At 40.5% G+C, this 57671-nt stretch carries 54 protein-coding genes (1 of these 54 running past the window's edge); 33 read left to right on the plus strand and 21 right to left on the minus strand.

From position 1 onward, the window contains the following. Window positions 1-51: 51 nt before the first annotated feature. The 8 genes from CWC28_RS15215 to yejK form a co-directional block, all read right to left on the minus strand. Window positions 52-918 carry a PhzF family phenazine biosynthesis protein gene (locus CWC28_RS15215; protein WP_138625357.1) on the minus strand — a complete coding sequence of 289 codons (867 nt, stop codon included), beginning with the start codon at window positions 916-918 and terminating at the stop codon, window positions 52-54. Beyond that, window positions 918-1430, minus strand: a complete 513-nt coding sequence (locus CWC28_RS15220; protein WP_138625358.1) for a GNAT family N-acetyltransferase — start codon at window positions 1428-1430, stop codon at window positions 918-920. The genes CWC28_RS15215 and CWC28_RS15220 overlap by 1 nt, the downstream gene beginning before the upstream one ends. Before the next feature lie 308 nt (window positions 1431-1738). Further along, a complete protein-coding gene (locus CWC28_RS15225; protein ID WP_138625359.1) occupies window positions 1739-2191 on the minus strand; it encodes a hypothetical protein in 453 nt (150 codons plus the stop codon). A gap of 27 nt (window positions 2192-2218) precedes the next feature. Next, window positions 2219-3022: a hypothetical protein gene (locus CWC28_RS15230; protein WP_138625360.1), complete on the minus strand. Its 804-nt coding sequence runs from the start codon at window positions 3020-3022 to the stop codon at window positions 2219-2221. 60 nt (window positions 3023-3082) lie between these two features. After that, window positions 3083-3610, minus strand: a complete 528-nt coding sequence (locus CWC28_RS15235; protein ID WP_138625361.1) for a tellurite resistance TerB family protein — start codon at window positions 3608-3610, stop codon at window positions 3083-3085. Window positions 3611-3641: 31 nt separating this feature from the next. Further along, complete coding sequence (locus CWC28_RS15240; protein ID WP_138625362.1) at window positions 3642-4097, minus strand: DUF3291 domain-containing protein; 456 nt, start codon at window positions 4095-4097, stop codon at window positions 3642-3644. A 179-nt stretch (window positions 4098-4276) separates the two neighbouring features. Next, entirely contained in the window at window positions 4277-4501 is a 225-nt protein-coding gene (locus tag CWC28_RS15245) for a hypothetical protein (protein WP_062565251.1), read from the minus strand. Window positions 4502-4814: 313 nt separating this feature from the next. After that, the gene (gene yejK / locus CWC28_RS15250) at window positions 4815-5831 is read right to left on the minus strand and encodes a nucleoid-associated protein YejK (RefSeq protein WP_063704888.1); all 1017 of its coding nucleotides are present in this window, start codon (window positions 5829-5831) and stop codon (window positions 4815-4817) included. 63 nt (window positions 5832-5894) lie between these two features. Between yejK and CWC28_RS15255 the strand changes: the two genes are divergently transcribed. From CWC28_RS15255 to CWC28_RS15280, 6 genes are all read left to right on the plus strand, one after another. Then, window positions 5895-6107: a YejL family protein gene (locus CWC28_RS15255; RefSeq protein ID WP_036967930.1), complete on the plus strand. Its 213-nt coding sequence runs from the start codon at window positions 5895-5897 to the stop codon at window positions 6105-6107. A gap of 5 nt (window positions 6108-6112) precedes the next feature. After that, window positions 6113-7606 (plus strand): DUF3413 domain-containing protein, encoded by a 1494-nt coding sequence (locus CWC28_RS15260; RefSeq protein WP_138625363.1) that lies wholly within the window; start codon window positions 6113-6115, stop codon window positions 7604-7606. A gap of 75 nt (window positions 7607-7681) precedes the next feature. Then, window positions 7682-8161, plus strand: coding sequence for a DUF4124 domain-containing protein (locus CWC28_RS15265; RefSeq protein ID WP_063704884.1), 480 nt, complete (start codon window positions 7682-7684; stop codon window positions 8159-8161). Window positions 8162-8257: 96 nt separating this feature from the next. Then, window positions 8258-9982, plus strand: coding sequence for a bifunctional isocitrate dehydrogenase kinase/phosphatase (aceK, locus tag CWC28_RS15270; RefSeq protein WP_105174228.1), 1725 nt, complete (start codon window positions 8258-8260; stop codon window positions 9980-9982). A gap of 16 nt (window positions 9983-9998) precedes the next feature. After that, complete coding sequence (locus tag CWC28_RS15275) at window positions 9999-10937, plus strand: LysR family transcriptional regulator (protein ID WP_063704880.1); 939 nt, start codon at window positions 9999-10001, stop codon at window positions 10935-10937. A gap of 185 nt (window positions 10938-11122) precedes the next feature. After that, complete coding sequence (locus CWC28_RS15280; RefSeq protein ID WP_138625364.1) at window positions 11123-11566, plus strand: ferritin-like domain-containing protein; 444 nt, start codon at window positions 11123-11125, stop codon at window positions 11564-11566. A gap of 314 nt (window positions 11567-11880) precedes the next feature. Here the strand turns inward: CWC28_RS15280 and CWC28_RS15285 are convergent, their stop codons facing one another. From CWC28_RS15285 to CWC28_RS15300, 4 genes are all read right to left on the minus strand, one after another. Next, window positions 11881-12276 carry a hypothetical protein gene (locus CWC28_RS15285; RefSeq protein ID WP_138625365.1) on the minus strand — a complete coding sequence of 132 codons (396 nt, stop codon included), beginning with the start codon at window positions 12274-12276 and terminating at the stop codon, window positions 11881-11883. Between the two features lie 51 nt (window positions 12277-12327). Further along, window positions 12328-12669, minus strand: coding sequence for a hypothetical protein (locus CWC28_RS15290; RefSeq protein WP_138625366.1), 342 nt, complete (start codon window positions 12667-12669; stop codon window positions 12328-12330). Window positions 12670-13527: 858 nt separating this feature from the next. After that, the gene (locus tag CWC28_RS15295) at window positions 13528-13923 is read right to left on the minus strand and encodes a hypothetical protein (RefSeq protein ID WP_138625367.1); all 396 of its coding nucleotides are present in this window, start codon (window positions 13921-13923) and stop codon (window positions 13528-13530) included. A gap of 247 nt (window positions 13924-14170) precedes the next feature. Continuing rightward, entirely contained in the window at window positions 14171-14728 is a 558-nt protein-coding gene (locus tag CWC28_RS15300) for a hypothetical protein (RefSeq protein ID WP_138625368.1), read from the minus strand. A gap of 180 nt (window positions 14729-14908) precedes the next feature. On the opposite strand from CWC28_RS15300, the gene CWC28_RS15305 reads away from it, so the two are divergent. The 4 genes from CWC28_RS15305 to CWC28_RS15320 all read left to right on the plus strand — a co-directional run bounded on the left by CWC28_RS15305 (window position 14909) and on the right by CWC28_RS15320 (window position 17402). Further along, the gene (locus CWC28_RS15305) at window positions 14909-15439 is read left to right on the plus strand and encodes a hypothetical protein (RefSeq protein WP_138625369.1); all 531 of its coding nucleotides are present in this window, start codon (window positions 14909-14911) and stop codon (window positions 15437-15439) included. A 109-nt stretch (window positions 15440-15548) separates the two neighbouring features. Continuing rightward, entirely contained in the window at window positions 15549-15899 is a 351-nt protein-coding gene (locus CWC28_RS15310; RefSeq protein ID WP_105180920.1) for a hypothetical protein, read from the plus strand. A gap of 290 nt (window positions 15900-16189) precedes the next feature. Continuing rightward, the gene (locus CWC28_RS15315) at window positions 16190-16678 is read left to right on the plus strand and encodes a hypothetical protein (RefSeq protein WP_138625370.1); all 489 of its coding nucleotides are present in this window, start codon (window positions 16190-16192) and stop codon (window positions 16676-16678) included. Window positions 16679-16787: 109 nt separating this feature from the next. Further along, window positions 16788-17402, plus strand: a complete 615-nt coding sequence (locus CWC28_RS15320; RefSeq protein WP_138625371.1) for a type II secretion system protein GspG — start codon at window positions 16788-16790, stop codon at window positions 17400-17402. 247 nt (window positions 17403-17649) lie between these two features. Here the strand turns inward: CWC28_RS15320 and CWC28_RS15325 are convergent, their stop codons facing one another. Further along, a complete protein-coding gene (locus CWC28_RS15325) occupies window positions 17650-18627 on the minus strand; it encodes a catalase family peroxidase (protein WP_138625372.1) in 978 nt (325 codons plus the stop codon). A gap of 290 nt (window positions 18628-18917) precedes the next feature. Here CWC28_RS15325 and CWC28_RS15330 point away from each other — a divergent pair, with 290 nt between their 5' ends. The 7 genes from CWC28_RS15330 (at window position 18918) to CWC28_RS15360 (ending at window position 27170) form a co-directional block, all read left to right on the plus strand. After that, window positions 18918-19316 (plus strand): ExbD/TolR family protein, encoded by a 399-nt coding sequence (locus CWC28_RS15330; RefSeq protein ID WP_138625373.1) that lies wholly within the window; start codon window positions 18918-18920, stop codon window positions 19314-19316. A gap of 139 nt (window positions 19317-19455) precedes the next feature. Next, the gene (locus tag CWC28_RS15335) at window positions 19456-22269 is read left to right on the plus strand and encodes a TonB-dependent receptor (RefSeq protein ID WP_138625374.1); all 2814 of its coding nucleotides are present in this window, start codon (window positions 19456-19458) and stop codon (window positions 22267-22269) included. Window positions 22270-22317: 48 nt separating this feature from the next. Next, the gene (locus CWC28_RS15340; protein ID WP_138625375.1) at window positions 22318-23622 is read left to right on the plus strand and encodes a DUF5690 family protein; all 1305 of its coding nucleotides are present in this window, start codon (window positions 22318-22320) and stop codon (window positions 23620-23622) included. A 20-nt stretch (window positions 23623-23642) separates the two neighbouring features. Beyond that, window positions 23643-24452, plus strand: coding sequence for a phosphonoacetaldehyde hydrolase (gene phnX, locus CWC28_RS15345; RefSeq protein WP_138625376.1), 810 nt, complete (start codon window positions 23643-23645; stop codon window positions 24450-24452). Then, window positions 24452-25846 carry an FAD-dependent oxidoreductase gene (locus tag CWC28_RS15350; protein WP_063704860.1) on the plus strand — a complete coding sequence of 465 codons (1395 nt, stop codon included), beginning with the start codon at window positions 24452-24454 and terminating at the stop codon, window positions 25844-25846. Before phnX ends, CWC28_RS15350 begins: the two co-directional genes overlap by 1 nt. A gap of 12 nt (window positions 25847-25858) precedes the next feature. After that, on the plus strand, window positions 25859-26419 hold the full coding sequence (locus CWC28_RS15355; RefSeq protein WP_138625377.1) for an HD domain-containing protein: 561 nt from the start codon (window positions 25859-25861) through the stop codon (window positions 26417-26419). Between the two features lie 64 nt (window positions 26420-26483). Then, complete coding sequence (locus CWC28_RS15360) at window positions 26484-27170, plus strand: GntR family transcriptional regulator (RefSeq protein ID WP_138625378.1); 687 nt, start codon at window positions 26484-26486, stop codon at window positions 27168-27170. A 56-nt stretch (window positions 27171-27226) separates the two neighbouring features. On the opposite strand, the gene phnW is transcribed toward CWC28_RS15360, so the two are convergent. The 5 genes from phnW to CWC28_RS15385 all read right to left on the minus strand — a co-directional run bounded on the left by phnW (window position 27227) and on the right by CWC28_RS15385 (window position 34082). Beyond that, the gene (phnW, locus tag CWC28_RS15365) at window positions 27227-28321 is read right to left on the minus strand and encodes a 2-aminoethylphosphonate--pyruvate transaminase (RefSeq protein ID WP_138625379.1); all 1095 of its coding nucleotides are present in this window, start codon (window positions 28319-28321) and stop codon (window positions 27227-27229) included. A 140-nt stretch (window positions 28322-28461) separates the two neighbouring features. After that, window positions 28462-31485, minus strand: coding sequence for a TonB-dependent receptor plug domain-containing protein (locus CWC28_RS15370; protein ID WP_138625380.1), 3024 nt, complete (start codon window positions 31483-31485; stop codon window positions 28462-28464). A gap of 8 nt (window positions 31486-31493) precedes the next feature. Next, the gene (locus CWC28_RS15375) at window positions 31494-32564 is read right to left on the minus strand and encodes a FecR family protein (RefSeq protein WP_138625381.1); all 1071 of its coding nucleotides are present in this window, start codon (window positions 32562-32564) and stop codon (window positions 31494-31496) included. Further along, complete coding sequence (locus tag CWC28_RS15380) at window positions 32561-33121, minus strand: RNA polymerase sigma factor (protein ID WP_063704849.1); 561 nt, start codon at window positions 33119-33121, stop codon at window positions 32561-32563. The genes CWC28_RS15375 and CWC28_RS15380 overlap by 4 nt, the downstream gene beginning before the upstream one ends. Window positions 33122-33191: 70 nt before the next feature. Beyond that, window positions 33192-34082, minus strand: coding sequence for a LysR family transcriptional regulator (locus CWC28_RS15385; protein WP_138625382.1), 891 nt, complete (start codon window positions 34080-34082; stop codon window positions 33192-33194). A gap of 104 nt (window positions 34083-34186) precedes the next feature. Between CWC28_RS15385 and CWC28_RS15390 the strand changes: the two genes are divergently transcribed. From CWC28_RS15390 to CWC28_RS15435, 10 genes are all read left to right on the plus strand, one after another. Then, window positions 34187-34840 carry a peroxiredoxin-like family protein gene (locus tag CWC28_RS15390; RefSeq protein WP_138625383.1) on the plus strand — a complete coding sequence of 218 codons (654 nt, stop codon included), beginning with the start codon at window positions 34187-34189 and terminating at the stop codon, window positions 34838-34840. A gap of 55 nt (window positions 34841-34895) precedes the next feature. Continuing rightward, window positions 34896-35588 carry a haloacid dehalogenase type II gene (locus CWC28_RS15395; protein ID WP_138625384.1) on the plus strand — a complete coding sequence of 231 codons (693 nt, stop codon included), beginning with the start codon at window positions 34896-34898 and terminating at the stop codon, window positions 35586-35588. 201 nt (window positions 35589-35789) lie between these two features. Further along, entirely contained in the window at window positions 35790-36995 is a 1206-nt protein-coding gene (locus tag CWC28_RS15400; RefSeq protein ID WP_063704843.1) for an efflux RND transporter periplasmic adaptor subunit, read from the plus strand. Between the two features lie 14 nt (window positions 36996-37009). Continuing rightward, complete coding sequence (locus CWC28_RS15405; RefSeq protein WP_063704841.1) at window positions 37010-40183, plus strand: efflux RND transporter permease subunit; 3174 nt, start codon at window positions 37010-37012, stop codon at window positions 40181-40183. 105 nt (window positions 40184-40288) lie between these two features. Beyond that, window positions 40289-40882, plus strand: a complete 594-nt coding sequence (locus tag CWC28_RS15410) for a hypothetical protein (protein WP_063704838.1) — start codon at window positions 40289-40291, stop codon at window positions 40880-40882. 84 nt (window positions 40883-40966) lie between these two features. Further along, window positions 40967-42025, plus strand: coding sequence for an agmatine deiminase family protein (locus CWC28_RS15415; RefSeq protein WP_105174241.1), 1059 nt, complete (start codon window positions 40967-40969; stop codon window positions 42023-42025). Beyond that, complete coding sequence (locus CWC28_RS15420) at window positions 42018-42911, plus strand: carbon-nitrogen hydrolase (RefSeq protein ID WP_054553061.1); 894 nt, start codon at window positions 42018-42020, stop codon at window positions 42909-42911. Before CWC28_RS15415 ends, CWC28_RS15420 begins: the two co-directional genes overlap by 8 nt. Window positions 42912-42940: 29 nt before the next feature. Further along, a complete protein-coding gene (mfd, locus tag CWC28_RS15425) occupies window positions 42941-46414 on the plus strand; it encodes a transcription-repair coupling factor (protein WP_105174242.1) in 3474 nt (1157 codons plus the stop codon). Next, a complete protein-coding gene (locus CWC28_RS15430; protein WP_138625385.1) occupies window positions 46414-47247 on the plus strand; it encodes a CsiV family protein in 834 nt (277 codons plus the stop codon). The genes mfd and CWC28_RS15430 overlap by 1 nt, the downstream gene beginning before the upstream one ends. Before the next feature lie 11 nt (window positions 47248-47258). Continuing rightward, a complete protein-coding gene (locus tag CWC28_RS15435; protein WP_063706142.1) occupies window positions 47259-47522 on the plus strand; it encodes a DUF3862 domain-containing protein in 264 nt (87 codons plus the stop codon). A 70-nt stretch (window positions 47523-47592) separates the two neighbouring features. Here CWC28_RS15435 and CWC28_RS15440 read toward each other — a convergent pair whose 3' ends face one another. The 3 genes from CWC28_RS15440 to CWC28_RS15450 form a co-directional block, all read right to left on the minus strand. Continuing rightward, complete coding sequence (locus CWC28_RS15440; RefSeq protein WP_138625386.1) at window positions 47593-48969, minus strand: hypothetical protein; 1377 nt, start codon at window positions 48967-48969, stop codon at window positions 47593-47595. A 108-nt stretch (window positions 48970-49077) separates the two neighbouring features. Continuing rightward, on the minus strand, window positions 49078-51669 hold the full coding sequence (locus tag CWC28_RS15445; protein ID WP_105174244.1) for a TonB-dependent receptor plug domain-containing protein: 2592 nt from the start codon (window positions 51667-51669) through the stop codon (window positions 49078-49080). Between the two features lie 586 nt (window positions 51670-52255). Then, window positions 52256-52675 (minus strand): hypothetical protein, encoded by a 420-nt coding sequence (locus tag CWC28_RS15450; RefSeq protein WP_105174245.1) that lies wholly within the window; start codon window positions 52673-52675, stop codon window positions 52256-52258. 345 nt (window positions 52676-53020) lie between these two features. On the opposite strand from CWC28_RS15450, the gene ccoN reads away from it, so the two are divergent. The 6 genes from ccoN to CWC28_RS15480 form a co-directional block, all read left to right on the plus strand. Continuing rightward, window positions 53021-54454: a cytochrome-c oxidase, cbb3-type subunit I gene (gene ccoN / locus CWC28_RS15455; protein ID WP_063704817.1), complete on the plus strand. Its 1434-nt coding sequence runs from the start codon at window positions 53021-53023 to the stop codon at window positions 54452-54454. 12 nt (window positions 54455-54466) lie between these two features. Further along, window positions 54467-55141 (plus strand): cytochrome-c oxidase, cbb3-type subunit II, encoded by a 675-nt coding sequence (gene ccoO / locus CWC28_RS15460; protein WP_105174246.1) that lies wholly within the window; start codon window positions 54467-54469, stop codon window positions 55139-55141. Window positions 55142-55146: 5 nt separating this feature from the next. Next, window positions 55147-55332 (plus strand): cbb3-type cytochrome oxidase subunit 3, encoded by a 186-nt coding sequence (locus CWC28_RS15465; protein ID WP_054561331.1) that lies wholly within the window; start codon window positions 55147-55149, stop codon window positions 55330-55332. Then, entirely contained in the window at window positions 55329-56294 is a 966-nt protein-coding gene (ccoP, locus tag CWC28_RS15470; RefSeq protein WP_105174247.1) for a cytochrome-c oxidase, cbb3-type subunit III, read from the plus strand. The genes CWC28_RS15465 and ccoP overlap by 4 nt, the downstream gene beginning before the upstream one ends. Window positions 56295-56442: 148 nt before the next feature. Continuing rightward, window positions 56443-56934, plus strand: coding sequence for a FixH family protein (locus CWC28_RS15475; RefSeq protein WP_063704811.1), 492 nt, complete (start codon window positions 56443-56445; stop codon window positions 56932-56934). 9 nt (window positions 56935-56943) lie between these two features. Then, window positions 56944-57671, plus strand: the start of a protein-coding gene (locus CWC28_RS15480; RefSeq protein WP_105174248.1) for a heavy metal translocating P-type ATPase. The gene runs 1648 nt beyond the window's last position; 728 of the gene's 2376 nt are visible here — the first part of the coding sequence; it begins with the start codon at window positions 56944-56946; its stop codon lies beyond the right edge, outside the window.

Raw genomic sequence — 57671 nt, forward strand, 5'->3', positions numbered from 1 at the left:
AATAAAGTATCAGCCCACGTTTATAACGCGGCTTTTTTGTGTGTAATGCTTTTAAATAACAACCTGTTGAGTACCTAGGTGATTGGCATAGCCGCCCACAAGAACCTTATAAACACCCTGCTCATCCGAATAAACACTGGCAGAAATATGTGAACTGCATCCCATTGCTCGGCCTTGTTCAAACTTGAAATGTTTTTCTTGCTGTACAAATACGTGTTTTGATAAATAGCATGCAAGCGCACCACTGGCACTACCGGTTGCTGATTCTTCAGGTATTCCAACCAAAGGCGCAAAGTTACGACAACTCGTAGTAAGCTCACTTTGCTCTTCACATAATTCGAAGGCATGCACACCTATCACGTTATGCTGTAGGCAGAACTCGCTAAGCGCCACTTCATCGATAGTGATTTTATCTAAGTAGCCATTCGGCACAGCAACAATAATATCCGGCAATCCTGTAGTTATTACATCGATTGGCAAGCCTGTTTTTGCCAGTGTTGTTTCATCAAGCCCTAATAAGCCTGCAAGGTCGTCATAAGCAAAGTTGCCTAGGTATTTTGGCAAGGCTTGCTCCATGGTAACTTGCCCATCTGCGGCAATTGTTACGCCTAACAAGCCCGCTTTTGTTCGCTGTGTGTAATAACCTGGTTTTAATAACCCCTGTTCAAAGAGCGTAGCAAACACCGCTAGGGTTGCGTGGCCACAAAAATCAACTTCTTCAGTTGTCGTAAAAAATGACACAGCAAAATCAACTTCATGATCTTGCGCAACAAATGCGGTTTCTGAAAAGCCAATTTCTTTTGCAATCGTCAGTTTTTCTGCGTTTGTGAGTTTATCTGCATTCAACACAACACCTGCTGGGTTGCCCCCTGTATTATTTGCACTAAACGAGTTAACTAAAAATGCGGTTATTGTCATTATTGTATGCCTTGGTTTAAGTTAAATTCATAAAACAACATGCCATTTTCCTTAGATGCTTGCTTTTCAAAAGCCAACTTTTTTAAAAGTTTAATTGATGGTGTATTTGATTCATCAACACCAGCAATGAGCTTATGCCATTGTGACTGAGTACCAGCGAGGTTTATAAATCCCTGCAATAACTCAAATGCAAGACCCTGCCCCCAATATTGCTCAGCTAACAAATAACCAATAAGAGCATCATGGTTTTCAGTATAGATAAATAAAAGCCCAACAACTTCTTGATGTTGAGATTGCAGCATTAATAAGCGGCACTCGTTAAGCATGTTAGCCAACCACTTTTCTGCAGTAGCTATAGAATCAATACCTTGAAAATAACAAGGTAATTTAGCAACTACAGCGGGGGTTAATATCGCCGGCAAGGCAATCGTCAATTGATGATGCTCAACCATTGACGAGCTTGCGTCTATTTCAATCACATTTAATCTTTTTGTAGTGAAAGATAAATTCATTTTTCATCACCTAGTAAAAGCAATAACAAGGTGAATTATTACTTAGACCATTTATTTGAAACAACTAAGATTGCAACACTAACGCTTATTACAGCAAATAAAAGACCGATAAGCAGCTGCTGGTATGCAATGAAGATTGAAAACCCAATAGCAGCACCGATACAAAAAAATAGCCCAGTATTAGCTTTGTTGCGTTTTATCATGGTCGTGTCCCTTATTTAGCTATTGCTTTATTCCTAGTACTCATTTTTTACATTACTTCTGCCCTGAATATCCATGTTGCTGCAAGGCAAAATTATTAAATGAAGTTACTTTTCTATGACCTCTAGTACATCGTATTCATATTTTGAAATTTTTATTGCATAGGCTTTACTGCGCCACTTACTTCTCGACTCAGCGGATATATTTGCATGATCTAGCGTTGTTTTAATCATAAGTAAGAATGAATCATCATGTTCTACAAAACTAACGTATTGCCAGCCTTTGGATTTTGGTAATTCAAATAAGGCTGGAACTTCGTAAAGATCGCCTGTATTTACTGATATGAATAACCTAGCATTTGGGCAAGTTTGATATTCACCATCACATTCAGTCTGCGACTCCCAGCTTTGAATGACCCTAATTTGCGGGAAAGATTTATTCTTATAAAGCACTTCCATAGAAGAAAGTATAAAGCTAAGTTCAGTATTAGACAGCTTCTGAACCGATTTAGCCTGAAAGCTTGACGCAAGCATTAACAACACTAGAATCCTGTACTTCATATAATCAACCTTGTTATTCGGTATTCATTACTGTTTCGGTAAGTCAGGGTCGAGTTTCCCGCCTTCGTTGATATATGTGCTGTCTTTTATCAATTCCGACAAGTACCCGGCATAGCCTTTTAACTCAGGATCAGTCACCAATTTCAATGCTGTTTCCAAATCGGCCCAGTAATTTACAGTTTTATTTTGCTCTGCAAACTGCTTTGAGTAGTTCGTCGCCAAATAAAGGTATTCAAGTCGTTTATATCCATCTAAATCTCCATTTAGGGCATGTTGAATCTCTTGAAATGCTCTAGCTCGATAGCTATTTGCCTTATTAAGGTTACCTAAAGACTGCTGCCAACGAGCAAGGATTCTTAGCAACTTATTTTTAAAAAATTCATCTTTTTCGCGAAGTGCGTAAGTTTGCTCGAGCAAAGCTAACTTTTGCTCGAGAGTTGGCTTCGAAATGTGTTGAGACGCAAGAAATTCCGTTATTCTCTCAATTTCTGCAGGTTTAAGTTCGTCAAAATCACCAATTAAAGCTATAAAACCCGATGTCTCGCAAAACCAAATGCCATTTCTATCCGTATGCGGCCAAAACACTTGATCGTATTTTGATGGCCAGCTGTAAATATAACCACCATAGCTTGCAGGCTCAGCAACCGCACATTTTGCCCCCTTAACGATTGGGTCATCTACTTCTAACTCTCCCCACGTTGTTGAGTTAGCAAAAGATGATAAAACCAATAAAGCCACTGATAACTTTTTTTTCATAAAAACTCTCTTATAAACATCTCTAAAAATTAGATTTGTTGTTACATCTTCACGATATTCACTAGAACGTTTCAAAATCAGTTAAGGGGTTATAATTGTCATTTTAATTTTCAGCTGGTTGGTTTTGTGGATGAATTACCACTTGCCAGCAGCCTCCCGAGGGCATGCATTTTTTATCTCTGTGACAAGTTTTCTTTGCTGAGCCGTCGGCTCACCTTCAACATTCGCTACCTCATCGACGAGATAACAAATTGAAGCTACTTGCTCTTTTGTTACTTTATCTAAGCATCGATCAATTACTTTGTGAGGTTTATCGTAAACGTCGCTAGTATGCCCTAACAAATGCGTACTTGAGCGTAATAAATCAGTTGCTTCTTTCATAGTTAAATGAAATTCGCTGTTAAAAAGCGATAAGATTTTTTCTTTTTGTTCTTTACTCATTTCACCGTCTACTTTGGCTACTGCGACCATATATAACGCAGCTACATCCATGGGTGAATCTAACTTAAATGCAGGATTTAAATCATGGTGTTTCCTGTATTTACGACGTCGGTACCAGCTAAAAGGATTCAACCAACCAATATCTATCCCCCCTTCTTGAAGTCGATTCAGTAACACCAAAATGGTCACTACAATACCTAAAACACCTAATACAACATGCATAATTTTTCCTTATTTTTATTGCAGTCTATTGTTATTTATCTTTTTTAAATTCTTCAGCCGTAAAATTACTTTTAAATGTAAAAGCATAGGGTGTATCGCCGTTATCTCGCAGATATTGCAACCTTTCTAATGCCTCTTGAGGTGTTGGAATATGGTTATCTTCAACCCACCATAAAACATAGCTATCTTCTGCTAAGCGCTGAAACCATTCACCTTTTCTGCGCATGAAATCTCTATGATGTGTACGAAACATAAAATTTTTAAGATCTTCAACGCTTTCCCACACCGACATATTGATTATTATATTCGGATCATCAAACAATTTAATATTGGTGGCATCGCCTGATTCGTCTTTTAATCGCCATACAAAACCTACACTGTTTTCAGCAATACCATTTATTAAATCAAGATTATCAACAAAATCTTTTATTTCTGGGGCATCCAATGGATATTTAGCAAGAGCAATATTTAGTTGGGCAAGTTTCATTTATGACTCTCCTTAGCCATCGGGGGAATTTGTACCTTTAATGTTTTAAAACTAAGCGATACTGAAGGAAAAGAAAAGCATTTTTACGCCTTCCACTATTCGAATTTTTATATTAACCATGCTTAAAACCATCAGTAAATGTTTTACTAAATCAATGATGGCAACTGGAACTACTTTATCTAATCTCCGCCACCGCAATCACCGCCGCCGTCAGAACATGAACTGTCTGATAAACTAAAGCTACTCCCTGTGGAGGAGCTTCCACTTGATGGCGATTTTCTAGAAATGCCTATCCCTAATAACAAAATACCCACGACCAGGGCTGGCCATGCAAAAGCTAAATGATGATCATTAAAAATATTAACAATACCAATCACAATTAAAAATATGGCTAAAACAATCATACTGAATATCCTTTTTCTATTTTGAAGCTGAGAAAACATCGTTGCTAATTTCTCTATAAAAGCAAAGAAAATATTAGAAGTAAATTTTTACTTTAGCTTAGGTAAATCGAGTTGAAATTCTAAAACTGTAAATTCACCTCTAGTGTAAGGCCCTAAACCGAAATGTATTTATCGTTTGATGCAATGTTTCTTCCTTGTAGTAGTAATAATGTTTTAAAGTACCTAAAACTAAAAAGCCCAGCAACTGCTGGGCTATAAAAAGAGTATTTATCAGCTTATAGCTTAAAACTTAGAGCTTTAAGCTTAAGCAAGATTAACTTTCTTCTTGCTCCATAAAGCGCTGTAGCTGATCTTTAAGATTAGGTGGAATACCTTTGATCACAAGGGTATCGGTTGCTTCGTTATACATTACGCGCTCACCTAAGTGTTTACGTTCAAAGCTCACGCTAACACCGCCGCCCATACCTGAGAACTTCACCATGCTGGTAACTGTTTTCTTATCAACCGGGAACGACTCTTCTAAATCGTAGTTTTGTTCTTGGCAAAAACTTTCAAATGGGCTGTCGTCATTTTTCGATAAGGTTGCAGAAAGTTCTTTCACGTTGGCATCTTCGCCTGTAGTTACGCAATCATTACAATAATCAAATACTTGCTTACGTAGCTCGTCTTTCTCTGACTTGTCGTATTGTTGCTCAGATAAGTAGTCTTCTACGGCATTCAGCATAACTTGGCTTTGCTGTTTAGGGTCAATACCCTCTTCGCAGCCTAAAAAGTCTAAAAAGAAGTCTGCTACTTTACGACCCGCACGGCCTTTTATAAACGACACATAGCGATTATCTTCTGGTTGTGCATCCCACGCTGTTAAATCAACTCGTGCTGCTAATTGCATACGCGAAATATCTAAGTGACGTGATGACGCTAAATCAAGCTCAGAAGTAATAGAGTAATGCTCTTTAATATTGATCATTGCGATTAATAAATAGTCGCTGGCAACATATTGATAATGGCAAAAAACTAAATAACCCGTTTCGTTAAAGGCATACTTATTTAACTCTTCTTTTAACACATTCGTTGCTTGCTCTGTCATGTGCCAAAAGCCAAGTTCGTCGTTACGGTAACTTTGCATAGCCGAAGCAACGATGCTGTTTTTCTCGCCGTTAAAAGCACAGTAACCTTTACCCGGTTTACCATTATAAGCATGGTGTAACTGCTCGATAAAAACGGCTACTTTATCATTAACAACCATCTCATCATTGCGTAAATGAATTTCTGTATCGTCATCTTTTTTGTCTACATAATGAACGACTAATTTTTTAACATCTATTGTCATCTTTGTTTTTCACGCCTCTGGTGTTAAAATACGGGAATATAACTCTTTTTATTGAACCAACTGATGCCTATCATATCAAAATATTCTAATGAGCAAGTAGAACAAATCGTTGATCAGCTGATTGATGTACTAACAGAGCACAAAGCGCCTGTTGATTTAAGCCTTATGTGTTTAGGAAATTCTATCACGCATATTTTAAAAGAGCATGTACCATCAGAGAAAAGACAAGCTGTTGCCGACAACTTTGCAAAAGCATTAGCACAGTCGGTTAAATAAGATTTATGAATTTATCGCAACAAAGTCAGTTTTCTTCAAAAGTAAGTCAGCTTTTAAGTTGGGGCCATTGGTTCACCTTTGCAAACATAGGTTTAGTGTTATTTATTAGCTTAAGCTACTTGGTTGCAGACAGTGCACCGACTACCTTCATGGGCTATGTATACATGCTCGTGACCTGGTTAAGTCACACCAGCTTTATTACTTTTATTGCCTTTGTTTTAACGATATTTCCTTTAAGCTTAGTGTTTCCATACCCTCGGCATATCCGAGGGATGGCAGCTATTATCGCCACCCTTGGGGCGTCATTGTTAACGCTTGATGCCTATGTGTATTTCAACTTGGGTTATCACTTAAATACATCTGCCCTCCCCGAAATTGTTTCTTTATTGTGGCACCGCTTAACTAGCTCACCTGCATTAACAACGATTCTCGCTGGCGGTATTGTGCTGCTAATTTTAGCGTTCCAATTATTAGTCAGTAATTACACGTGGCACCACCTAGCGCGCTTAAAGCAATATAAGTTCCCACGTTATGCAACTAGCACTATTTTAGTGTGCTTTGCACTTAGCCACAGTATTCATATTTGGGCTGATGCGAATTTAAAATTTGATATCACAAAACAAGATAACGTATTGCCTTTGTCATACCCTACAACGGCAAAAAGCTTATTAGCTAAAAACGATTTGCTTGATATCGAAAGTTATAAAGAAGCGCATGATGTCAGACTTGACCCTCATAATATTGATTACTTAGCACCCACTCCACTTGCTGAATGTAAAGCAGAGTCGAGTGCCATGATTGATATTTTAGTGTTTGAAAACAATGCAGCTCTTGAGCAATTTGTTGCTACTGAACCTGCGCTACGTAAAACTGATTTGTTCTTACAACCAGTTGAAGCCGAAGACACCTTATTTAGCATAGTGTATGGCCTACCAGCATTTTACAAAGCACCTATTTTAGATAAGCAGCAACTGCCTGTTTGGCTTGCAGATAATCGTTCAATTCAAATTAATGGCTTTGAACAATTTGAATTTATAAATAACGACGACGCAAATCCTGCTGTACGTCTTGTACGTGCAGACGCAACAACAAAAGCGCGCGGATCTGCCAATGCCGTGTTTGCCTTTAGCCTTGCTAAACAAAGCAACGGTATTGTTACAGCCTCACGTTTATACAGCTCAGATAAAAAAGTTGTGCAAACCGAAGGCCTTATTCAGCCAAGCGATATTATCGCCACCAGCGTTGGCCATTATTTAGGCTGCAAAACCCTTGCTAAACAAAGCATGTTAGGCAGTAACTTATACAAGCGCCACGACGACACAGGTGTTAATTACTCGCAAAATGTGTTCATCGCATTTAAAAAAGACAGAATTACCCTGATTGATTCAGATGGTAACTTTAAAAACATTTCAGCAGCACAAGGCTTTGCCATTGAACAAGGGCTCGATATTCCGTTCTTAGTGCAAAGCATTAAAAAGCTGAAGCGATATACGCCCTAGCTCTTATTGATAAATCATTATTTCGAGCTAGCTTTAGATATTAGACACCTTATTTGATTAGGAGACACGGACGTCATGAAAGCCATAATCATTTATCTAATATCAATAGTTCTACTTTGTTTTACTAACACCTCAAACGCTGCCAGCACAGAATACTATAAATGTGTCACAGACAGAGGCACGGTATTTAGTGAGTTCCCCTGTGGTAGCCGTGCTACCAAACATAAAATTCAAGTAACCGACCCAGACTTACAAGCACCGCAAAACTTTGTGAAAGAGCTCAACGAGCTTGAGCGCCAGCAAATTATCAGAAACCTCGAAGCTGAAATACGCAGCTATAAGTATCGTTTAGATATTTTAAGCCGCGAACGCGATAGAGCCCAATATCAACAAGAACAGCGCTTAAATCGAATTTTATCTGACAAAGAAGCTAAGCAAATTAGTAAAGACATCAACAAGCAACTTAAAGCGATTAATAAGCAATACGGGCGCGACGTGAAAAGCGTTAATAAAAAACTCGCAAATCTTGAGAAAAAACTCGCTCGCTATAATTAAATGCACTTTACTATTGGGTTTGAAGAATAAATAACATATTCTTAACACCAATAGAGTTATTGCTCTATGTCGTTATGATTGGCAGAAGGAGTTTATATGCAGCCACAACACATTGCTGAATTAATTTTATCTGGGTTTCGCAATCACTATAAACTCTTTCAAGCGATTACCGCCAAAGCTCCCTCAGCGTTTGCACAGCGTGATTGGCAAAAGATTAATGAGATAAGTAAGCTAAGAATTAGCCATTACGATGATCGGGTTAACGAAACAATTGCCAAGCTCAAATCGCTCAACGAACAGCAAATTATTACCTTAGATCAAACCTGCTGGCTCGAAACCAAACAGCTCTATCAGCAATTTTTGCGTTTTCACCCTCAAGCAGAACTTGCCGAAACCTTTTACAACTCTGTTTTTTGTCGTTTATTCCACCGTCGCTATTTTCACAATGACTTTATCTTTGTCAAAGCCACACTTGCAGATGCGCCTGCACTGCCTATGGAGGCAGAGTACCGCAGTTATCACCCCGTTGTTGATGGTTTAAGACCGACCATACGCAAAATTATAAATCAGTTTGATTTTAAAGCGCCCTTTGTTGATTTAGAACGCGATATTCGTTTACTCGTTAAGGCGTTTTATAAACAAGCCCCCGATACACATCATCAAGCATGGCAAATGCGCTTTGATATACTTCAAGCGCCTTTTTACCGTAACAAAGCCGCTTACATTGTTGGTCGTGTGGTGTCAGAAAGTGGTGTACAGCCATTTATTATTGCGGTGTTACACCATGAAGACAAAGGGCTATACCTTGATGCCCTACTTACTAAATCATCGCAAATGCGAGTTATCTTTGGTTTTGCGCGTGCTTACTTCATGGTTGAAACCCATGCGCCATCTGCGTTAGTGCGCTTTTTAAATCAACTTATGCCAAATAAAACACTGGCTGAGCTTTACAACGCAATAGGCTTTCATAAACAAGGTAAGACCGAGTTTTACCGAGAGTTTTTAAGTCATTTAGATCATTCAAACGATCAGCTCGTAATTGCCCCAGGTACACCGGGTATGGTGATGATGGTATTTACCCTGCCTTCGTTTGGCTATGTATTTAAAGTGATTAAAGACACCTTTGGTGAAAGCAAACCCTTTGGCCGTGATACCGTATTAAAACGCTACCAATTAGTAAAAAGCCATGACCGTGTTGGCCGCATGGCCGACACCATAGAGTATTCGAACGTCGTATTTCCACTGGCTCGATTTGATAGTAAATTGCTTGCAGAGTTACATAAAACGATTGGCTCTTCGATGATTATTGAAGGCGAATGGCTAATCATCAAGCATTTGTATATTGAAAGACGCATGACACCGTTAAATCTGTATCTTGAAAATGCCAGTGAACAACAAGCGTTTGAGGCGATAGAAGAATACGGCCAAGCATTAAAAGAAATGATCGCTGTTAATATTTTCCCAGGCGACATGCTGTTAAAAAACTTTGGGGTAAGTAAACATAATCGCGTTATCTTTTATGACTATGATGAGGTTCAATACCTAACTGACATGAACTTTAGGGCCTTACCAAAAGCCAAGTCGTACGATGATTACTTAACCAATGAGCAAAGCTACTCTGTGGCACCACAAGATGTGTTTCCAGAGCAATTATGTACCTTTGTGACGGCAAACCCGGTGTATAAGCAATACTTATTGAGTACACACCCAGAGCTTGAAGATCCAGCTTATTGGCGACAAGCACAATACAATTATAAGCAAGGTGTAGTTAGCCACATTTATCCATACCCTGCTGCACAACGATTTATCCATTATTGGTAAACACCAAGGACACACAATGAATATAAGTAAAATAGATTTAAACTTACTTGTTTACCTAGATACTTTACTAAGAGAATGTAATGTCACTAAAGCTGCTAACCAGCTAAGCATTACCCAACCTGCCATGAGTAATGGCCTAAAAAGACTCCGTAATTTATTTAACGACCCTATTTTAGTGCGCACCAGTGAAGGTATGGTACCAACGGAGCGTGCAAAAGAGCTTCAGCCGGTGATCCGCGGCATTTTAATGACCCTTGAAGAAACACTTGCCCCAAATCGCGAGTTTGAAGCATCTCAAAGTAAGCGTGTTTTTCGTATCATGGCCAGTGACTATGCAGCAAGTACCCTTGCCCCACGCTTATTAAGTAAATTACACGAAGAAGCCCCCGATACCACACTCGATATTTTGACCCCAAGTGATGTAACCTTCCACGACGTTGAAAACGGTAAAGTGGATATGGCTATCAACCGCTTCGAAAACTTACCGCAGTCGTTTCACTACAAACAGATTTGGAAAGACAGCTTTTGTTGCCTAGTAAAAGCAGATAACCCAATCATCAAAGAATTTAGCCTAGATAGCTATTTAAAAGCGCGCCATATTTGGGTAAGTAAAACCGGTTTTGGTGTAGGTGTGGGTATGGACCCTAAAGATGTGCAAAAACTAGGTTGGGTCGATGAGGCACTCGCTCATTTTGGCAAACACCGTAATATTGCCACCTTTACTCGTAATTATCACGTAGCCATTCACTTAGCGAAAGAACAAAACTTAGTGGCAACGCTGCCTTCAAAAGCGGCGAATATTTATTTAGACGATCCGGGCCTGAAAATTCTTGAGCCGCCATTCCCTATTCCGCCATTTGAGCTAGATATGATTTGGAGCCCGCTATTACACCGTGATGCAAGCCATATTTGGTTACGTCAAAAGGTTGCTGAAGTAGCCGAAGAGCTTAAGTAAGATTTTACCAACCAGATTGTAATTATTGCTGATAGGCCAAGCGTTAATTTAGCTTATCAGCATCCCCTACCCGTTAAAAACCCATAACAACTTGAAATATAATAACTTTTAATTTTGGTAATGAACTGGAATATGCTTTGCAAGTAACTTATTGCATTGTTTTTAATATTCAAAAAGAGGTCATTATGAATACTCATCAAGGACAGAACGTTCATCATATTGCAGATATCATTCAAGTTATGAATAGCGGTATCGATTTTTATGAAAAAGCTCAGGAAAAAGTAACCGACCCAAGCATTATTGCCTTATTTCAACGCATGATAGATGCCCGCAAAGTCAGTATCGAGCGCTTACAGCCCTATGCTATTAATGAAACAGGCCACAGAGAAAATGGCTCTGATTTTGCTGTAGAAGCGCGTAAAGCCTATACATCGCTAATTACCAAACTCGGTGCCGACAAAAACGCCACCTATGTTAGTGAACTCGAAGAAGTTGAAGATAAAACACTAGCCGAAATCAAACATGCGCTTAAAAAACCACAACCCCATGATTGTGAAGCCGCGTTATCAAAAACCCTGCTGACAATTCAAAGTTGTCATGCTGAAATGAGTAAAATGAAAAAGCATTAAATTGTGAGAGTGCAAAGCCCAGTTAAGCTGGGCTTTTATCTGTTTAGATGAGCGACTTGTATCTCATCTGATAGTTTAACTATTAGGTTGGTGGTTTACCGTCAGGCAGCTAAGTACCATGTCCAAGGCTCTCGTGCCCCATATAACTTTAGTTGTTATATTTCCAGTCAAATGCTAGCGACACACGAGCAGAGATCCCGTTCCCATCGTCTTCATCGTAATTTGGAAACACTCCGATCTATAATTAATTGACGTTACCTCACTAAAACATTTAGCAATATGGCGTGTTAAGCATGCACAGTCTTGCCTGTTTATTAACTATTTTTTGTGAAATGTTTTTCTGCGACAACTTTAAGAACGTTGTACCCCATTGTGGCAAGATCATCTGTTATTTGGCGAGGATTTTGACCTAAAAATTCAAAATCGGCTTTCCCAATAATGCCACCACCTACTGTTGTGATGGATTTTATGTGCGCCCCTCCAACTTTTATCGCTTTACAATCTTTAATATCCTCAGCAGTTGGGGGCTGTCTACCTGACCAATCTATTAATGCAGCTAAGAATAACCTGCTCTCTATTTTATTTTCATGTATATCGATAAGTTTAGAAACTACGACACCACAAGCATATTTTCCATCGCTAAGAGCAATCGGCCAATAATGGCCTGGCTCTAGGTACGATGTCGACTTTGGTGTAAACGGATACTTCATAAAGTTAATGCCTTAATGAATAACAAAATTTAGATCTCTTTTATGAGTTTATTAGGTAAAAATACCGAACTTTGTAAGGGCTTGAACAACTCCCACTTGTATAAAGAAAACTCCAAAAGTAAACAAAAACGACCACATAATAGATATGCCTAATACTCTAGAGTAAACAATAGAAACAGCGATATAGGATGCCATTAAACCCAAAAAACCACCAATGAGTATCAAGCATAACATTGAAAGAAAAGTTCCTATAAATACTGAAATAGCACAGAGTTTTAATTCGTTATTAGTCGCACCAAAAATTGTAGCTCCAATTTTTACTGGCAGAATTGTTAATGAGAAAAGTACTAGGAAAAACAAAACCATTGATTCAGTTTGAAAATTTAAATCCATTTAAACCTCTTTTAAAATGCCGGAATAACCAGCAAAAAATAGCAGGCAAAATTAGCGATTGAAGAGCACAAGCCTGCTGTTTTGTGCACTTTGTTTAATTTCCTTGTTTGCTACAGGTACCACTTACTTGCCGTGCCACTTCCCCGTTAGGGGAAATGAACTTCAATACCCATAGGCTTAATATTGTCAATTGTGTAGTTACCTCACACAACAGCCATTCATAAATGTATTTGTTATAGAGACTTTACAGGTAAGTCACTTAGTTTGTATATCACTCGTGGTCCCATACAAAATGTTATTAAACCATCATCTCTTTTCGGAAACTTGTAATAGATGGCTATAGAAGCTTTCCCCAACATATTAGTAGCAAGCTGGAAAGTTGAAACTCTATAAGATCTCAATTCGGGTCTGTGCTCTAGATCAAATGGTTCATTAACAAATGTGGGAACGGTCAATAAAGGTTGATCAAAATTACTTTCAAACGAAATTTCAGCTCGAAAAGCTTGAGCGTCGCAGTAATCCAAAGGGAAGTAAACTTCTATATGCGATATCTCGCCGTAAATACTTTGAGTTTTAAAAGCTGATACCCCACTCGTATTTTCAGTCGAACAAGCAAGGCTAAACAAGGGAGTTAATGAAAGTAAAAATACTAGAAATCTCACTGTATCTCCTGAAAATAAAACGCAATTGTAAGAATTTGAACAACACAATTTATCTTTTTGGCGCTTTCCCAGCTTCTTAAATGCGCACTTCTCCGTGAAAACATGACACCAACATTTAGTAGTTGGCTAAAATAATGAACACAATGAGTAAAGCCAGCCTCTAAAAACACCTCACTACAACGGTTGTTATGTGCGATTACTCAAAACTTACTGAGCTAATTTTAGGCTCTGACTCTAGTTTCGATTTTAAATACAATACACATTCATCAGTCTCAGATATTTTTGCTTTTCCAAACAGCTTTTCAATGAAAGTAAGGCTTTTATCTATTTGTAAAATCCACTCGAGTTCTGACTTTGGATCATCCCCTTCTTCAAAGTAAGTTGATGCACCAAGCATGTATTGACGCCCCTTCCAGTCAATATAGCTATACCAACCCCAATCCTCTGCATCTGGTTCAGTAACATCAAAATCAGGTTCAATTTCAGATTTAAACCACTTTAAAAGTGATTCACCAAAAATCGGATTAATTGGATTTGTTCGCTCTTTTGAAACGTCAAACTTTGTACTTTTAAAACTTATAGCAATATGCACTATTCTCACCTAGTGAACGGTTTACTAACTGGCAAAAATTGCTTGGCTAAAATTAGTAAAGAATACGCGCCAAGCAACTTTTGATATCCCATCCATAATCACCTTGATATAAAAACTTGAGTTACTAGCTAGATATTTGTTCCACTCTTGTGCGGAACCTACGGAACCACCCAGCGGAAATACAGATGTAACAATCATAAAATATCTAGAATTCTCAAGCTCACTTGTTTGGAATACTTGTTAGATCTCAGGCTTGCAGATACCCGACATCCAATTCAGTACCCTCATAAAAATTTATCTTATACTTTATGGTGTCTACATCAAACCCCTTTATATTTAATGTACCATCGAGTATTTGACCGCACTTTAGAGAGGACTTAAAGCGATATGCTTTGAATTCTGGAATATATTGATTAGTTATCGTTTCAGCATAAACAAAATCATATGCATCACTGCCAAGCGTGACAGAAATAGAAACTGAGTCCAAGTCAACGTTAGCCCCTGTTTCTGATGTAATACGGATTGAAAAGTTAGCTTCCGATTTTGAGACTTCATCTACCTTAGTAGTAGGCACTAGGGGTGGTAATGGAATAAGAAAAGACATCATAAAAGAGCGCTCATCATATTGTGAGCACCCATCAGGATATAGCTTAAATTCATTTATATTATCTAGGTTGATCCAATAGATAAATTCGTTATTTGATGAGTTTTCCCCATCAATTTTAATCCCAGACTTGAGTACAGAGGCGGAAATGGCGCAACCTGTAATCAAGAATAGCAACAAAGAATAAAAAGTTAATTTCATTAATTACCTCTAACGCTTCCCTAACTAGATCAAAATAACATTTTTAAATTAGCAACGCAGGTGAAAAAGCTAGCACGACTAGATTTTTATAACAGTGGTAATTAGTTAACAAGTTTGTTAAAAATAAACCAATAAGAAAAACGCGCATTTAGCTCGCTATAAACATGTTAGGTGTACTTGGTGTTTACTTCTGAACCAAATTATTCTCAATATACTCATGAGGAACTTTTAGATGTTTTAGAGCATATTGATCGGGATAAATATCATCATAGGTATCAAATTGTACTTAAAGAAATAGACAATAGAAATAAAGGTATTTCTCCAAAAACTAGTTCTAAATGTAAGTCACCAACAAGTTCTGTTAAAAACGATGATAACGTTGTAATCAAAGCAATAACTAACTTAAGGTTAAATACCTCGCGGCTTTTGAAAACTATTTTTCTTTTAGGTTGTATTTTTACTTTCTTGGCATTTGTGTTTACACCACAATCCGAGGGGGTCGGTGACTTCGTAGCTTTTATAGTGTTTTTATTTTTAAGCCCATTTTTACTTGTTTATTGCATTCATGCAGTAAAAACTGGAGAAATAGAAATTAAAGCAATAACTGTTAAGCGCAGTGAATCACCCGGTTGTTTTTGGTTAGGTATCGTCTCGTATGCAACATTTTCAATTTTTGTTTTGTTTACTCTAATTTGGAATACATACACCTAACAAGGTAAATTAAAAGTGCGGACAAAAACAGTTGGCTTTGTTCGTGCATCACAAATTTTGCAACTACTTTTTGCCGTTTATCGCGGCGTTAGCTATATGGTGTAATCGAATGAGAGTTTTAGTCTATTTTTTATTGGTTGGTTTAATAGCTTGTAGTAATAATTATCAAGTTTCTACAATCAATTACAAGAATTTAACAAAATCTCAAACTTTTACATTAACGAGTACTTGTGGAGATAAAGTTATAGCGATTAAGATAGAAGGCTATGGAAACTCTACCGGTTCTTCCGTTATACATTTGATGCTAAACGGTGAAGCGTATAAATCTGAAACTCTAGATGGTGAGTTCAGATTTAAATGGTCTGGTGACTGGTACAGCGAAAAAGCTATTATTCGTTACATTGCAAACTCGGATAGCATAACTAATTTAACTTTGAGCTACAGAATGGAATGTGTATAGCTAACAAACACTTGCCCCAAGACGTGTTTAGGCGAATTTTAAAAGAGCAAACATCGGCCGTTCACAATTGCTTTTATCTCTTCAAAGTATATTGCTTGCATAGTCAAGAAAACGACCCAATCGCTCGTTTTTATCCTGAGGTAAAAGAGAGAACTCCTAAATTTTAATGACACTGGCAATTAGTTAGCAAGTTTGTTAAAAATAATCTAATAAGAAAAACGAGCTACGTTGTGGTAGAAAAACGCGCGATTAGCTCGCTATAAACATGTTAGCAAGCATAGAGGGATACATTGGAACCTTTCGGAAGTATTTTAGGAGCAGCAGGCTCTATCGCATCATTAATTTCCTTATATTTTTGTTGGAAAATTTCAGAAACATGGGGTCTAAGAATTTCCTTAATTTTTGTGTTGTTATTAGCAGGTTGCTCAAGCTACTTTTCATTCCAATATTATGAATCTACAAAGCCTGAATTGGTTAGACAGAAAAAACAGCAAGAGTTGAGAGAGGCTATTAAAAAGTTTATTAATGAAGATAGTCTCCATGCATCCTATTATGAGCCAGGAGAAAGTGAGGGGCTAATTAATAGCGGTTTAATTATCTTGGAACAGTATAAAGAACTATATCCCGAACAGTACCTGAGGATTAAGCAACAGGTAGAATCTGAGTTACAGCGAGCAAAAGAAATAAATGACCGAGAAAGTTCTTCCTATCGTGAATTGATGAATCAAACTGGAAAAAGCATGGGAGTTACATTAAAAAAACTCGCAGGTGCTAGCTAACAAGTTACTCAAAAGGACGCAAAACGCTTGGCTTGCGCTCCTCTGTCGCTAATTTTAGCCAAGCATTTATGCGCCCATCAGTAAGGCGTTAGGCAATAAGGTAACTTTTATGCAAAAAATTAAAGTTATGGCATTAATTTTTATGACTTTAATTTCAGGTCTTGCAAAGAGTTCGAGCAGGGAACTATCGCCTGAAGAAGAAGCTTATCTAGACATAGAAGTTTTGTCTCAAGCCGTTGAGCTTTATCATAGTGAATTTGGCAGTTTTCCAACTAATGAACAAGGCTTATATTTACTAAGTCAGGAAGTATTTGTTAGTAAAAATTGTCCTTGTAAAAAAGAAAAACTTATCAGTAAATTACCTCTAGATCCTTGGGGACGAGACTATTTATATCTTGTACCAGGTAAAAACAATCCAGAGGGCTTTGACATATGGACAAATGGGAAAGATGGCCTTCCTGGAGGTACTGGTGTAAATAGGGGATGTGGGAACTGGGATGATCTTAAATGCGGGTTAAAAAAACAAAATGGTCCTCTCAAGATTGTTTTTTTGCTGCTAATAATTGGCTTTGGAGTGGGTATTCCACCTTACATTTTTGGTGTTTATTTAGCTTACAAAAAAGTAAATTCAATTAAAAAGTCACTGTTTGGCTACCATTTGGGAGTATTTTGTTACCTTATTGTAGCGGTATTATTGGCTGTAATTGTACCAAGCACTCTTTAACTAAGTGAATTATTGCCTAACAAGCCAAGTCAGTCGGATTCGTATCATTGTCGCGCTTTTTTCTCACCCGCTCCGCGGGCAAAAAGCCCGCCACTGCTACTCACCGCTGCTTAGGGCGTTACTGATTAAATACTCAAACGTGTTTATGTCCAAAAACGAGTTTATCCGACAGTTTGCTTCTGGCACATATGCGCCGATCAGGTTTGAACAATTCCTTTTAATCAGACCTGACAGAGATACTTAAGATTTATTGCCCCGTTAAACGCTTCGCAAATGAAATTGCATAGGCTGTTGAGCGTAATTTAAGTACTTTGTCATCACTTGGTATAAAGCCTTTAGACAACAGGTTTGGGTCATAATTAGTAAGATCGCAGCCTGACTCACCTGTCGATTCTATGGTGAGCTTCCCTAAATTAATTGTTTTGCGATCCGCAGGCCAACGAACTGAAGGGTCAGTTAATGCATCACCGGGCTCGGCTAATTGTGCTTGAAAACGATAATGCACCTTCCCTTTTGCTAAATCTTCTTCAAGTCGCTTAGCCAAAAATGATTTAGGGAAGGTTTTCATTTGCTCTTCTGTTAGCACCTGCTCTGGCTCTTCTGGCACCATGGTCCATCTAAAGGCATGCTTAGCACCCTTTTCATCAACCATGTAAAAGGTATGCACACCAAAATAACGCGAAGACACATACGATGCTGGCGGGTTATGGCTTTGTAGCCAATTAAATTGCCCTAAGGTACTCGGGTTTTGCTCTCTGTATGCTTTTACTTTTGCAAAATCAATTTGCCCTGTTTTCTCGTCAGGTAATAAGGTACTTAGCAAACCAAAAAACGCTTCTGGGCTGTTGCCTGCAAACACTGGCGTACTTAGCCCTGCAATATTGTGTACATCACCATTTTCTAGCACAAACTGCACCCCCATTCCTCGTGGGGCACGTGATGTTTCATCAGCGTGAGGGTTACCACCGCCCATAGAAAAACGAATATTTGCTTTTGACGGTGCGTTAAATAAAGGGCTAATTGAATACTGCTTTGCTGCTTGATTAGGTGTAAATGTGCCGACAGCGCACACCCCTTTGGCGTGACCTTTTCTGATACCGGGCTGCTTTCCTGAAAGCTTTTCAAATAAATTAATAAAATCTTGCCCGTTTACTGGTTGCTCAGCAAAACTTGCTGTTGGTAAAACAAGGTACATAGCACAAACTAAAGGCTTAATTTTTAGCATTTATCCATCCTTTAAACTTAGTTCCAACAAAAATGACCAGACTAACCTGAAAATCATTTCATCAAAGCTAATAAATATTTTTACCAACAAAAACGCTACAAACATTTAATAAACTTAGAATATTTATTTAACTACCATTTTTTTAAAAGCTGCTAACTTTAAATTTAGGATCCTAAAAACTGCTGTGGCGCCCAGCATTTTAAAAATAATCCGTGGTATTAATCACGACTATGGCTAGTCCACTTAATCGTAAATTTTGTGGCTTGGTCAAAAACAACAAGGACCTAATTATGGTGAAACAACATAAAAAAACCACTGCAAACGCTGATGTAGATATGACCCCTATGCTCGATATTGTGTTTATCTTGCTGATATTTTTTATCGTCACAACCTCATTTGTTAAAGAGCGCGCTATTGAAGTCAATCGCCCTTTAGCAAAACCAAGTCTTGAAAACCCTAAAAAACAAGCGCAATTTACTATTACTGAAAACGACAGTATTTACTTTGCAAACCGGCTTATCACACCAGAGCAGATAATCGCTAACCTTGCGTTATTTGCCGCACAGTTTGAAATGACCAATGTGCAAGTAAAAGCAAGTGAGCAAAGCAGCCACAAAACCTTGGTCACCTTGCTTGATAAAATAAAACAATATCAAGATGTGCCAATTTCTATAAGCACGTCTCTATAACTTACCTAAAAGGGTCATTTGACCCTTTTTTAATATTAAAAATAAAAAACCGTCACATCTTTGTAAAAAAGCCTCTCTATTATTGTCTGCAACAAATCTGGTCTAGTCCAGATAAATTTAAAAATAAGAGGCTCAACAGATGATTAAACGACGTACACTCAGCACAGCTGTTTTTTTGTGCAGCTACCCATTTTTATCAGCGCATAGCGCTTTTGCCACTGATGCAAAAATTCAAGGCTCTATCACAGATCATAGTAATCGCTTGCCAGGTGCTTTGGTTAAAGTCGTTGGCACAAATCAATCAACAGTGACTGATTATGATGGTAAGTTTGAGCTTGCTAAATTAGATGCAGGTCGCTACCAACTTGAAGTTTCGTATATGGGTTATAGCAGCCAGATTGTGGATGTTGAGATAAGCAACAATGAAGTTAAATTACTGTCTCCTATTGTGATGGATAATTCAGCTAACACCATTGAAGAAGTCGTTGCTGTTGGTCAAATTCAACGTGGTGAAATGGCTGCGGCCAATAGCCAAAAAAATGCTAAAAATATTAAAAATGTTATTTCGGCTGATGGCATCGGTAAGTTGCCAGACCGTAACGCTGCTGAAGCAGTTCAACGCATCCCTGGTGTTTCTATAGAACGCGATCAAGGCGAAGGCCGATTTGTTGCTGTTCGCGGCTTACCTGCCCAGTGGAGCTCTGCAACAATCAATGGCAACCGATTACCAACTGCAGAAGAAGAAACCACCAGCCGCGCCACTGCGTTTGACTTTTTCCCGAGTGAGCTTATTGAATTTGTTGAGGTATCAAAAGCATTAACACCAGAAATGGAGGGAGATGCTATTGGTGGTAACGTTAACTTTATAACCAAAAAAGCACCTGATGATTTTGTATTTAATGTCAATTTAGCACTCGGTCAAAATGAACTAGCTGATGGAAATAACTACTCTGCCAACTTACTTTATGGCGATCGTATCTTAGATGACAAATTAGGTTTTTTAATTAACGCAACAGCTTGGCAACGCGACTGGGCAACAGATAACTTTGAACCACGTCGAGGAAATGATGGTTTAGGAATTTATCGTTTAGAGCTAAGAGATTACACCGGAACTCGTGAAACTTACGGTTTAAATGGTTCTGTTGAATACCAGCTTGAACAAGGCAATATTAGTGCGAGTGCCATGTACGGCACACTAATCGACGATGAAACGCACTATAAGCATCGTATGCGTTTTGATAAAGACAGAGCAGAACTACAACATATAAGAAATGAGCTCATAACAGAAATGACTGGCTTTGAGTTTGCTGGTGAGCATTTCTTTGGTTACGACAAAACATTAAATTGGTCTTTATCTAGCTATGAAAACGAATTTAGGTATGGCAACACGCCTAACAGCGAAGATAACAGTTATTTTGTAGTTCGATTTGACCAAAAAAATGTCGGTTACGAAGGCCTTGAAGACAGAGATACAGGCAAAAACTACGCTTATAACACGATTGATGGTGGCTCAGATCCATGGGACCAAATCAGTACTCACCTACCAAGTGGCTTTTCGTTTGATCCAAGCCAAATGGGCTTATCGTGGGTCGAACTATATAAAATTAAGGTGAATGAAAAAGATAAAATTGTTGCCGCTTTAGACTTTGAGTGGCAGCTCAATAGCGACCTTATTGTTAAAGTAGGTGCAAAATATCGCGATAAAGAACGCGTTGCTAGGTTCAGCGATGAATTTTATGCATGGGATACTGAAAACTATGGCGCAGCCCCTACTCTGAGTGATTTTACATTAGCGGACCAACCGGGCCGAAGTGACTATTTAAGCGAGCTTTCTTACGATTATCAAAGTCAGTTTTCGCAAGTTGCAAGTACTGATGACTTAGCAAATTTTTGGAATAACAATAAAGACAAGTTTGTCCTTGATAAGAGTGAATCTGCTTTAATCGAAAATGGTGGAGCGCTTGGCAGAAACTTTGATGTTAATGAACAACATGCATCTTTATATGGTATGGCAACATATACCATTAACGCTAATTGGGAAATGCTAACAGGTCTTCGTTTAACTCAAACAGACACCGAAGTTGACGGTTATATTTACCTTGCAGATGAAGATAAAGTCGAAAGCGTTAAAGCAAACAATGACTACTTGTCTGTGTTACCTGCATTGCATTTAACCTACCACCCTAACAGCCAAACCAATTATCGACTCGCATTAACTCGCTCTTTTGCTCGTCCTGACTTTGGCTCATTAACGCCAGGGGCGACTTACTTAGAAGCAGACAACGAATTAACTTCTGGTAACCCAAATTTAGAGCCGACTTATTCAAATAATGTCGACTTAATGGCTGAATATTTCTTTGACCGCTTAGGGTTAGTTTCTCTGGGGGTATTTTATAAAGATATTACCGATCCTATTTTTCAAAGTAGCTCTATAGGAGAGTTCGGCAATAACACTGGGGTTAATATTATTCGCCCTGAAAATGGTGATAGCGCATGGCTTGCAGGCCTCGAGGTGGCGTTTAATCGTGATTTAGGTTTTATTACACCTGAACTAGATAACTTTGGCATCATGGCTAATGCGACCTTCATGGATTCAGAAATGACGATTCCTGGTCGCGCAGACAAAGTCTCAATTCCTCGCCAAGCAGATAGTCTCTACAACTTTACGGTGTATTACGATAACACACATTTTGCAGCTCGATTAGCCGTTAACTTCAAAGGTGAATACATTGAAGAGCATGGCAGCAGCAAACAATTTGACAGCTATTATGGCGACAATACAAGCGTTGATTTTACGACGTCATATCAGCTTAACGAAAACGCATTAGTCTACCTCGAACTGAATAACTTAACCAACGAGCCTCTTAAATACTACCTAGGCGATGAAAGCCGTCCTCTACAAGTAGAGTACTACGGTGTACGCGGCATGGTTGGCTTTAATTATCAGTTCTAATCAGTTTTTGAGTTGTATGCGGGGCCATTGCCCCGCAAAGGATACCTAATGTTTTCACACCCTAATTGGCTTAAACGTGCCCAAGGAACCGGTTTTGTGTTATTTGCAGCCAGTGCTGCATTTCTCACTTACTTTTCTATGTACGCATTTCGTAAGCCATTCACTGCAAATAGTTACACTGAATTCGACGATCCGAGTTGGCAGGTAAGCTTTAAAATTGCACTGATTTTGGCGCAAGTTTTTGGCTATTTATGCGCTAAATTTATTGGCATAAAAGTTATTTCAGAGATGCAGCATCAGCAACGAGGTTTAACAATTATTGGCCTTATTGCCGCTGCAGAAATATCGCTGGTGTTATTTGCTATCACTCCGATTGGGTTAAATGTTATTTGGCTATTTTTTAATGGCCTCTCACTAGGCATGATTTGGGGACTTGTTTTTAGCTTTCTTGAAGGAAGAAAAACCAGTGAAATTCTAGGCGCAATTTTGAGTGTCACATTTATATTGGCATCAGGCCTTGTTCGCAGTGTAGGCAAATGGCTTATTGATACACTAAATGTACCTGAGCTATGGATGCCTGCAGCGACAGGTGCGCTATTTTTCCCGCTGCTATTGTTTAGTGTTAAATGCTTAACCCTCATTCCAGAACCAACAGCAGAGGACGAACAAGCAAGACAAAAACGCTTACCTATGGATGGCAAAGCACGTTGGCAATTTTTTAAACAATATTGGTTTGGTATTAGCTGCCTCATTTTAAGCTTTATGCTGTTTACTGGTTTCCGTGATTTCCGTGACAATTTTGCAGCTGAAATTTGGCAAGCTCTTGGCCATGGTGAAGAACCTGCCATTTTCGCCTACGCGGGGATAAGAATGTCATTTATTGTCCTTATCGCATTAGGTGCGATGGTTTTGGTAAAAAACAACAAAACCGCATTTTATGTCAATCACGGCTTTATTTTATTCGGTGCCGCTTTGTTATTGTCGAGTACCTTTGCTTTCGAAGCTAACATAATATCCGCAAAAGCGTGGATGGTTTTACTTGGCTCAGGTCTCTATATCAGTTACATCCCGTATAACTGTTTTCTATTTGACCGAATGATTTCAGCCGTTGGCTCTGTCGCTAATGCAGGTTTTTTAATCTATCTTGCTGATTCTGCTGGCTATCTTGGCTCTGTCAGTATCTTACTGTACAAAACGTTTGCGATGCCTGAGCTCAGTTGGCTTAACTTCTTTATTAACGCTTGTTACTTAGTTGGCATTGTAGCCGCCGCTTTAGTTGCATGTTCACTGTGTTATTTCACAGTACGTTTATCCCCTATTCGAACTCATCACTCAAAACAGGTTGTTACCTGAAACAATTAAAAGAGAATCTTATGAAAAACATAGAAGCTATCATTTTAGATTGGGCTGGAACTGTCGTGGATTATGGCTCAGTTGCCCCTACCACCATTTTTGTTGAAGCATTTAAACAAGCTTATGACTTTGAGATTTCACTTGCAGAAGCGCGTATTCCAATGGGTATGGGAAAATGGGATCACATTGCCACACTTGGAAAATTGGAGTCAGTTGCTTCACGCTGGCACTCACAGTTTGGCCGAGCAATGTCAGACTCAGATATTGATCACATCTATCAAACTTTCATGCCATTGCAAAAGGCAAAAGTAGCAGACAGAGCAATGCCTATTCCTGGTGCGCTTGAAGTGATCAATCGCTTAAAACAGCAAAACATCAAAGTAGGCAGTTGTTCGGGATACCCTCGCCAAGTTATGGAAGTGTTAGTCAGTGCCGCTGCAGACTATGGTTATCAACCGGATCATTGGGTAGCAAGTGATGACCTTAAAGCCGGCTCTCGCCCTGGCCCTTGGATGGCTCTTGAAAATGTAAATGCTTTAGGCATTAAAAAAGTCGCTAACTGTATAAAAATTGATGATTCTGCCCCCGGCATCGAAGAAGGTTTGAATGCCGGAATGTGGACAATTGGCCTCGCATTAAGCGGTAATGCTGTCGGCTTAACAGAACAAGAGTGGCAAGCTTGTAGTGCTGAACAAAAGCAGCAACTGACACGTCAAGCTTACCAAAGCTTGTACTCTGCAGGTGCGCATTTCGTGGTTGACTCGCTGGCTGATATTGAAACTGTTTTGATGGAGATTGATGCCAAGCTAAGCCGAGGGGAGCGCCCATAATGCAGTTTCAACCTTTTTGGTTTGATAACGCAATGCAAGAGGAAGCCTATGCGCTTCCTCTTTCATTACCTACAAAGCACCATTGCGATGTATGTATCATAGGTGGTGGCTTTACTGGTCTTTGGACTGCTATCAAACTCAAGCAGCAACAAGCTAATTTAAAAGTTACCATCATTGAAAAAGGCTTTTGCGGGCAAGGCGCATCAGGGAGAAATGGCGGTGCAATGTTAACTTGGTCAACTAAGCTGCCCAGTTTAAGTAAGTTAGTTGGTCTCGAAAAGGCACTGTTTTTAGTCAAAGAGTCTGAGTCAGCGGTTCATCAAATTGCAGAGTTTGTTCGTCAGCACGGTATCGACTGCGATTGTCGAATTGATGGCTGTTATTACACCGCCTCAAATGAAGCACAAAAGCACTTGTTAACCCCCGCAATAAAAATGCTTGAGGATAATAATCTTAATGCGTGGCAACACTGTGATACTCAAACACTCATCAATACAGGGTCAGCCGCCAATATTAGCGGTCATTATTCACCTCATGGTGGTAGTATTCAGCCGGCAAAATTAGTTCGTGGTTTAAAACAGGTCGCTGAAAGTTTAGGCGTTAAAATTATTGAACAGTGCCAGTACAAAGCACATAGCGGACAGTCCCCTCTAAATGTTGAAACAAACCAAGGTAATATTTGTGCTAATCATCTTGTATTTGCCGTTAATGCGTGGCTCCCTACCCTAAAACCGCAGTTTCAACGCAATATCGTGCTGGTTTCAAGCGATATGGCAATTACTAAACCGATGCCTGAAACCCTTGCGCATTTAAGTCTCAATCATGGCGCTGCAATAATAGACTCCCGTATTTTTGTAAACTATTACCGCACCACTACTGATGGTCGATTAATGCTAGGCAAAGGCGGAAATTATTTTAGCTTCGCAAACAGAATGAGTGATAAATTTGAGCAGCCGAGTCGCTATCAAACGCTATTAAATAACTCTTTATCACACTTTTTCCCTAACCATAATTTTGAAATTGATCGAACTTGGACAGGCCCTTCTGACCGAAGTGTCACTGGCTTCCCGTTTTTTGGACATTTGAATAATCAAGCAAACGTTATCTACGCCGGGGGTTATTCTGGTAATGGCGTCGTACAGTCTTTTTTAGGGGCTAATATTCTGTGCGCTTTAATCTTAAAAAATGCACCTGTTTGGCAACACTGTGGCCTTGTAAATCAAGCATTAGACAACTTTGTAGTTGAGCCCTTTCGAACTGTCGGCGCTTACCTAATTCGTAATGCAATTCGTCGTAAAGAACGAGCAGAAGACAACAACACCCATGTAAATCAAATAGATACGTATCTTGCCAGCTTCATAGGCAGCGCAGGAAAAGTTGATATGAAATCGTAGAGCTTTTTTAAGATGACCATTACACACCAACCAACAATTACACAGATCCGTTATTTATTTGAGCAGTTTGGTTACCAACACTATGACGAAATTTGTACTCAGTATTCTCATGCAGCCCAGTGCGCTGGGCTTGCATTGCAGCAAAAATTAAGCGCTGATACTGTCGTTGCTGCATTTTTACATGATATTGGGCATTTAATCGCACAGCAGAAAAATCTCACGATGACCAAGCAAGGATATGTGAATCACTGCGAGCTTGGCGCAATTTTTTTAAAAGAAAATAACTTTAATGCTGCTGTCGTTGCCATGGTTTCTCAACATGTTCAAGCTAAACGCTATTTAGTCGCAAAGAATGCTGGTTATGAGCAAACACTTTCGCCTGCCAGTACACTCACCTTGCAACAACAAGGTGGCCCTTTGTCGTTACAACAAGCTAATCAATTTGCAGCCCAGCCATATTTTGAAGAAATTTTACAATTAAGAGAACTTGACGACTGTGCAAAAGATCCAAATATGCATATTGAACCACTTTCTTTTTGGCTAAATTACTTAGATAACTATTTAATTTCATAATCAAACGTTATAAATCCCTTTATTATCAGTTAAGCTAAAGCTGTATTTAGCAAAAAGGCACGGTATGCTTTTATATCAACAAATCAGAAATTACATACATCAATTACTAAGCGAAGGGACTCTGAACACGGGTGACAAACTCCCTTCTGAGCGTTTGTTACAAGAACAATTTAACTCTACCCGTATTACAGTCCGTGAGGCGCTACTTCGTTTAGAAGCTGAAGGATTGATCTATAGCCAAACGCGCCGTGGTTGGTTTGTAACACCAACAAAACTTAAGTGGAACCCTGCCACTAAAGTAAACTTTTATGAACTTGCAAAACAACAAGGCTTTGTTGCTGATACCCAAGTGATAAGCCATCAAGAAATTAGCAATCATGATTTAAAAGCAGAATTTTCTGCATCAACTTTGCATCATTTGCAACGTGCCCGCAGCCTTGATGAGCGCTTAGTGATGTTTGAAGATATTTTTTGTGATGCTGTGCGTTTTGATGGCCTTGCTGAGCACAATCTAAATGGCTCGATAACACAAATAATGGCAAATCAATACGCAACAAATGTAGTCAATGAGCAGTGCGCTATTAGTGTTACTGTCCTTCCTGACGATGTAGCACAGGTATTGCAAAAAAATAGTGGTACACCCTGTTTAAAAGTTATTCGTAAACGCTTTGATGAGCTTGGCAATTTAGTGGATTACAATATTGAGTATTGGTTGCATAATGCCATTGAAATGACTGTCGAAGGTCACTAAGGTAATATATGAAAAAAGGCTTTGTTAAACAAAGCCTTTACACGGGTGAACATTCTTTATAACCAATATCTGCTGTTTGATACTGCCTCAATTAAGCGTGTAATATCGTTTTCGAACACATGACCAATATTGCCAATTCTAAAGCAATCAGCATCTGACACCTTACCTGGGTAAATCACAAACCCTTGGTTTTTAAGCAAAAAGTAAAACTCTTTAAAGTCATACCCATTCGCTGTTGGAGAATAAAATGAGGTGATAATCGGTGAATGTAAGTTATCATCTAAGAGTGTTTGAAAACCTAAATCTCTCATCGCAACCACTAAAAGTTGCTGATTGTTTTTATAACGCTTATGACGTGCTGCAACACCACCCTCTTGTTCTAATTCAGTAAGAGCTTGATGAAATGCGCGTACAACATGTGTAGGAGATGTGAAACGCCATTTACCTTGGTTGTTCTCCATACACTGCCACTGTGCATATAAATCAAGTGACAACGAACGTGCAACCCCTTGTGATTCTTCAATTAAGTCTCGCTTGCAAATAACAAAGCCAAAACCTGGAACACCTTGAATACACTTATTAGATGAGCTAATCATTACATCAATGTGCCAATCTGCTAAGTCAAACGGTACGCCACCAAAGCTACTCATTGCGTCTAAAATATAAACTTTGTTATGGCGTGATAATAGTTCACCCACTTGCTTTGCTGGGTTTAGCATGCCAGTCGTCGTTTCGCAGTGCACCATAGCAACATGACTAATTTTTTCATCACTCAAGAGTGTTTTTTCTATGTCGTCACAGCTTGGTAGCTGAGTTTCAGTGTAATTTAAAACACAATGGTCAATGCCTAAATACTCGGCAATTTCAGCCATTCGTTTTCCATATGCGCCATTGTTTATTATCAATAACTTATGCTCTTTTGCTACTAAGCTACCTAAAGCACTTTCTACACTCGCAGTGCCACTGCCCTGCATTAATGTACACGTATAATCAGTACTTTTTGTGGCCAAAGTTACAAGTTTGCTGCGAATAGCCTGTACAACACCTAAGTTATAATCGTCATCCCATGTACACCAATCCTTTAACATCGCTTGTTTTACCGTATCCGATGTTGTTAATGGGCCAGGAGTTAACAGTAAGTATTCATTCATTTTAATATCGCCTAAATCTGGTCTAGTCCAGATATTATTAGGGATTTAGCTTGATAAAAAAAGTGAAGTTTTTATGACTGCATTAAAAAAGGGCCAAATGGCCCTTTGCAAGTTAAATAATAAAGGAATCTAAAGGGAGTTTAGAACTTGTACTCTGCACCTACGTAGTAGTACGCACCGTTAAAACCAAATGGTGCTGAACGACGTGAGTAAGTGAATACACCTGGGCTTGAAACAATTGTGTTGCCGCTTGCATCAACAATCGTACCCGAGCGTGAATTACCAATGGTGTTCTTATCTGGGTAAACATCAAATAAGTTATTTGCACCAATGTTAAATGACAGATTTTCGTTAAAGAAGTAGTTAACTTTTACATCAGTTAAGATTTCAGCACCGTATGTTTGACGACCACCGTCTTCAACTGTGTACTCGCCGTAACGGTTTAGTGATAGGTTTACAGTCCAATCTTCTAAACGATAAAGCGCACTTAAGTTAATGCGGTCTTCAGGTTGCCATTCTTCAATAATTGATGTTTCTTGGGCAGAAAACACATCTTCTACCGGAATAGTCTCAAGGCCACTACCTGATGGCGTAAATAAATCAACTACATCTGTTTTAGTGAAGTTAGCAGCAAAGGTGAAATCAAGCGTGCCGCCAAGGCCTTCTGTGTTCCATGTGGCAACTAAATCAACACCTTCGGTTTCGGTGTCTGCACCATTTAAGAAGAACTGACCCGCACCTGCGCCTGAACTTTCAAGTGCAGCATCTAGCGTATCTGATAAACCTTTACCTAAACGGTTAGAAATAACGATACGGTCGTCGATATCAATCGAGTAGTAATCAATGGTTAAATTGATATTGTCGGTTACGTTATACACGATACCTAGACTGCGGTTTTGTGACTTCTCTTCTTTTAGCTTAGGAATACCAATTGATTGCGCTAAGGTACTGTCGTTTCTGAATGTACCTACTTGCTCAGCGACTAAGCTGCCATCATCACCTACAACGAACTGTGTACTTACGTTATTAAAGTAAAGTTGTTGCATCGAAGGCGCTCTAAAGCCTGTGCTTAGTGCACCACGTAAAGACACATCTTCAGTAATTGACCAGTTACCCGCTAACTTAAAGTTAACTGTATCGCCAAAACCTTTGTAGTTATCGTAACGTACTGCACCTGAGATAATTACATCATCAATAACATAGGTTTCTGCATCCATGTAGAATGAGATCACATCGCGCGACTCATCAACTGATGATGCCGGATCTGAACCACCAAAACCTTGCGTACCGCTTGCAGCATCAACACTGCCTACCCCGCCATTTAAGCCTGAATAGATGCTCACACCATCAACTGTGTCGTAATCACGATAGGCATATTCGCTACCTTCAAGAATACGGAACTCATCAGTACGAAGCTCAGCACCTAGTGCTAATGAGAAGTTATCGTAATCTTTGGTGTAATCAAGGTTGATTGTTTGAAGTGATAATTCAAGGCCATATGCATACGCTGAACGCGGAATCGAGGCACGAATTTCATCAGCCGTTAAACCTTGGTCATAACGAAGATAGTTAGCGTATGAGCCATTGATAGTGTCACTAGTTGTGTAATCAATGCTGTTTTCACCGTAGGTGTACGATAAATCAATGCTTGAATCATTGTCGAACGACTTTTTAAAGCCCACGTTGTAAGACACGTCATCAATAATAGTATTAATTTTCGGTAAGAAACCCATTGGAATGGTCGCATCACCATCTTGCAATACAGGGTTACCTGTAGCATTTGCGTTATGACGGAAAAACGCAGCAGATTCATTTTCACGATTCGAATAAGTGATAAAGCCATATAGCTCACCACCAGCAAGCTCATAGCCAGTGTTAATAGTTAAAGCAAATTGCTGTGAATCTGCATCACCAATTCTAAACGTATCACGAGGTGCCGTTAACTCACGCGGATCACCTGCTAATAGCGTACCGTCATCAAGTTCAGTACAGCCGTAAAATTGACATGAACCATGCAGGCCTGCACGGTTAGTCGGTGCACGGTCACGGTAGTTGATTGTGGTATTTAAATAACCATCATCACCAAGGGCAAAACCTGTGTTGAAATCAACATTGACTGTTTCACCATCACCTTCTGAATATTCACCGTAGTTAATCGCCGCTTTACCACCTTCTTCAGCGTCTTTTAATACGATATTAATTACACCCGCAATCGCATCTGAACCATATTGCGCAGCAGCACCATCACGTAATACTTCAATACGTTTGATTGCAGCAGCAGGAATGGCGTTCATGTCGGTACCTGCGGTACCACGACCTACTGACGTATTAATATGGATAAGGCTCGCTTGGTGACGACGCTTACCATTGATAAGAACTAAGGTTTGATCTGGCCCTAAACCACGTAATGTTGCAGGGCGAAGCGCGTCAGTACCATCACTGATAGACGAGCTTGAAAAGTTAAAAGACGGTGCGATAGCCTGAAGCATACGGCCTACTTCTGTTTGACCTGTATTCTCAAGTGCTTCGGCACTTAAAATATCAACCGGAACCGGTAAATCTTCAACCGAGCGACCTGCTACACGGCTACCGACAACGGCAATTTTTTCGATGTTTTTTTCTGCTGATTGATCTTCTGCGAACGCTTGCGTATTGGCGGCAAGCAGTAATGGCACGACTGCAGCGCTGACCCCTGATACTTTGATCATGTTATTATCTATCCTATCTACTTGTTTGAGTTTTATACTCAGCAAGCCTTGTTGATCAACAACCGCATCGAGCTCAGTGCCTTCTAACATCGCATTCAGTGCATCCAATTTGGTATAAAAACCAAATACAGATTGCGCTTGATATTGCTTTGCTAATTCGAAAGAAAAAATGACAGTTTGATCTGTTTGCTTTGCAAATTCGATTAACGCCAAATCAGCTCGTTGCGCTTTGATATCAAATTGCAGCATTTGTTTTTCAGCTGCTATTGCTATTTGGCCTGCTGTGAGGCCATAAATGACAATAGACGCTGGTAACAAAGGCAATTGCTTACTGCGCAATTTATACAAACAAGTGAGGAAGAAAAATCCGCTATGTAAATTTAACTTTTTTTTAATTAATTTTTTGTGACGAGAAGGTGGCGCACAATTAACATCATTACATTGGCGTATTCTCATAGGCAAAACTAACCTTTTGCAGCGATAGTTAAGCTAACACGATGTTCACCTAAACGTTGATGTTCTACACCTAAGTTGGCCTGTAAAGAATCAAGTAACCCCTTTATGTCGCCTGTTTTAAATACACCAGCCACTTTCAATGAAGCAAGTTTTGGGCCATTCAATTCAAAACGTGTAGCGGTATAACGACTCACTTCTTGCAAAGCTTCTCCAAGCGGTTCGCCGTTAAAGATTAACATTTCTTGTTGCCAAGCTAAGTCACGCTGTACGTCATCAACAGATAACTGTTTAATCGGCTCAGTTTTACTTTGTTTTATCAGTGCTTTCTCGCCTGAAACAACAACATTCGCGCGAAGTGCTTTGATATCAGCACTGTTATCCGAGGCATCTTTTAAACGATTAAAATCACTGGCATCAACCTGCGTACTCGGATCAGCAATCATCACCTTGCCCTCGGTCACCACTAACTCTAAGTCTGAGGCAGTATTTCGCTGCACATTAAACACGGTACCAAGAGCAGTAAATGATTTATCACCGGCAATAACAGTGAATGGACGACTTGCATCTTTAGCAACATTGAAGCGGCCTTCACCACGGCTCAAGATCAACTGACGGCGATCGCCGGTATAAGCAACTTCAAGTTTAGTATTGGTATTAAGCTGCACAATCGTGCTGTCGGGCAATACAAACGTGGCTTGCTCGCCCACTTTAGTGCGGTAAATTTTAGTAAACTTTGCGTAGTCGTTTTCTTCGTTCTGCCAATAGCTTGAATAAATGAGCATGATACAACCAAGCAGCATCGCCACTAAAAAGCTAGCCGCCGTTGCCATACCAAATACAGCGGGTTGTTTTTGCGGGGCTTTATAAGGAAATAAGCTACTTAACTCGTTAAGCACACTCATTTCATCCCATAATGTCGCAAGTTCAAATAAGGCCTCTTGATGAGCCGCACTTTGATGAGCCCATAAATGTAATTGGCTCACTTCATCTTTCGATAAACCACGATCAATTGCACTGATCCATTGGCTCGCTTGCTCTTGAATCATTTCTTTTGATGAAAATGGGTGAACATTACTCATTTGTTCACCTCTTTTGCAGTGAACTCTGTGGTAGGGCTATATGCCTGAGGTTGTACATCGTGTGATTTCATTGCTCGGTGAACATGTAATAAGCCTTTGGCTATGTGTTTTTCAACAGTACTTTCGCTGAGTTCCATTTTAGCAGCAATTTCCTTTTGGCTTAAGCCATAGACTTTTTTTAAGATAAAACATTTTTTTACTTGTGGGCTTAATTCGTTAGTTACTCGGCAAAAAAACAAAAAGCGCTCTTTAGAGGTTACTTCATCTTCAAGTGCCATAGAACGCATGTGATGTTCAACTTGTTGTTGTTCATCTAACGATTCTTTGTATTTATTGTCCCATTTAGCAATGTGATTGAGTGCTAAATGTTTGGCCGTTTTCAGCATATAACTGTGAGTGTATTCGATATTTTGTTTAAGATCTGCTTCATAACTTTTTATAAACGTCTCTTGCACAATATCTTCTACATCATCAGGGCTGACGATACGTGATACAAAGCGCCTAAGTTTGCTCGATATCTCGGTAAAAGCGGTGATAACCCCAGTTTGATCTGTCATCCTTAACTCACCTTTATTATATTTTTATTGCTTTAGGGTACGAGATTTCAGTTTAATTACAAGCCATTTGTTAAGTTTTTGTACCTTCGGTAAACAAAGATTTCATAAACTCATAAAAAACCTCTGTTTTGCGCGTCACTAGGCTGTTTTGTGGTTTTAAAAACCATACAGGCGCGTCAGCATCAACAAGGCTATTAGGGAGTATTTCGATTAACCGCCCTTCTGCTAAATCATCTTTAATTGCAATATATGATTTAATTGCTATGCCATGACCTGCAATCGCAGCCTGCGTCATGTTATCTGAGTTAGACACGGTAAAACGCGTTCTCGCATTATAATTAACTATTTGGCCGCCCTCGTTAAGTTTAAGCTGTCGCTGCCATGGCAAGCATACCCAGTAATGCGCTTGAAGATCAGAGACCGTTCTTGGTAGCCCATATTTTTCAATATAGCTTGGGGCTGCACACAAAATACGAGAGTTACTAACAAGCTTACGTGAAAGCAAGTTTGAATCTGCCAACTGACCTACTCGAATAGCTACATCTTGGGCATCATCCACAATATTTACAAATTGGTCTGTGATCATAAAATCGAGTTTCAAGTCGGGATATTGCTGTTCAAAATGACCAAGCTCTGGCATCACAAATTTTGAGAAGACCCAAGGCGGCATAGTGACTCGTAAAAGCCCTGTCACCGCCGAACCTCGTGCGCCAATTTGATGCTCAGCATCATACAGAGCCTCTAAAATGGCCCCAGCACGTTGGTAAAACAGCTCTCCTGCTGGTGATAAGCGTATTCGCCTACTATCACGAAACAGCAACACAGTACTTAATGCTTTTTCTAATTTACTTAAGCGATGACTAACCGTAGCGGGTGAAAGGCCTTGTGCTTTAGCAGCGGCAACCACACCTTGGTTTTCAACTATGGCAATAAAGGTTTCTAAATCACATAAACTGTACATGGCTTGATTCAATATTTTCGAATTTAGGTTTCAGTTTTGCATTGTATATATAAAAATTTAAAACTCTATACTTACTACAAATAATCAAAATGATTGGAGTATGTATGTCTTTAAAAACCCAAATCGATGCATTTGAAGTGCAAAAGAAAGCCAATGTCCCTGCTGATATCCTAAATTTGATGGATGTCACGACTGAAAAGCTGATTGCTGAACAATTAAGTGAAAATGCTTTAAGAGTGGGTGATAAGTTTCCAGCATTTGAATTACCCGATAGCAAGGGTAAACAAATTAGCTCAACAGAATTGTTATCGAAAGGCTCGCTGGTGCTGAGCTTTTACCGTGGTGGTTGGTGCCCATATTGTAATTTAGAGCTTCGCGCACTTAATAACATGCAGCAAGCATTTGCAGATCAACATGCCCAATTAGTTGCTGTTTCTCCTCAACTACCCGATGAATCACTGTCGACTCAACAGCAAAACGAGCTGGCATATACGGTGCTTTCTGATGTGGCTAACTCATTGGCTAAAAAGTGTGGTTTGGTTTTCACGTTAGATGAGCGCTTGATCCCTATTTATGATCAGCTAGGCTTAGATATTCCTAAAGCCAATGGTGACGATAGCTACGAATTACCATTACCGGCAACTTACGTAATTGATAGCCAAGGGGTGATTCAATTTGCATTTGCTCATGAAGATTACACACTAAGAGCGGAGCCTTTAGATGTTCTTAACGCAGTTAAAGCAATTAACCGTGTTTAGTAAAGCCCTTTTTAGTCTCGTTTTATTGCTAACCTTAACTTTCTCGGGAGGCACAATGGCAGCGTCGCAAATCCAAGCAAAACCAAAGGTAATTGTGTTTGATGTCAATGAGACCTTGCTTGATCTTGAACAAATGCAAAGTTCAGTCGCTAAAGCACTCGATGGTAATACCCAGTTATTGCCGCTTTGGTTTTCGACCATGCTGCATCACTCATTAGTGAGTACGGTATCGAATGATTATCATGACTTTGCTGACATAGGCGTTGCCGCGCTGATGATGGTCGAAAGTAATAATCAAATTTCGTTAACCAAAGAGCAAGCTAAGCAAGCGATTGTGCCGCCGCTTTTATCTTTACCTGCGCATAGCGATGTTAAACCCGCATTGGCGCAATTAAAGCAAGATTATAAACTCGTCAGCTTTACCAATTCGTCAAATAATGGTGTCAAAGCGCAGTTTCAACATGCTGGCTTAACAGATTACTTTACTCACCGTTATAGTGTTGAAGATATTAAAGTATATAAACCCGATCTGCGCGCTTACAAGTGGTTGCTTGAACAATTAAATGTAGCGCCTCACGAAGCTTTAATGGTTGCAGCACATGGCTGGGATGTGGCCGGCGCTAAAGAAGCAGGAATGCAAACAGCGTTTATCGCAAGACCCGGAAAAGCCCTTTACCCATTGGCTAAGCAACCAGACTACATCGTTAAAAATCTTGAAGAGTTAGTCCTATTGCTTACTCAAAAGTAAGAAGCGATTTAATCTGTCTATCAACGCAAAGCGAAAATGCTTTGCGTTTTTTTGTGTCCAATAAAAAAGTAAACTACAGGGTGTACCTTTCTCTTTTTTGGGTATAAACTAGACGACAAATGAATATACATAGTTACGTCTGTCATGTTGATAGACTACTTTTTATGTATACCTACTTAACAATTGGACTGTGGAGTAAACATGCGTCTGCCTTTCGCACCTGCCAAATTATCATTATCTGCGTTGTTATTAGTTTCTGCTCCTTTGCTATTGCAAGGTTGTTCTGAAGCGCCACAGCAACAACAGGGTCAAATGCACCCCGCTGCTGTCGCGACTATGACAATGGAAACACACGATGCACCTTTTACTATTGAGCTGCCAGCGACGCTGTCTGGTTCAAAAGAAGTTGAAGTTCGTGCCCGTGTCACCGGTATTCTTGAATCACGCAACTTTGAAGAAGGTCAGCGTGTAGAGCAAGGCCAATCATTATTTACAATTGACCTTGAACCTTATCAACTTGCAGTTGATCGTGCGCAAGCTGCACTTGATGGTGCAAAAGCAGCGCTTGTTCAAGCTGATCGTGACGTTAAACGATTAGCTAAACTACGTGCCGAAAAGTCCGTTTCACAACGTGACTACGATAACGCAAGCTCAGCCAATGATATTGCCAAAACTGATTTAGCCGCAGCAAAAGTTGCCTTAAAAGAAGCGCAACTAAACCTTGAATATGCGCAAGTAAAAGCCCCTGTCGCAGGAGTAATGGGACGTGAGTTTGTCTCTGAAGGAACGTATGTTTCTGGTCCAGATTTATTACTGACTCAAATGACTCAGTTTGACCCTATTCGTATTCGTTTTGGCTTATCAGAGCGTGAACAACTGCAAATGCGTCAAGATGTTAAAAATGGCTCACTGACGTTACCAGAGCAAGGCCACTGGCAAACACAAATTAAACTTCAAGACGGCTCTTTATATGGACAAACCGGTGAAGTTAACTTCTCTGATGTGCGTATTAATCCAAACACAGGTACCAGTGAGTTTCAGGCAATTATTCCTAACCCTGATTTTCAGCTTCGCCCGGGCCAATTCGTTCGCGTTGAGTTAAGTGGTGCAGTACGTAAAAACGCTTTCATCGTGCCGCAACGTGCAGTACTTGATAACGGCACTGGTAAGTTTGTTTATGTTGTAAGTAAAAACGAGCAAGGTATGGATGTCGCTTTACCTGCCCCTGTTACTGTAGGTGAGTGGATCAAAAAACCAGAAAATGAGCAATACCAAAACTTTTGGTTAATTCGCAGTGGTTTAAAAGAAGGCGACCAAGTTATTGTTGATGGCATGGCACGTATTTTCTTCCCGGGTATGCCAGTCAATGTTGGCAAACCTGCCGCTAACCCAAGCCACGCAGAATAAGCACAGGGAGTCTTATGTTTTCTCGTTACTTTATAGACAGACCTATTTTTGCGTTTGTTATATCTATTGTTATTGTGCTTGCAGGCCTTGCTGCGATGCGCAGCTTACCTGTGGCGCAATATCCTGAAATAGCACCACCGGTTGTACAGGTAACCGCAGCCTACCCGGGTGCATCAGCTGATGTACTTGAGCAGACGGTTGCCACACCAATAGAAAATGCTATTACCGGTGTTGAAGGCATGATGTATATGTCATCAACGTCAACCAGTGCAGGTTCAACGACCATCGAAGTTACTTTTGAAATTGGTACTGATGTTGACCAAGCAGCCGTTAACGTAAACAACCGTGTTAAGCAGGTTGAAGCCCGTTTACCTGAAGAAACACGCCGCCAAGGTGTGGTTGTTCAAAAAGGTTCTTCTAGCTTTTTACAAGTTCATGCCTTCTACTCACCAGATGGAACACGTTCAAGTTTATGGACATCAAACTATGTCACTATGAACGTACTTGACCGTGTTAAGCGTATACCTGGCACCACCAGTGTACAAATTTTTGGTGCCAAAGATTACGCAATGCGCATTTGGCTGCGCCCTGATGTAATGAGCCAGTTAGGCGTCACTGTTGAAGAAATTGCAGGGGCAATTCGTGTACAAAACTCGCAATACGCGGCAGGTAAAATTGGTGCCACACCTACTACGCAATCTCCACAAGAGCTCGTTTATAGTGTGACTGCACAAGGGCGTTTGTCTGAGCCTGAGCAGTTTGAAAATATCATTATTCGTTCAAACACAGACGGCAGTAGCTTACGCTTAAAAGACGTTGCCCGCGTTGAACTTGGCTCAAAAGATTATAACTTCAAAGGGACGATTAACGGTAAAGAAGCGGTACTGTTAGGTATCTTCTTGCAACCTGGTGCTAACGCCCTTGATGTAGCCGAAGAAGTAAACAGTGTTATTGAAGAAATGAAAAGCCAGTTCCCTACCGGCCTTGCTCATTTAACGTCATACGACACAACCCGCTTTGTTGAAGTATCAATTCGTGAAGTTGTAAAAACACTGCTTGAAGCCATGGTATTGGTATTCTTAGTGGTGTATTTATTCTTACAAAACTGGCGCGCGACCCTAATACCGACCCTTGCAGTGCCAGTATCACTACTAGGCACATTTGCCGGCATGTATATGCTGGGATACTCAATTAACTCACTCACCTTATTCGGCATGGTGTTGTCGATTGGTATTGTTGTTGATGATGCCATCGTGGTACTCGAAAACGTTGAGCGTATCATGCACGAAGAAGGCCTAGGTGCCAGAGACGCCGCCGTTAAAGCGATGGGCGAAGTAAGCGGCCCTGTAGTGGCCATTGTTTTAGTACTTTGTTCAGTGTTTGTGCCAATTGCGTTTTTAGGCGGCTTAACCGGTGAGTTATTCCGTCAGTTCGCTATTACTATTTCGATTGCTGTGAGTTTATCGGGTATCGTTGCGTTAACGATGACGCCAGCGCTTTGTGTGCTTATTTTAAAGCAAGAACACAAGCAAACTGCCCGCTTCTTCCTATGGTTCAACAACATGTTTACCAAGATCACAGGCCGTTATGTTGGTGCTGTTGGCTTTATGGTGCGCCGTGGCCTGTTAGGACTGATCTTAATGACGGGTATGATTGCCGCTACAATTGGCCTTTGGCAAAACACCCCAGGTTCGCTTGTGCCAGATGAAGACCAAGGTTATTACATCTCTGCAATTTTCTTACCTGACGGTTCATCACTTGAGCGCACAGAGCAAGTCACACAGCAAGTTGTTGAGGCCGTGCAATCAAACCCAGCGAACGAAAACGTGGTGGCGTTTACCGGTTTTGACTTTATTGGTGGTGGTTACAAAAACAGTGCTGCAACCTTATTCGTAACTCAAAAGCACTGGGATGAACGTGAAGTTGATACCAAGGCGCTGGTGCAAGAGCTATTCATGAAAACAGCGGGTATTAAAGAGGCACTCGTGCTTGCCTTTAATCCGCCTGCAATTTTTGGTTTAGGTAACACCGGTGGTTTTGAGTTCTACATTCAAAACAAAGGTGATAGCGACCCAGACAAACTTCAACATGCAATGCAGTTGATGACAGCTGAAGCACAAAAGAGCCCTATCATTAGTGGCCTGCAAACACTTTGGCGCCCTGATGCACCGCAGCTACGTGTTGATGTTGACCGTGAACAAGCGCGTGCTATGGGTGTCGAAATTGATGATGCGTTCACTGCCCTTGCGGGTAACTTAGGGACTTATTACGTTAACGACTTCAATAAATTTGGTCGCGCATGGCAAGTACTGATGTCTGCAGATGCTGAATTTAGAATGAAGCCTGACGACATTGGTCGTATCTATGTTAAAAACAACCAAGGTACTATGGTGCCGCTTTCAGCCTTTACCACTATCGAGTATAGCCGTGGGCCTGAAAACCTAAATCGTTATAACAACTTACCTGCGGTTAAACTGATGGGTAATGCAGCACCGGGTTACAGTTCGGGTCAAGCCATTGCGGAAGTTGAGCGTATTGCGCAAGCCGTTTTACCACCTAATATGACTTACGAATGGACAGGTTCTGCATTCCAAGAAAAACGTAGTTCGGGCACCACTGGGATTGCCTTAGGCCTTGCTGTGATCATGGTATTTTTGATTCTAGCAGCGCTATATGAGCGTTGGTCACTACCGCTTTCAGTCATGCTTGCCCTGCCATTTGGTACCTTTGGTGCGCTTATAGCGGTTTGGGTCGTTGGAATGACAAACGATGTGTATTTCCAAATTGGTCTGGTAACACTTCTTGGTCTTGCTAGTAAAAACGCGATTCTTATCGTTGAATACGCCTTGATGAAACATCAACAAGGCTGGAGCGCAAGTACTGCTGCACTAGAGGCTGCACGGTTACGTTTTAGACCTATCATTATGACTTCGCTTGCATTCATTTTAGGCGTAGTGCCTCTAGTACTGAGCTCTGGCGCAGGTGCAGGTGCACGTCATAGTGTTGGTACCGGTGTAATGGGCGGTATGATGGCCGCAACATTCCTGGCCGTATTCTTTGTGCCACTGTTCTTTTATTGGTTAACGGCGCGTAAGTTAACTGAAAAACGTTCAAGACAAGAGCTTGCTGATGAGATAGCGAAACATCATCAACAAGAACATGTCAAAACCCAAGAGGGTAACCTGTAAAAAATGAAGGGCAAACAATGAGTTTGCCCTTTTTTTTGATTATTTGATTACTAGCAATTTACTGCTTCGAACGCTAGTATTAAGGAAAGATGTGTGGAGTGCAGCATGAATAATCAAAAATTAGCCGAATTTGAACAGTTTTTTCAAATCAATGAGAGCAATCGCGTCAACTTATACGCCGTTGAACCTGAAGCTGTGCCAAAAACCAATGCTGAACTCGAAGCGGATATCCCTGCTTTATTTAAACTTGCTAACGAAGTAAACGAACTTGAGCAAACCACCTTACGCCCTCTTCGTAACCTAGGTGATGTAGCTCAAGAGTTAGCGGTGTTTTTGCAAGCCCAGTCACGCAAAATTGATTTAATTATGAGCCACATTCTAGCCTCTGAGCAGCCTGAAGATAACGCTAACTATTGCGATAGCTACGGTGGTGGCGGTGTAAAACTAACTTCAACAGAAGTGTATGAATTGGGTCAAACATTTCGTACTAAGTTGTTCTTGCAGCACGAAGCATCTGCCATTTATTGCTATACCGAATTAGTCGCCATTGAAAAGTGTGATGATGATAAATACCAATACACATTATTGTTTACAGCGATTCGAGATGCTGACCAAGATTTAGTCGTAAGAGCTGCGTTGCATGCTCAAACGCGCCAACTAAAAAAACGTCAACAAGAAAACAAGCAGCAAGACAGTTAAAAATCACGCTTTATCGCGCACAAAAAGCTGACATCTATGGCTAAAATGCTAAACTAGCCCCACCTTAGTTTGTTTATTACCTTCATGAAATTTAGACTTTTACCTGAATGGGCTGAGCAAGATGCCGTCATGCTTACTTGGCCACACCAAGATACTGATTGGGCAGCAAATTTAACTGCTGTTGAGCCTGTGTATGTAGCACTTTGCCAAGCAATAAGCCAACAACAAGATGTTGTTATTGTGGCTCATGATAATGCGCTTAAAGCACATATTGAGACATTACTTGAAAACGCAGAAGTTGATGCTAAACGCATTCACTTTGTGGTGACACCGTGTAACGATACTTGGGCACGCGACCATGGTCCATTAACCTGTGCGAATATTGATGACGCAACAGAATTAAAAGTAATGGATTTTATTTTTAATGGTTGGGGCAATAAATTTGCAAGTGAACTTGATAACCAAATTAATCAAGTGCTTGTAAAACAAGTCGCTAATCCTAAAAATGGTTATCAGCAAAGTGAACTGGTTCTTGAAGGCGGTGGCGTTGAAATCAACGAACACGGTGTGCTACTCACAACGAGCGAGTGCTTGTTAAACCCAAATCGTAACCCAGAACTTACAAAAGCAGATATAGAAAAAACGCTGGTTGAGCAACTAGGCGCTACGTCGTTTCTTTGGGTTGATCACGGTTACCTTGCGGGTGATGATACCGACAGCCATATTGATACGCTGGTACGTTTTGCTCCAAACAACACCCTCGTTTATGTACAGTGTGATGATAAAGATGATGAGCACTTTGCAGCCCTTGATGCAATGGAAAAGCAACTGCAATCATTTAAAACAGCTGAGGGTGAAAACTACTCACTGATTGCCTTACCTTGGCCAAAAGCAGTGTTCAATGAAGATGGTGACAGACTACCTGCCACATACGCTAATTATTTAATTATCAATAAAACCGTTTTAGTACCAATTTATGGTGATGAAAACGACCAACTTGCGCTTGGTCAGGTTGCCAAAGCATACCCAGATCACACTGTGGTGGGTATTAATTGTGTGCCAATTATTCACCAATTTGGCAGCTTACACTGTATTACAATGCAATTACCGCGCGGCTTTTTAGCAGGAACAAACAATGACTAAACCAACGCATTTAAAGGTTGCTCTTGTTCAGCAATCAAACACCGATAATGCTCAAGACAATATGGCAAAATCTATTGCTGGTATTCGTGATGCAGCAAGCCAAGGCGCTAAGCTTATTGTTCTTCAAGAGCTACACCGCAGTTTATATTTTTGCCAAACCGAAGATGTAGACGTTTTTGATTTAGCAGAAACAATTCCAGGTCCAAGTACAGACACCTTAGGCGCACTTGCCAAAGAACTCAATGTGGTGATCGTGTCATCATTATTCGAAAAGCGCGCTACAGGGCTTTATCACAATACTGCTGTGGTACTTGAAACTGACGGGAGCATTGCCGGTAAATACCGTAAAATGCATATTCCTGATGACCCAGGTTTTTACGAGAAGTTTTACTTCACACCGGGTGATTTAGGTTTTGAGCCTATTCAAACCTCTGTCGGTAAATTAGGCGTATTAGTGTGTTGGGATCAATGGTTCCCAGAGGCGGCACGCTTAATGGCAATGGCTGGTGCTGAAATTTTAATTTACCCAACAGCCATAGGTTGGGACCCGCGTGATGAAAAAGACGAACAAACTCGTCAAAAAGACGCGTGGGTTATTTCACAACGCGCTCATGCAGTTGCCAATGGCGTACCGGTGATCAGCTGTAACCGTGTTGGCCACGAAAGTGATCCAAGCGGTCAAAGTGAAGGTATTCAGTTCTGGGGTAACTCGTTTATCGCGGGCCCTCAAGGTGAAATTTTAGCCGAAGCAAACAACAGCGATGAGCAATTATTGGTTGTAGAATTAGACCAAGCACGTAGTGAAAACATACGTCGAATTTGGCCTTACCTTCGTGATCGTCGTATCGATCACTATCAGGACTTAACCAAGATTTATCGAGACTAAGCAGTAAAAACAGTTTAAAGGAGTAGTAAATGGCGTTTGCGCAATGGGCAGCATTGCCTTGGGTAAAATCTGAAAAAGATAAAATTCAATGGGGACAACTTACCGGTAGCGGGCTTAGCATCGCTATCGCAGAAGGTGTAAAACAACACAACGAGCTGGTTGTGATTGTCACCCCAGATACGCCGAGCGCCCTACGCCTTGAAACTGAACTCGAATTTCTATTGCCTAAAAACCCAGTCATGGTCTTCCCTGACTGGGAAACGCTACCTTATGATCATTTTTCGCCGCATCAAGATATTATTTCAGCGCGCTTAGCCACCTTAAATACCTTAAAAAAAGAACAACAAAGCGTATTAATCGTGCCAGTGTCGACCTTAATGCTGCGTACAGCCCCTGCTTCGTTTATTTATGGTTCAACCCTTAACTTTAAAGTGGGTGATACCCTAGATACGCACACCCTACGTGAAAACCTTGAACAAGCGGGCTATTTACATGTACAACAAGTGATGGAGCATGGTGAATACGCGATTCGCGGCTCTATCGTTGACTTATACCCTATGGGTAGCCCTCACCCATTTCGTTTAGACTTTTTTGATGATGAGCTCGACAGCATTCGTTTATTTGATGTTGAAAGCCAACGTTCAGATGAAAAGGTCGACAAAATTGAGTTACTACCAGCTCACGAATTCCCAACTAACGACGCTGACATTGAGCGTTTTCGTATCAATTATCGTGAACAATTTGGCGCAAGCTCAGAGCAAGACTCAATTTATATGCAGGTGACTAAAGGAACCTGGCCTGCCGGTATCGAATATTATATGCCACTTTTTTTTGATGGATTGGCAACCATCTTCGATTACTTACCAAGCAATACGACGTTTATGCATTATGGCGATATTGAACATGCTGCTGATCAGTTTTGGCACGATGTAAATGTTCGCTACGAAAACCGCCGTGTTGATCCACTCAGACCACTTCTTGAGCCAATTAAGCTATATCAAAGCGTTAATGAGCTGTTTGGTGAATTTGCTAAATACGCACGTATTCGTTTATCGCAAGCCAAGTTAGGCACCAAAGCGGGTCATACAAACCTGGCTAGTAAAGAGCTGCCCAATGTTCGTATTGATCATAAGTTACATGAACCGTATCAAGGCTTAATAAACTACGTTACTAGCGAGAAAAAACAAAAAGGACGTGTACTGCTCTCGGTTGAATCGGACGGCCGCCGCGAATCATTACTCACCTTATTAAAACCAAGTGGTTTAAAGCTCAAAGAATTTGAATCGTTTAGCGATTTTACCAACAGTTCGAGTGATGTTGGCCTTATCGTTTCGCCACTAGAGCAAAGTGTGGTGTTAGACGGCAAACCGCGTTTAACTATAATCACAGAGCAAGAATTATTAGGCATTAAGGTCTCGCAACGTCGACGCCGTAAACACAAATACGAAGCCAGCCAAGATGCGCTGATTCGTAACCTTGCTGAGCTACGCGAAGGCCAACCGATTGTGCACCTTGATCATGGTGTAGGCCGCTACCAAGGCCTTGAAACTATCGATGCTGCCGGTGTGATCACTGAATTTGTTACGATAATCTACGCTAACGAGGCAAAGCTATACGTGCCCGTTTCTGCATTACATATGCTTAGCCGCTATTCTGGTGGCGAAGAGGCCTCTGCCCCGCTCCATAAATTGGGCTCCGATGCATGGGAAAAAGCCAAGAAACGTGCCGCTGAAAAAGTCCGTGATGTGGCTGCTGAACTGTTAGATATTTACGCAAAACGCCAAGCTAAACCGGGCAACCAATTTAAGCTTGATGGCAGTGCTTATCGTCAGTTTAGCGACAGCTTCCCATTTGAAGAAACTGACGATCAACGCAACGCCATTGAGTCTGTGCTCGGTGATATGCAAAGTAAGCAAGCGATGGACCGTCTAGTGTGTGGTGACGTTGGCTTTGGTAAAACTGAAGTGGCAATGCGTGCAGCTTTTGTGGCCGTAAACGATAACAAGCAGGTTGCGGTACTTGTACCCACCACACTGCTTGCACAGCAACACTATGAGAACTTTAAAGACCGTTTTGCTGATTTACCAATTGAGGTCGGTGTTTTATCGCGCTTTAACTCAACCAAAGAGCAAAAAGACACCCTCGATAAAATGGCTGAGGGTAAAATAGATATCGTTATCGGTACTCACAAGCTAATTCAACAAGATATTCAATTTAAAGATTTGGGCTTATTGATTGTTGACGAAGAGCACCGTTTTGGGGTGCGTCAAAAAGAAAAAATCAAAGCATTACGTGCCGATGTCGATATTTTAACGCTCACAGCAACCCCTATCCCACGTACATTAAATATGGCAATGAGTGGCATGCGTGATCTATCAATTATTGCCACACCGCCTGCGAAACGTTTAGCGGTTAAAACCTTTGTTAGACAAAGAGATGCAGAGCTTATTCGTGAAGCAATTCTGCGTGAAATTAAACGCGGTGGTCAGGTGTATTTCTTACATAATAATGTTGAAACCATAGACCGAGTTGCTGAAGAAATCAGTGAATGGGTCCCTGAAGCCAGCGTAACAACCGCACATGGTCAAATGCGAGAGCGCGAGCTTGAGCAAATTATGAGTGATTTTTATCACCAGAAATATAACGTGATTGTGTGTACCACCATCATCGAAACTGGTATTGATGTACCGACTGCCAACACCATTATTATGGATAGAGCAGATAAACTCGGTCTGGCACAACTGCATCAATTGCGTGGTCGTGTTGGCCGAAGCCATCACCAAGCGTATGCCTACCTTCTCACTGGTAACCCAAAATCACTTAGTAAAGATGCGGTTAAACGCCTTGAAGCGATTGAATCGCTGGAAGACTTGGGTGCAGGTTTTGCGCTCGCAACTCATGACTTAGAAATTCGTGGTGCCGGTGAGCTGCTTGGTGATGACCAATCAGGTCAAATGCAAACCATAGGTTTTAGTTTGTATATGGAAATGCTTGAGCAAGCGGTCAACTCGCTCAAAGAAGGTAAAGAGCCAACCCTTGAGAACCTACTCGGTCAGCAAACCGAAGTGGACTTAAAGCTGCCAGCGTTATTGCCTGATGATTATATTCATGATGTCAACGTACGTTTAGGTATCTATAAACGCATTGCAAGCTGTGCTAACCTCAATGATATGGACGAGTTACAGGTAGAGCTGATTGACCGTTTTGGTCTGCTGCCTGACGCCACTAAAAACTTATTCAGTTTGCAGCAATTAAAACTGCAAGCCAGTCATATTGGCATTAAAAAGATTGAAGCAAACCCGAAAGGCGGCTATTTTGAGTTTAGCCAGCATACAAAGGTTAACCCTAGCTTCATTATAGGTTTGATACAAAGTGCACCGCAGGTGTATAAAATGGATGGCGCAAATAAACTGCGCTTTGCAATTAGCGAAGCCAACGCTCGCGAACGCTTAAAAATGGTCACTGCAATGATTGCAGATTTCGAGAAAAAGGTTAGCCATTAATGTTGTTTAGAAATAGTTTACTACTGCTTTGTTGCTTATTTACAAGCTCGTCATTTGCAGCACGTTGGTTCGAAATAGAAGTTCTTATTTATAAACAGCGCCCGGCCCCCTATTTACAGGAAGATTTCAGTTTAAAACACGATGAAATCAACGCTAAGCGTAGCAAAGATCTATTAACTCCTGCATACACAGCGCAAGCGAAACAAGCATGTATTGAGGGTGATAGCCGCTTTCGCAGTGATTCTTTCACGGATTCTTTAGTGAATAGCAATCCTCACTCAAACGTGTGTGATGACAGTGTTGATTTTTTAGCAAGCTATAATCAACTGCCTGTTACACCTGTTGTTGAACCCCGTGAAGACACAGACGAAATATATTTAATTGCACCAGAACAATTACAGTTTGTTGAGCAAAAAAATCAGCTTGATAGAAAAGGCTTAACGCCCATTTTGCACACAGGCTGGCGTTTTCCTGAAATGAGTGAAAAAAGAGCACCGAGTATTCGCCTATTTTCCGGCGATCACTTAGCAAAACACGCAAGTCCAGTAGAGAGTGAAAATAACGATTTTATTAGTTTAGTCGGCCCTACTGAACGCTATATTCCTGAACAATTACAACATGTACCTGAGTGGGAATTAGACGGTTTAATGAAGATTTATGTTCGTCATTACCTATTCATCAATGCTGATTTTGATATTAGTCAGCGTTTAGAAAACGGTGATTACGAAAAGGCACGTTTTTCACAATTTAAACGTGTGATCAGTAACGAGATACATTATTTTGATCACCCACGAATGGGAATGATCCTTCAAATAAGACGCTACAACCATTAATGGATACAATTATGAAAAAATATATGGCAATTGCAGCAGCGGCTGCAGCACTTACTTTAGCGGGTTGCTCAAAAGTAAATTTAGAGAACTACGAAAAAATTGAAATTGGCATGGATAAAGCTGAAGTAGAAGCGATTTTAGGCTCTGCAGATAAGTGTGAAGAAAAAACACTACACACTAACTGTATCTGGGGTAACAAAGATAAAAATATCGAAATTACGCTAGTATCAGACAAAGTATCGCTTTACAGCAAAACGGGTTTAGACGCTAAATAAATCCGAGTGGGTGGCTAAAGCCACCCTTTCATCTTTCATCTTTCATCTTTCATCTTTCATCTTTCATCTTTCATCTTTCATCTTTCAAAATGTCTGTTTGCGAGTAAATACGCTCAATATTGATGATCTTGCTGCGATTTAACGTAATCTTGTAACGCTGATACAAAGTCTCTTCTTCACTTTGCGTGAACACTAAAACCACATTTAACTGATAGCGCCTCTCAACAGCCTGCTTAGATATTTTGTTACTATCAAGATGATAAAGCTTACCTTCACCGCGTTTTAAATAACGAGCAAAGGGTGCCAAGCTAAATTGCATGGTTTGTTGCAAGGTGTCGTAGCCAGGTAAAAACTCTTTGGCGTTAACTTGTGTTTCGCTTGCAAAATGCAGCCACTGAGCAGCTTGTTTATTTTGATGACGACGCTTTGAAAAAATTCTTCTGACTGCTTTAGGAATACGTTTAAAGGTGGTGTATTCAAGCCAAATGTATTGGCTGGCTATTTTGTCTTTAGTTATGCTGTTTTTAAACTGAAAACGCCATTTTGGCCGCCCTCTAACGATAGCCCGCCAGATCACCCGTGTGATATCTTCTTTAAATATCTCACGAAGACCGTAAATAACGCCTAAGATCAAAATCAAGGTTGCTGTCACTTCGGTAAAGTTTGAACGTGCATTCAGCACGACAAGCATCACAAAGGCCATAATCACAGCCGTCACCGTGCCCTTCACCATGCGCTTTAAGTAACTGTTTAAATGCCGTGTAGTGCGATTAAGTACCACCCCATGCTCAATTAAACGTTGTAATAGGCGCATTTTATTGGTGATACGGTTGGCATCTTCGAGTGTAGATTGCGAGTTATACTCTTGCTCTTCTCGGTAACTGTTTTCTGCTTTACAAAACTCTAATAGCTCACTACGTTCTTTCGCAAAATCACTGCTGCGCGGCCCTTCATCTAATAACTTCAAAAAAGACTGCTCGACATGCCAGCTTAAGTAGTTATCCGCGTTTTTATAAAAAGGAAGAAGCTTTTCATCATCAGGTGTATAGCGTCTTAGTTTTTTCAGCAAGCCTTTTGTTTGCTCGCACAATTCGATAGCGGCAGGATAAAACTCATCGGCTTCTTGGTACTTTAAAGTGTCTTTGATATCTGCATTGAGCGCGAGTCGCACTTGATAACAATACAAGTTTAAGTTTTGTCGATAATCTTGTTGTTCACCTTTGTTTTTACTAACAAAACGGCTTCTAACTAAGGGTAAGTGAATGTTGTTAGCGTTATACGCAAGGTGCGCTTTAAAATTGTTGTTAAAGAAAGATTCTTCGCTCAGTGTTTGTGGATTAACACTCATTTCATTCGGAATGGAAAAATACAGGTCGAGTCGTTGCTCTGTGCGTGGTTTAAGCTCAGGCTCAATAATAAAAGATAAGTTTTCGTCTTGTTTAAGCAATATCACCTCGTTTTTAACTAATGCTCCCTTAGTTTACGCGTTGATAGGCTTTCAGACAATAAAAAAGGCCCAGTAAAAACTGGGCCTTAGTAATCATTTCAAACTAGATTAGAACTTGATGTTCATACCAGCGAAGAAACGACGACCTAGTACATCGTATGTGTACGGGTCAGTGTTTGAGTCATTGTTACCTGAGTAGTAAGGTGCTTGCTTATCGAATAAGTTGTTAACACCTGCAGAGAATGACACTGTGTCGTTCATGATGTATGAACCACTGATGTCGTGGTATACAACAGTACCAACGCTTGGTACTAAACACTCGCTGTCGTCAGCAAGACAAGAGTAGCTGTCTAAGCCGTCGATCATACGTGCTTGGTATTGTGCATCCCAGTTGTCGCCAGACGCGTTAAGAGTGAAGTTAGACTTAACTTTCGCGTAGCTACCGATACCTGAAGTTACAAGACCTGTGTAATCGATTGTGCTTGTGCCTGAATCAACGATGTACTCATCAAGAATAGTTACATCAAGACCTGTGCGCCAGTTAAGACCTGCAGCTTCAAATGCATACTTGAAGTTTACGTCGTAACCTTTAGTAGATTCATTACCAATATTTTGTAATTGGTTGTTGAAGCTAATACGGCCAGTACTTTGGTTGAAGTTGATTGCAGAAGACTGACATAGTGCAGTATCTTGGTTCTTGTATGCACCAGTAGAAGCATCAAGACAGTTTTCAACGATGTATTGGTTGTTTACGCTTGAAATTGAGTTTTCGATTTCGATTTCATAGTAGTCAACAGTCATTGAGAAACCGTCGAACCACTCTGGAGCGTATACGAAACCAGCTGTTACTGTATCAGCAAGCTCTGGCGTTAATTGGTCGTTACCACCAACAGTTACTTCAGCTTGGTCTTGTGCACCAGGGAAGCTAACTTGTTCGAATGAAGGTGATTTACCTTGGTAAAGCTCAGATACTGTAGGAGCACGGAATGCAGTTGAACGAACAGCACGTAGCATTAATTCGTCGTTTACACGCCAAGTTAGACCTAGTTTCCAAGTCTCGTCTGAACCAAATGTGCTGTAATCGAATGCACGAACAGCAGCGCTTAAATCAACCATTTGTGCAAATGGTGCGTCAGCTAGTAGTGGAACAGCAAATTCAACGTACGCTTCGTTAACGTCGAAACGACCACCAGTTGGTTCAACACGTGGGTCATTTGCAAGACCTTGTGAAGTTAGTGAATCTGGAACGTACCATGCTTTTTCTTCACGACGCTCGATACCCGCTGCGAAACCAACGTAACCTGCAGGAAGTTCCATTACTTCACCGTTAAGGCCAGCAGAGATCACTAGTAATTGGCTACCACCTGAGTTGTTTTCAGTGTAGTTGTATTGTGCAAGGTTGCTACCTGACCAATCAGATTGGTTTAGTGGGTTGAAGTCACCCGCTTCGATTGCGTCTTGGATTGAACCCATGTTAAGTAGGTTAGTTGCGCGGTCAACTGAGTCGTTACGACCGAATACTACTGAAGTATCCCAGCCCCAACCGTTGTCGAATGCACCGTCAAGACCAACTACTGCACGTACTGTGTCAACTACTTGCTCATAACCACGAGGACCTACGTCAGTCATACGACGACCGTAAGAGATTTCTTCACCATCAGCTACGCCGTGAGAAAGAAGTGAATCACCCATAGTTGCTGCATCGTAAGTGAAGTCAAACCATACTGGCTGTGGAGCCATTTGTTGAGTTGACCAACGCTTAGAGTAAGTGAATTCTGACACTAAACGAGTATCGTCAGTTAAATCAAAGTGACCAATACCTGTTAGGTTTAAACGACGCATTGGTGTGTAAAGGTAGCTAGTTGCTGAGTAGTTGTATGCATCACCAGCTGAAGTGAAGTCGTGCCACTCGCCGTCAGCTTGACCTTGTAAGCTTGCATTTTCAGCCCAAACGTGACCGAAAGGCGTGTAAGAAGAACCACCACAGTAGAAGCTACCGTTTTCGTAATCTTCTTCGATTGGACAATCAGAGAAATCACGGTCTGCTTGAGAAGCATCGCCACGGTCAGTGTATTGTAAACCAATTACAACATTACCACGGTCAAAGCTTGAACCCATTGTGATATCGAAAGACGTTTCGTCTGCATCGCCTTCACCAGTGATAGCACCGTTAAGGTTCATGTCTAGACCTTCGAAGTCGTCTTTTAAGATGATGTTAACAACACCAGCTACCGCGTCAGTACCGTATACAGCAGATGCGCCGTCTTTTAGTACTTCAACTTGCTTGATCATTGATACTGGGATTGTGTTTAAGTCAACAGTTGATGCTGCGCCAGTACCAGAGTTGATCATACGACGACCGTTTACTAGTACTAGAGTACGCTGTGCACCTAAACCACGTAGGTCAACACGTGCGTTACCGCCTGAACCGTTGTTAACAGCAGGGTTAGTCATCGCACCGCTTGCTGCAGTCATTTTTTGTAGAACGCCATCGATGCTTGATGCACCCATTGCTTTGATGTCATCTGCGCCGATTAAAGTTACAGGACTAGACGTCTCCATATCGGTACGCTTAATGCGAGAACCTGTAACTTGAATTTTTTCAATAGACTCTGCTGCATCATCAGCAGCTAAAACTTGCATGCTTGAGAACATTGGGATTGCTGATACAACAGCTAAACCAAGAATTGATTTTTTCATGTGAAAACCCTACTTGTTGGAAATTTACCTTTAGTCAGGTAGCGCTCGTTATTATTAGAATCACGAGTCAGCGGAGGGCAACTTAGGCGCAGTTAACTGAACGAAAACTGAATGATAGATCAAATAAAAAACAGCAATAAATTACAGTTTCCATTTTAGGTAAAAAGGTTTCACCATGTATCAATGTTAACAGAAAAAAACACTAGAAAATCAGGCAAGTAATAAACTTAAGAACCAAAAAAAACACGATTGAAATCAATTGCACGCACTTTGTAATCAAGTGTAACTAACACCTAATTAGTGCTACAAATGAAATTTTTACAAGTTGATCACACAACGTTATAAAAACCGTAAAGGCTTAGTAAGACTGCTAACCATAGTTATTCACTAAAATTAACTAAATAGACAAAGTTAGCCTGTTTAACAGTGCATTAGAGGATGATTTTTAGGTTTTGTTCCGATTGTTTGTAATTTCACACAAACAAACGACCAATGAAGAGAATTTAAATAGAAAAAGATGACCGGGTCATGACATTGCTCACAGTGTTAATTAAGTTTGTAACACGGTGAGCAAGCAAAAATTGGCTTAGTGAGACTGCAGAGAATCGAAATAATAAAATAGTGTTTGCGGCTGATCGTCTGCATTAATATAAGTAACAGTCATTTTCCAAGTCATTACTGACTCAGAACACGCCCCTACCATAGTATCAGCAGCCCAAAGTTGACCTGATTTTTTAAACTGCAGTGGAATAAACCCCATGTACATAGTGACACCTTCGAGTTTTGCAGAAAGGTTATTTGCATTACTTGGCAGCTTTAGGTTAATTGTAAACGGCGTTTCTGGGCTTATATCAGAATTGCTTAGCCAGATTTCATCATTATTAGGGTAATGACAATGGCTGTTATTTTCGCAACTTGTACTTGTGCTGCCCTCTTCTATACTTTGGCTATCACATGCAGCTAAAAATACACTGAAAAGGAAAATGGGTAATAAACTAGTTCGCACTCTATTTGCCTGTATAAAATAAAAGCGGATACTAGTGAGCTACCCGCGAAAAGACAACCATGCTAAATGGAATAAGCTAATAAAAATACAATCTCTGACAAAAAATAACCAACAAAGCGTTAAAATTTGATTGATGTCATAATTTTATGCAATTGACCTATCTTTTTAAGGTCAAAAATTTTATCATTTCCATCGCAAAAATAAGGGTTTCTCGAGTTTGTTTTCTGAAGCTAACATCTTTAGCTAGCTTTAGGTAACACGCTTGTGAAGTAATAGTAGGCCCCACTTTTTATGAAAGTGGGTAATTCATTTCTAAAACGCATTAATTGCAGCGGAAGCCAGAAAATGAGCCAAACAGTAGCATCACAAACTGAGTACAATTATAAAGTTGTACGCCAATTCGCTATTATGACAGTGATTTGGGGCATCGTTGGCATGAGTGTTGGGGTTCTGATTGCTGCCCAATTAGCTTGGCCAGCTCTTAACTTTGATACACCATGGTTAACTTACTCTCGACTACGTCCGTTACACACGAACGCAGTAATTTTCGCATTTGGTACAAGTGCACTTTTTGCGACGTCTTATTACGTCGTTCAACGTACATGTCAAACGCGCCTTTTCTCAGATAAACTAGCAGCCTTCACCTTCTGGGGTTGGCAACTAGTTATCGTACTAGCAGCGATTACCTTACCTTTAGGTATCACAAGCTCAAAAGAATACGCAGAACTTGAATGGCCAATCGATATTCTTATCGCGATTGTTTGGGTTACATACGCAGTTGTATTCTTTGGTACGTTAATCAAGCGTAAAGTATCGCACATCTACGTTGCGAACTGGTTCTACGCTGGTTTCATCATTACTGTTGCCGTTTTACACATTGTAAACAGCATGGCAATTCCAGTTTCACTTACTAAATCATACTCTATCTACGCAGGTGCTGTAGATGCAATGGTTCAGTGGTGGTACGGTCACAACGCTGTTGGTTTCTTATTAACTGCTGGTTTCTTAGGTATGATGTACTACTTCGTACCAAAACAAGCAGGTCGCCCTGTTTATTCTTACCGTTTATCGGTAGTTCACTTCTGGGCACTTGTTTCTTTATACATCTGGGCAGGTCCTCACCACCTACACTACACTGCGCTTCCAGACTGGACGCAAAGCTTAGGTATGGTTATGTCAGTTATCTTATTCGTTCCATCTTGGGGTGGTATGATCAACGGTATCATGACGTTATCAGGTGCTTGGCATAAACTACGTACTGACCCAGTATTACGTTTCTTAGTTGTTTCTCTATCATTCTACGGTATGTCTACGTTCGAAGGCCCTATGATGGCTATCAAGTCAGTTAACGCGCTTTCTCACTACACTGACTGGACTGTAGGTCACGTACACTCAGGTGCACTAGGTTGGGTTGCAATGATTTCTATCGGTGCTATCTACCACCTTATCCCTGCACTATTCTCACAAGGCCGTATGTTCAGTGTTAAATTAGTTAACACGCACTTCTGGTTACACACTGTGGGTGTTGTTCTATACATCGTAGCAATGTGGATCTCAGGTGTAATGCAAGGTCTAATGTGGCGTGCAGTAAACTCTGACGGTACGTTAATGTACAGCTTTGTACAATCGTTAGAAGCTTCTCACCCATTCTATATCATGCGTTTCCTAGGCGGTGTATTCATCGTAACTGGTATGCTAATTATGGCTTACAACGTTTATCGTACAGTGACAGCGAAAAAAGACTCGCTTCAACTAGACGCTGACGCACAATTGGCATAATGGAGTAGGACGATGAGCAATAATAATTCACAAAACAAACACGAAATAGTCGAAAAGAACGTTGGCCTTATGGCTATCTTGACTGTTTTTGCTATCAGCTTTGGTGCACTTGTTGAGATTACTCCACTAATGTTCCAAGACGATACGACTAAACCTGTTGACGGCTTACGCCCTCTTACAGCGTTAGAAATGGAAGGCCGCGATATCTATGTGCGTGAAGGTTGTTACAACTGTCACTCTCAAATGATTCGTCCTTTCCGTGATGAGGTTGAGCGTTACGGTCACTACTCTGTAGCTGGTGAAACAGTATGGGATCACCCATTCCAATGGGGTTCAAAACGTACTGGTCCTGACCTAGCTCGTGTTGGTGAGCGTTACTCAGACGATTGGCACCATGCTCACTTAATGGACCCACGTGCTGTGGTTCCTGAGTCAAACATGCCAGCGTTTCCTTGGTTAGACGAAAACAGAGTCGATACGACCCATACACTTAAAAAGCTTCAAGTATTCCGTGATAGCTTCGGAATCGACAAAGCAAGCGACCGTTACGACGGTAAAGGTTACGGAAGTGACGAAGAGCTACAAGCTGACATTGCGAAAATCGAAGCCATGAACGATGGTAAAGGCGCAACTGAAATGCAAGCTCTAATCGCTTACTTACAACAGCTTGGCACACACTTGAAGTAATTATTATGGATTACGGAACATACAGAGGCATTTTGACTCTGGTAATTTTAGTACTGTTTATTGTGATTGTTGTATGGGCATACAGCAAGCGTAGCAAAAGCCGATTTGATAACGCTGCTAATGCCATTTTTGAAGATGAAAAAAAACACAACAACACAATCTCTAACGAGGAAAAGGAGTCTGAGAAATGACTAGCTTTTGGAGTATTTGGGTTATCGTATTAACCCTTGCGTGTCTTGCTATCATCTTCGGCCTACTTCTGTGGAACTTAAAAAACTACACAGGTGTGAAAGAAGGCGAGAGCTGTGGTCACGAGTTTGACGGCATTGAAGAACTAAACAATCCACTTCCAAAGTGGTGGACATACATGTTCTTCGCAACATTCATTTGGTCTGTCTATTACCTTGCAGCTTACCCAGGTTTAGGTAACTGGGAAGGTTTAGGTAAATGGACAAGTTCTAACCAAGGTATTACTTCTTTAGCTGAGTCTAAAGAAGCAACTGAACAAGCATTAGCTAACGGTGAGAACGTTCAATTAGACCAAGAGTATATCGCTGCTGATGAGCGTTTTGGCCCAATCTTTGAATCATTTGCTAAGCAAGATATTGAATCACTAGTAAAAGATGAAAAAGCGCTTGAAATTGGTCAACGTTTATTCTCTCAAAACTGTGCACAGTGTCATGGTTCAGATGCACGTGGTGGTCAAGGCTTCCCTAACCTAACTGATAAAGATTGGTTATACGGCGGTACGCCAGACAAGATCAAAGAAACGCTTCTTTACGGTCGTGTTGCTGCGATGCCACCTTGGGGTGCTGCACTTGGCGAGCAAGGTGTTAAAGAAATGACAGCTCACGTACTTAGCCTTTCTGGCCGTACAGTTAACCAAAAAGACGCTGCTGCAGGTGCTGCTAAGTTTGCAATGTGTGCTGCGTGTCACGGTGCTGACGGTAAAGGTTCTGTTGCACATAACTTACCATTTGGTGCGCCTAACCTAACAGATAACATCTGGTTATACGGTGGTTCTAAACGTGCAGTTGAAGAAACACTTATGAATGGCCGCGCCGGTGTAATGCCAGCATGGAAAGACATTCTTGGTGAAGATAAAGTTCACCTATTAACAGCTTACGTTTACAGCTTATCGCAAGATAAATAACCACGCGGTTAATAAAATGTATAAACAATTAATCTTTTAATTCAATAGATTAATTAAGATCAAAAAAGCCTCCATCTGGAGGCTTTTTTTTAGTCTTTTGCTTTTAGATCCGATAAAATGCGTACAACGTTTTTAAAGGTATAAGTCTATGAAACCCACTCCTTGGTATAAAAACTTTTGGCCATGGTTTTTAATCTCTTTTCCACTTGCAGCTATCATCGGCTGTGCTGGTCTTATTTATATGGCAATTGGCAACGGCCCAGATATGGTTGTTGACGATTATTATAAAAAAGGCAAAGCAATCAACCTTGAACTCAGTAAATTTAATAAAGCTAAAGCGCTTTATTTACATGGCGATTTAGATATTACTAACGATAAAGTCACGTTCACTTTTACGAAAGGTGATGCTAGTAATGTTCATTCTTTAAAAATGTCATTTTATCATCGCACCATTAAAGCCAATGACTTTGATGTGAGCTTAATGAAAAACGCCCATGGTGATTTCACTGCCCTACTCGACACCCACGTTGATGGTGCATACACAGTGTTTATTGAACCAATCGATAACAGTTGGAAACTTAAAGAAGATGTAATTCTGCCAACTGAAAAAACGATTTCGATTAGCCCTGAATATAAGTAGTAAACTCTAATGTCCGATAATTGCTTTCATTGTCTTGAAAGTGTGCCAAAAGGCTTTAATGCGACTGTCGAAATAGACGGTAAGGCACAACCTATGTGTTGTATTGGTTGCCAAACGGTTGCTGAGAATATCGTCGCCCAAGGCATGACCGATTACTATAAATTTAGAACTGTACGCTCTGGAAAGGTTGAACAACTAGTTCCAGAGCAGCTTGAATTGATTAAAAGTTACGATAACGAAGATATTCAAGATGAGTTTATTTCTGCCACAAATGACTTATCAGAAGTACTTCTTACCGTCGAAGGTATCACCTGTGCTGCCTGCGCTTGGTTAATCGAGAAACAATTACTTAATTTAAAAGCAATTAAGCGCGTGGATGTAAATACATCAACTAATCGTGCCATGATCCAGTGGGATAAATCGGTCACACCGCTTAGCCAAATTATCACCTCATTACACGAAATCGGCTATAAAGCGTACCCATTTCAAGCAGATCTTGAAGCGAGTCAAAAACAACAAGCCGCAAAAGCGTACATCCGCCGTTTAGGGGTTGCGGGTCTGATGACCATGCAAGTTATGATGTTCGCCTTTGCCATGTATTTTGGCATGTTTTCGGGCATGGAAGAGAACTTCGAGCAGTATTTTCGCTGGATAAGCTTGGTCCTTGCGTCACCGGTAATTCTTTACAGTGCCCTGCCATTCTTAACCAATGCCATTAATGGTTTAAAAGCCAAACA

Origin of the sequence: Pseudoalteromonas sp. S4492, from assembly GCF_005886115.1 — a bacterium.
In the GTDB taxonomy this organism is placed as follows: Bacteria; Pseudomonadota; Gammaproteobacteria; order Enterobacterales; family Alteromonadaceae; genus Pseudoalteromonas; species Pseudoalteromonas gelatinilytica.

What these genes read in the sequence shown, in the direction of transcription:
- CWC28_RS15215 (WP_138625357.1), bottom strand. Translation starts at nt 918, where the DNA reads ATGACAATAACCGCATTTTTAGTTAACTCGTTTAGTGCAAATAATACA.
- CWC28_RS15220 (WP_138625358.1), bottom strand. Translation starts at nt 1,430, where the DNA reads ATGAATTTATCTTTCACTACAAAAAGATTAAATGTGATTGAAATAGAC.
- CWC28_RS15225 (WP_138625359.1), bottom strand. Translation starts at nt 2,191, where the DNA reads ATGAAGTACAGGATTCTAGTGTTGTTAATGCTTGCGTCAAGCTTTCAG.
- CWC28_RS15235 (WP_138625361.1), bottom strand. Translation starts at nt 3,610, where the DNA reads ATGCATGTTGTATTAGGTGTTTTAGGTATTGTAGTGACCATTTTGGTG.
- CWC28_RS15240 (WP_138625362.1), bottom strand. Translation starts at nt 4,097, where the DNA reads ATGAAACTTGCCCAACTAAATATTGCTCTTGCTAAATATCCATTGGAT.
- CWC28_RS15245 (WP_062565251.1), bottom strand. Translation starts at nt 4,501, where the DNA reads ATGATTGTTTTAGCCATATTTTTAATTGTGATTGGTATTGTTAATATT.
- yejK (WP_063704888.1), bottom strand. Translation starts at nt 5,831, where the DNA reads ATGACAATAGATGTTAAAAAATTAGTCGTTCATTATGTAGACAAAAAA.
- CWC28_RS15255 (WP_036967930.1), top strand. Translation starts at nt 5,895, where the DNA reads ATGCCTATCATATCAAAATATTCTAATGAGCAAGTAGAACAAATCGTT.
- CWC28_RS15260 (WP_138625363.1), top strand. Translation starts at nt 6,113, where the DNA reads ATGAATTTATCGCAACAAAGTCAGTTTTCTTCAAAAGTAAGTCAGCTT.
- CWC28_RS15265 (WP_063704884.1), top strand. Translation starts at nt 7,682, where the DNA reads ATGAAAGCCATAATCATTTATCTAATATCAATAGTTCTACTTTGTTTT.
- aceK (WP_105174228.1), top strand. Translation starts at nt 8,258, where the DNA reads ATGCAGCCACAACACATTGCTGAATTAATTTTATCTGGGTTTCGCAAT.
- CWC28_RS15275 (WP_063704880.1), top strand. Translation starts at nt 9,999, where the DNA reads ATGAATATAAGTAAAATAGATTTAAACTTACTTGTTTACCTAGATACT.
- CWC28_RS15280 (WP_138625364.1), top strand. Translation starts at nt 11,123, where the DNA reads ATGAATACTCATCAAGGACAGAACGTTCATCATATTGCAGATATCATT.
- CWC28_RS15285 (WP_138625365.1), bottom strand. Translation starts at nt 12,276, where the DNA reads ATGAAGTATCCGTTTACACCAAAGTCGACATCGTACCTAGAGCCAGGC.
- CWC28_RS15290 (WP_138625366.1), bottom strand. Translation starts at nt 12,669, where the DNA reads ATGGATTTAAATTTTCAAACTGAATCAATGGTTTTGTTTTTCCTAGTA.
- CWC28_RS15300 (WP_138625368.1), bottom strand. Translation starts at nt 14,728, where the DNA reads ATGAAATTAACTTTTTATTCTTTGTTGCTATTCTTGATTACAGGTTGC.
- CWC28_RS15310 (WP_105180920.1), top strand. Translation starts at nt 15,549, where the DNA reads ATGAGAGTTTTAGTCTATTTTTTATTGGTTGGTTTAATAGCTTGTAGT.
- CWC28_RS15320 (WP_138625371.1), top strand. Translation starts at nt 16,788, where the DNA reads ATGCAAAAAATTAAAGTTATGGCATTAATTTTTATGACTTTAATTTCA.
- CWC28_RS15325 (WP_138625372.1), bottom strand. Translation starts at nt 18,627, where the DNA reads ATGCTAAAAATTAAGCCTTTAGTTTGTGCTATGTACCTTGTTTTACCA.
- CWC28_RS15330 (WP_138625373.1), top strand. Translation starts at nt 18,918, where the DNA reads ATGGTGAAACAACATAAAAAAACCACTGCAAACGCTGATGTAGATATG.
- CWC28_RS15335 (WP_138625374.1), top strand. Translation starts at nt 19,456, where the DNA reads ATGATTAAACGACGTACACTCAGCACAGCTGTTTTTTTGTGCAGCTAC.
- CWC28_RS15340 (WP_138625375.1), top strand. Translation starts at nt 22,318, where the DNA reads ATGTTTTCACACCCTAATTGGCTTAAACGTGCCCAAGGAACCGGTTTT.
- phnX (WP_138625376.1), top strand. Translation starts at nt 23,643, where the DNA reads ATGAAAAACATAGAAGCTATCATTTTAGATTGGGCTGGAACTGTCGTG.
- CWC28_RS15350 (WP_063704860.1), top strand. Translation starts at nt 24,452, where the DNA reads ATGCAGTTTCAACCTTTTTGGTTTGATAACGCAATGCAAGAGGAAGCC.
- CWC28_RS15355 (WP_138625377.1), top strand. Translation starts at nt 25,859, where the DNA reads ATGACCATTACACACCAACCAACAATTACACAGATCCGTTATTTATTT.
- CWC28_RS15360 (WP_138625378.1), top strand. Translation starts at nt 26,484, where the DNA reads ATGCTTTTATATCAACAAATCAGAAATTACATACATCAATTACTAAGC.
- phnW (WP_138625379.1), bottom strand. Translation starts at nt 28,321, where the DNA reads ATGAATGAATACTTACTGTTAACTCCTGGCCCATTAACAACATCGGAT.
- CWC28_RS15370 (WP_138625380.1), bottom strand. Translation starts at nt 31,485, where the DNA reads ATGAGAATACGCCAATGTAATGATGTTAATTGTGCGCCACCTTCTCGT.
- CWC28_RS15375 (WP_138625381.1), bottom strand. Translation starts at nt 32,564, where the DNA reads ATGAGTAATGTTCACCCATTTTCATCAAAAGAAATGATTCAAGAGCAA.
- CWC28_RS15380 (WP_063704849.1), bottom strand. Translation starts at nt 33,121, where the DNA reads ATGACAGATCAAACTGGGGTTATCACCGCTTTTACCGAGATATCGAGC.
- CWC28_RS15385 (WP_138625382.1), bottom strand. Translation starts at nt 34,082, where the DNA reads ATGTACAGTTTATGTGATTTAGAAACCTTTATTGCCATAGTTGAAAAC.
- CWC28_RS15390 (WP_138625383.1), top strand. Translation starts at nt 34,187, where the DNA reads ATGTCTTTAAAAACCCAAATCGATGCATTTGAAGTGCAAAAGAAAGCC.
- CWC28_RS15395 (WP_138625384.1), top strand. Translation starts at nt 34,896, where the DNA reads ATGGCAGCGTCGCAAATCCAAGCAAAACCAAAGGTAATTGTGTTTGAT.
- CWC28_RS15400 (WP_063704843.1), top strand. Translation starts at nt 35,790, where the DNA reads ATGCGTCTGCCTTTCGCACCTGCCAAATTATCATTATCTGCGTTGTTA.
- CWC28_RS15405 (WP_063704841.1), top strand. Translation starts at nt 37,010, where the DNA reads ATGTTTTCTCGTTACTTTATAGACAGACCTATTTTTGCGTTTGTTATA.
- CWC28_RS15410 (WP_063704838.1), top strand. Translation starts at nt 40,289, where the DNA reads ATGAATAATCAAAAATTAGCCGAATTTGAACAGTTTTTTCAAATCAAT.
- CWC28_RS15415 (WP_105174241.1), top strand. Translation starts at nt 40,967, where the DNA reads ATGAAATTTAGACTTTTACCTGAATGGGCTGAGCAAGATGCCGTCATG.
- CWC28_RS15420 (WP_054553061.1), top strand. Translation starts at nt 42,018, where the DNA reads ATGACTAAACCAACGCATTTAAAGGTTGCTCTTGTTCAGCAATCAAAC.
- mfd (WP_105174242.1), top strand. Translation starts at nt 42,941, where the DNA reads ATGGCGTTTGCGCAATGGGCAGCATTGCCTTGGGTAAAATCTGAAAAA.
- CWC28_RS15430 (WP_138625385.1), top strand. Translation starts at nt 46,414, where the DNA reads ATGTTGTTTAGAAATAGTTTACTACTGCTTTGTTGCTTATTTACAAGC.
- CWC28_RS15435 (WP_063706142.1), top strand. Translation starts at nt 47,259, where the DNA reads ATGAAAAAATATATGGCAATTGCAGCAGCGGCTGCAGCACTTACTTTA.
- CWC28_RS15445 (WP_105174244.1), bottom strand. Translation starts at nt 51,669, where the DNA reads ATGAAAAAATCAATTCTTGGTTTAGCTGTTGTATCAGCAATCCCAATG.
- ccoN (WP_063704817.1), top strand. Translation starts at nt 53,021, where the DNA reads ATGAGCCAAACAGTAGCATCACAAACTGAGTACAATTATAAAGTTGTA.
- ccoO (WP_105174246.1), top strand. Translation starts at nt 54,467, where the DNA reads ATGAGCAATAATAATTCACAAAACAAACACGAAATAGTCGAAAAGAAC.
- CWC28_RS15465 (WP_054561331.1), top strand. Translation starts at nt 55,147, where the DNA reads ATGGATTACGGAACATACAGAGGCATTTTGACTCTGGTAATTTTAGTA.
- ccoP (WP_105174247.1), top strand. Translation starts at nt 55,329, where the DNA reads ATGACTAGCTTTTGGAGTATTTGGGTTATCGTATTAACCCTTGCGTGT.
- CWC28_RS15475 (WP_063704811.1), top strand. Translation starts at nt 56,443, where the DNA reads ATGAAACCCACTCCTTGGTATAAAAACTTTTGGCCATGGTTTTTAATC.